This window comes from Kitasatospora sp. P5_F3 (genome assembly GCF_054049135.1).
On the sequence record NZ_JBFUMY010000029.1, the window covers coordinates 1 to 56,799 of the forward strand.

53 protein-coding genes, 1 tRNA gene, 1 pseudogene and 1 riboswitch (1 of these 56 only partly in view) are annotated in these 56,799 nt (G+C 72.2%); of the genes and pseudogenes, 37 read left to right on the forward strand and 18 right to left on the reverse strand.

Annotated elements, in window-relative coordinates; genetic code table 11:
- Window positions 1-558: 558 nt before the first annotated feature.
- Window positions 559-1,806, reverse strand: a pseudogene (locus ACXJMZ_RS18240) (PP2C family protein-serine/threonine phosphatase); the annotation flags it as partial.
- Between the two features lie 187 nt (window positions 1,807-1,993).
- Window positions 1,994-3,358 carry an NAD(P)/FAD-dependent oxidoreductase gene (locus tag ACXJMZ_RS18245; RefSeq protein WP_457031109.1) on the reverse strand — a complete coding sequence of 455 codons (1,365 nt, stop codon included), beginning with the start codon at window positions 3,356-3,358 and terminating at the stop codon, window positions 1,994-1,996.
- Between the two features lie 371 nt (window positions 3,359-3,729).
- On the opposite strand from ACXJMZ_RS18245, the gene ACXJMZ_RS18250 reads away from it, so the two are divergent.
- Window positions 3,730-4,557: a TetR/AcrR family transcriptional regulator gene (locus ACXJMZ_RS18250; RefSeq protein WP_457031110.1), complete on the forward strand. Its 828-nt coding sequence runs from the start codon at window positions 3,730-3,732 to the stop codon at window positions 4,555-4,557.
- A 369-nt stretch (window positions 4,558-4,926) separates the two neighbouring features.
- Window positions 4,927-6,927, forward strand: a complete 2,001-nt coding sequence (locus ACXJMZ_RS18255; RefSeq protein ID WP_457031111.1) for a sigma-70 family RNA polymerase sigma factor — start codon at window positions 4,927-4,929, stop codon at window positions 6,925-6,927.
- Between the two features lie 96 nt (window positions 6,928-7,023).
- Here the strand turns inward: ACXJMZ_RS18255 and ACXJMZ_RS18260 are convergent, their stop codons facing one another.
- The 3 genes from ACXJMZ_RS18260 to ACXJMZ_RS18270 form a co-directional block, all read right to left on the reverse strand.
- Entirely contained in the window at window positions 7,024-7,713 is a 690-nt protein-coding gene (locus tag ACXJMZ_RS18260; RefSeq protein ID WP_457031112.1) for a DsbA family oxidoreductase, read from the reverse strand.
- Window positions 7,714-7,818: 105 nt separating this feature from the next.
- The gene (locus ACXJMZ_RS18265; RefSeq protein ID WP_457031113.1) at window positions 7,819-8,337 is read right to left on the reverse strand and encodes a universal stress protein; all 519 of its coding nucleotides are present in this window, start codon (window positions 8,335-8,337) and stop codon (window positions 7,819-7,821) included.
- A 79-nt stretch (window positions 8,338-8,416) separates the two neighbouring features.
- Window positions 8,417-10,540: an asparagine synthase-related protein gene (locus ACXJMZ_RS18270; RefSeq protein ID WP_457031114.1), complete on the reverse strand. Its 2,124-nt coding sequence runs from the start codon at window positions 10,538-10,540 to the stop codon at window positions 8,417-8,419.
- Between the two features lie 745 nt (window positions 10,541-11,285).
- Here ACXJMZ_RS18270 and ACXJMZ_RS18275 point away from each other — a divergent pair.
- From ACXJMZ_RS18275 to ACXJMZ_RS18315, 9 genes are all read left to right on the forward strand, one after another.
- A complete protein-coding gene (locus ACXJMZ_RS18275) occupies window positions 11,286-12,707 on the forward strand; it encodes an MFS transporter (RefSeq protein ID WP_457031115.1) in 1,422 nt (473 codons plus the stop codon).
- 377 nt (window positions 12,708-13,084) lie between these two features.
- The gene (locus tag ACXJMZ_RS18280; protein WP_457031166.1) at window positions 13,085-14,623 is read left to right on the forward strand and encodes a TROVE domain-containing protein; all 1,539 of its coding nucleotides are present in this window, start codon (window positions 13,085-13,087) and stop codon (window positions 14,621-14,623) included.
- Window positions 14,624-14,661: 38 nt separating this feature from the next.
- On the forward strand, window positions 14,662-15,897 hold the full coding sequence (gene lhgO / locus ACXJMZ_RS18285; RefSeq protein ID WP_457031167.1) for an L-2-hydroxyglutarate oxidase: 1,236 nt from the start codon (window positions 14,662-14,664) through the stop codon (window positions 15,895-15,897).
- Window positions 15,898-15,956: 59 nt separating this feature from the next.
- Window positions 15,957-16,787 carry a tRNA (guanosine(46)-N7)-methyltransferase TrmB gene (gene trmB / locus ACXJMZ_RS18290; RefSeq protein ID WP_457031116.1) on the forward strand — a complete coding sequence of 277 codons (831 nt, stop codon included), beginning with the start codon at window positions 15,957-15,959 and terminating at the stop codon, window positions 16,785-16,787.
- Window positions 16,788-16,895: 108 nt separating this feature from the next.
- On the forward strand, window positions 16,896-18,149 hold the full coding sequence (locus ACXJMZ_RS18295) for a PrsW family intramembrane metalloprotease (RefSeq protein WP_457031117.1): 1,254 nt from the start codon (window positions 16,896-16,898) through the stop codon (window positions 18,147-18,149).
- 53 nt (window positions 18,150-18,202) lie between these two features.
- Window positions 18,203-18,276: transfer RNA gene (locus ACXJMZ_RS18300), tRNA-Met, on the forward strand.
- A gap of 184 nt (window positions 18,277-18,460) precedes the next feature.
- Window positions 18,461-19,351, forward strand: a complete 891-nt coding sequence (locus ACXJMZ_RS18305) for a prohibitin family protein (RefSeq protein ID WP_457031118.1) — start codon at window positions 18,461-18,463, stop codon at window positions 19,349-19,351.
- 341 nt (window positions 19,352-19,692) lie between these two features.
- Window positions 19,693-22,221 (forward strand): tetratricopeptide repeat protein, encoded by a 2,529-nt coding sequence (locus ACXJMZ_RS18310; protein ID WP_457031119.1) that lies wholly within the window; start codon window positions 19,693-19,695, stop codon window positions 22,219-22,221.
- 49 nt (window positions 22,222-22,270) lie between these two features.
- Window positions 22,271-23,194, forward strand: a complete 924-nt coding sequence (locus ACXJMZ_RS18315; protein ID WP_457031120.1) for a hypothetical protein — start codon at window positions 22,271-22,273, stop codon at window positions 23,192-23,194.
- Here ACXJMZ_RS18315 and ACXJMZ_RS18320 read toward each other — a convergent pair whose 3' ends face one another.
- Window positions 23,195-23,890, reverse strand: a complete 696-nt coding sequence (locus ACXJMZ_RS18320; protein WP_457031121.1) for a class I SAM-dependent methyltransferase — start codon at window positions 23,888-23,890, stop codon at window positions 23,195-23,197.
- A gap of 89 nt (window positions 23,891-23,979) precedes the next feature.
- Window positions 23,980-24,726, reverse strand: a complete 747-nt coding sequence (locus tag ACXJMZ_RS18325; protein ID WP_457031122.1) for a sensor domain-containing protein — start codon at window positions 24,724-24,726, stop codon at window positions 23,980-23,982.
- Window positions 24,727-24,851: 125 nt separating this feature from the next.
- Between ACXJMZ_RS18325 and ACXJMZ_RS18330 the strand changes: the two genes are divergently transcribed.
- On the forward strand, window positions 24,852-25,736 hold the full coding sequence (locus tag ACXJMZ_RS18330; RefSeq protein WP_457031123.1) for a hypothetical protein: 885 nt from the start codon (window positions 24,852-24,854) through the stop codon (window positions 25,734-25,736).
- A 42-nt stretch (window positions 25,737-25,778) separates the two neighbouring features.
- Here the strand turns inward: ACXJMZ_RS18330 and ACXJMZ_RS18335 are convergent, their stop codons facing one another.
- The gene (locus tag ACXJMZ_RS18335; protein WP_457031124.1) at window positions 25,779-26,585 is read right to left on the reverse strand and encodes a M23 family metallopeptidase; all 807 of its coding nucleotides are present in this window, start codon (window positions 26,583-26,585) and stop codon (window positions 25,779-25,781) included.
- Window positions 26,586-26,596: 11 nt separating this feature from the next.
- A riboswitch (cyclic di-AMP (ydaO/yuaA leader) is annotated at window positions 26,597-26,760 on the reverse strand.
- A 215-nt stretch (window positions 26,761-26,975) separates the two neighbouring features.
- On the opposite strand from ACXJMZ_RS18335, the gene ACXJMZ_RS18340 reads away from it, so the two are divergent.
- Window positions 26,976-27,266, forward strand: a complete 291-nt coding sequence (locus tag ACXJMZ_RS18340) for a YiaA/YiaB family inner membrane protein (RefSeq protein ID WP_457031125.1) — start codon at window positions 26,976-26,978, stop codon at window positions 27,264-27,266.
- Between the two features lie 34 nt (window positions 27,267-27,300).
- Here the strand turns inward: ACXJMZ_RS18340 and ACXJMZ_RS18345 are convergent, their stop codons facing one another.
- Window positions 27,301-27,498 (reverse strand): tautomerase family protein, encoded by a 198-nt coding sequence (locus tag ACXJMZ_RS18345; protein ID WP_457031126.1) that lies wholly within the window; start codon window positions 27,496-27,498, stop codon window positions 27,301-27,303.
- A gap of 89 nt (window positions 27,499-27,587) precedes the next feature.
- Here ACXJMZ_RS18345 and ACXJMZ_RS18350 point away from each other — a divergent pair, with 89 nt between their 5' ends.
- From ACXJMZ_RS18350 to ACXJMZ_RS18450, 21 genes are all read left to right on the forward strand, one after another.
- Window positions 27,588-28,412: an alpha/beta fold hydrolase gene (locus ACXJMZ_RS18350; protein ID WP_457031127.1), complete on the forward strand. Its 825-nt coding sequence runs from the start codon at window positions 27,588-27,590 to the stop codon at window positions 28,410-28,412.
- Window positions 28,412-28,984, forward strand: a complete 573-nt coding sequence (locus ACXJMZ_RS18355; RefSeq protein WP_457031128.1) for a TetR/AcrR family transcriptional regulator — start codon at window positions 28,412-28,414, stop codon at window positions 28,982-28,984. Before ACXJMZ_RS18350 ends, ACXJMZ_RS18355 begins: the two co-directional genes overlap by 1 nt.
- 123 nt (window positions 28,985-29,107) lie before the next feature.
- Window positions 29,108-29,320 (forward strand): hypothetical protein, encoded by a 213-nt coding sequence (locus ACXJMZ_RS18360; protein ID WP_457031129.1) that lies wholly within the window; start codon window positions 29,108-29,110, stop codon window positions 29,318-29,320.
- Window positions 29,321-29,405: 85 nt separating this feature from the next.
- Window positions 29,406-30,536 (forward strand): PP2C family protein-serine/threonine phosphatase, encoded by a 1,131-nt coding sequence (locus ACXJMZ_RS18365; protein WP_457031130.1) that lies wholly within the window; start codon window positions 29,406-29,408, stop codon window positions 30,534-30,536.
- 246 nt (window positions 30,537-30,782) lie between these two features.
- Window positions 30,783-33,008, forward strand: a complete 2,226-nt coding sequence (locus ACXJMZ_RS18370; protein WP_457031131.1) for a SpoIIE family protein phosphatase — start codon at window positions 30,783-30,785, stop codon at window positions 33,006-33,008.
- A 163-nt stretch (window positions 33,009-33,171) separates the two neighbouring features.
- Entirely contained in the window at window positions 33,172-34,362 is a 1,191-nt protein-coding gene (locus tag ACXJMZ_RS18375; protein WP_457031168.1) for an ATP-binding protein, read from the forward strand.
- Complete coding sequence (locus ACXJMZ_RS18380) at window positions 34,346-34,759, forward strand: roadblock/LC7 domain-containing protein (RefSeq protein ID WP_457031132.1); 414 nt, start codon at window positions 34,346-34,348, stop codon at window positions 34,757-34,759. The genes ACXJMZ_RS18375 and ACXJMZ_RS18380 overlap by 17 nt, the downstream gene beginning before the upstream one ends.
- Window positions 34,756-35,097, forward strand: coding sequence for a DUF742 domain-containing protein (locus ACXJMZ_RS18385; RefSeq protein ID WP_457031133.1), 342 nt, complete (start codon window positions 34,756-34,758; stop codon window positions 35,095-35,097). The genes ACXJMZ_RS18380 and ACXJMZ_RS18385 overlap by 4 nt, the downstream gene beginning before the upstream one ends.
- The gene (locus ACXJMZ_RS18390) at window positions 35,075-35,683 is read left to right on the forward strand and encodes a GTP-binding protein (protein ID WP_457031134.1); all 609 of its coding nucleotides are present in this window, start codon (window positions 35,075-35,077) and stop codon (window positions 35,681-35,683) included. Before ACXJMZ_RS18385 ends, ACXJMZ_RS18390 begins: the two co-directional genes overlap by 23 nt.
- A gap of 1,270 nt (window positions 35,684-36,953) precedes the next feature.
- Window positions 36,954-38,159 carry a cytochrome P450 family protein gene (locus tag ACXJMZ_RS18395; protein ID WP_457031135.1) on the forward strand — a complete coding sequence of 402 codons (1,206 nt, stop codon included), beginning with the start codon at window positions 36,954-36,956 and terminating at the stop codon, window positions 38,157-38,159.
- A 198-nt stretch (window positions 38,160-38,357) separates the two neighbouring features.
- Entirely contained in the window at window positions 38,358-39,974 is a 1,617-nt protein-coding gene (locus tag ACXJMZ_RS18400; RefSeq protein WP_457031136.1) for a recombinase family protein, read from the forward strand.
- A gap of 1,078 nt (window positions 39,975-41,052) precedes the next feature.
- Window positions 41,053-41,472, forward strand: coding sequence for a hypothetical protein (locus tag ACXJMZ_RS18405; RefSeq protein WP_457031137.1), 420 nt, complete (start codon window positions 41,053-41,055; stop codon window positions 41,470-41,472).
- 128 nt (window positions 41,473-41,600) lie between these two features.
- Window positions 41,601-41,777, forward strand: coding sequence for a hypothetical protein (locus ACXJMZ_RS18410; protein ID WP_457031138.1), 177 nt, complete (start codon window positions 41,601-41,603; stop codon window positions 41,775-41,777).
- A gap of 492 nt (window positions 41,778-42,269) precedes the next feature.
- Window positions 42,270-42,764, forward strand: coding sequence for a phage terminase small subunit P27 family (locus ACXJMZ_RS18415; RefSeq protein ID WP_457031139.1), 495 nt, complete (start codon window positions 42,270-42,272; stop codon window positions 42,762-42,764).
- 37 nt (window positions 42,765-42,801) lie between these two features.
- The gene (locus tag ACXJMZ_RS18420; protein ID WP_457031140.1) at window positions 42,802-43,752 is read left to right on the forward strand and encodes a major capsid protein; all 951 of its coding nucleotides are present in this window, start codon (window positions 42,802-42,804) and stop codon (window positions 43,750-43,752) included.
- A gap of 186 nt (window positions 43,753-43,938) precedes the next feature.
- Window positions 43,939-44,130 (forward strand): hypothetical protein, encoded by a 192-nt coding sequence (locus ACXJMZ_RS18425; RefSeq protein ID WP_457031141.1) that lies wholly within the window; start codon window positions 43,939-43,941, stop codon window positions 44,128-44,130.
- On the forward strand, window positions 44,114-44,641 hold the full coding sequence (locus tag ACXJMZ_RS18430; RefSeq protein ID WP_457031142.1) for a DUF6879 family protein: 528 nt from the start codon (window positions 44,114-44,116) through the stop codon (window positions 44,639-44,641). Before ACXJMZ_RS18425 ends, ACXJMZ_RS18430 begins: the two co-directional genes overlap by 17 nt.
- Window positions 44,617-45,468, forward strand: a complete 852-nt coding sequence (locus ACXJMZ_RS18435) for a helix-turn-helix domain-containing protein (protein WP_457031143.1) — start codon at window positions 44,617-44,619, stop codon at window positions 45,466-45,468. Before ACXJMZ_RS18430 ends, ACXJMZ_RS18435 begins: the two co-directional genes overlap by 25 nt.
- Before the next feature lie 121 nt (window positions 45,469-45,589).
- Window positions 45,590-45,862, forward strand: a complete 273-nt coding sequence (locus ACXJMZ_RS18440; RefSeq protein ID WP_457031144.1) for a hypothetical protein — start codon at window positions 45,590-45,592, stop codon at window positions 45,860-45,862.
- On the forward strand, window positions 45,859-46,131 hold the full coding sequence (locus ACXJMZ_RS18445; RefSeq protein WP_457031145.1) for a hypothetical protein: 273 nt from the start codon (window positions 45,859-45,861) through the stop codon (window positions 46,129-46,131). The genes ACXJMZ_RS18440 and ACXJMZ_RS18445 overlap by 4 nt, the downstream gene beginning before the upstream one ends.
- Window positions 46,128-46,400, forward strand: coding sequence for a hypothetical protein (locus tag ACXJMZ_RS18450; protein WP_457031146.1), 273 nt, complete (start codon window positions 46,128-46,130; stop codon window positions 46,398-46,400). Before ACXJMZ_RS18445 ends, ACXJMZ_RS18450 begins: the two co-directional genes overlap by 4 nt.
- 45 nt (window positions 46,401-46,445) lie before the next feature.
- Here the strand turns inward: ACXJMZ_RS18450 and ACXJMZ_RS18455 are convergent, their stop codons facing one another.
- Entirely contained in the window at window positions 46,446-46,712 is a 267-nt protein-coding gene (locus ACXJMZ_RS18455; RefSeq protein ID WP_457031147.1) for a GntR family transcriptional regulator, read from the reverse strand.
- A gap of 160 nt (window positions 46,713-46,872) precedes the next feature.
- Between ACXJMZ_RS18455 and ACXJMZ_RS18460 the strand changes: the two genes are divergently transcribed.
- Window positions 46,873-47,238 carry a hypothetical protein gene (locus tag ACXJMZ_RS18460; protein ID WP_457031148.1) on the forward strand — a complete coding sequence of 122 codons (366 nt, stop codon included), beginning with the start codon at window positions 46,873-46,875 and terminating at the stop codon, window positions 47,236-47,238.
- A 412-nt stretch (window positions 47,239-47,650) separates the two neighbouring features.
- Window positions 47,651-47,875, forward strand: coding sequence for a hypothetical protein (locus ACXJMZ_RS18465; protein ID WP_457031149.1), 225 nt, complete (start codon window positions 47,651-47,653; stop codon window positions 47,873-47,875).
- A 21-nt stretch (window positions 47,876-47,896) separates the two neighbouring features.
- Here ACXJMZ_RS18465 and ACXJMZ_RS18470 read toward each other — a convergent pair whose 3' ends face one another.
- Both ACXJMZ_RS18470 and ACXJMZ_RS18475 read right to left on the reverse strand, forming a co-directional pair.
- Window positions 47,897-48,709, reverse strand: a complete 813-nt coding sequence (locus ACXJMZ_RS18470; protein ID WP_457031150.1) for an isocitrate lyase/PEP mutase family protein — start codon at window positions 48,707-48,709, stop codon at window positions 47,897-47,899.
- Window positions 48,710-48,768: 59 nt separating this feature from the next.
- On the reverse strand, window positions 48,769-49,248 hold the full coding sequence (locus ACXJMZ_RS18475) for a carboxymuconolactone decarboxylase family protein (RefSeq protein ID WP_057230288.1): 480 nt from the start codon (window positions 49,246-49,248) through the stop codon (window positions 48,769-48,771).
- A 50-nt stretch (window positions 49,249-49,298) separates the two neighbouring features.
- Here ACXJMZ_RS18475 and pdxR point away from each other — a divergent pair, with 50 nt between their 5' ends.
- Window positions 49,299-50,720, forward strand: a complete 1,422-nt coding sequence (gene pdxR / locus ACXJMZ_RS18480; RefSeq protein ID WP_457031151.1) for a MocR-like pyridoxine biosynthesis transcription factor PdxR — start codon at window positions 49,299-49,301, stop codon at window positions 50,718-50,720.
- A 54-nt stretch (window positions 50,721-50,774) separates the two neighbouring features.
- On the opposite strand, the gene ACXJMZ_RS18485 is transcribed toward pdxR, so the two are convergent.
- The 6 genes from ACXJMZ_RS18485 to ACXJMZ_RS18510 all read right to left on the reverse strand — a co-directional run.
- Window positions 50,775-50,909, reverse strand: coding sequence for a DUF6126 family protein (locus ACXJMZ_RS18485; protein ID WP_457031152.1), 135 nt, complete (start codon window positions 50,907-50,909; stop codon window positions 50,775-50,777).
- Between the two features lie 14 nt (window positions 50,910-50,923).
- The gene (locus ACXJMZ_RS18490) at window positions 50,924-51,508 is read right to left on the reverse strand and encodes a helix-turn-helix domain-containing protein (protein WP_457031153.1); all 585 of its coding nucleotides are present in this window, start codon (window positions 51,506-51,508) and stop codon (window positions 50,924-50,926) included.
- Between the two features lie 58 nt (window positions 51,509-51,566).
- Complete coding sequence (locus ACXJMZ_RS18495; protein WP_457031169.1) at window positions 51,567-53,279, reverse strand: pyruvate dehydrogenase; 1,713 nt, start codon at window positions 53,277-53,279, stop codon at window positions 51,567-51,569.
- A gap of 128 nt (window positions 53,280-53,407) precedes the next feature.
- Complete coding sequence (locus ACXJMZ_RS18500) at window positions 53,408-55,810, reverse strand: glycoside hydrolase family 65 protein (protein WP_457031154.1); 2,403 nt, start codon at window positions 55,808-55,810, stop codon at window positions 53,408-53,410.
- A complete protein-coding gene (locus ACXJMZ_RS18505) occupies window positions 55,807-56,559 on the reverse strand; it encodes an HAD family hydrolase (protein WP_457031155.1) in 753 nt (250 codons plus the stop codon). Before ACXJMZ_RS18505 ends, ACXJMZ_RS18500 begins: the two co-directional genes overlap by 4 nt.
- A gap of 91 nt (window positions 56,560-56,650) precedes the next feature.
- A protein-coding gene (locus ACXJMZ_RS18510) for a VOC family protein (protein ID WP_457031156.1) crosses the window boundary here: on the reverse strand, window positions 56,651-56,799 show its end. It continues 634 nt past the right edge of the window; only the last 149 of its 783 coding nucleotides appear in the window; the start codon falls outside the window, past its right edge — the gene reads right to left on this strand; its stop codon occupies window positions 56,651-56,653.

Below are 56,799 nucleotides of genomic sequence, written 5' to 3' on the forward strand. Positions count from 1 at the left end.
CCACCAAACGGTGAGGCCGGGGATGTCAACATATCTGGCGTTGACTTTTGGCACGCTGTTGAGTTCTCAAGGAACGGACACTTCCTTCGAGCCGCTTATCAGGCGGACCCTCCGGGCGCTTCGTTCTTTCGTGTTCCGAGCTTATCAGAYGTTTTCCGCTCCGTTTTCCGGAGTTTCACTCACCGACTCGCTCTTTCCTTCGGCCTTTCGGCGCTTCCGACTCTACCAGGTTTCCCTGGCCTGCCGTTCCGCGCTTCCGGAKCCTCAAGAAGCTTGTGTCGYAACCGACCTGACGGCCTGTCCGACGTTTCAAACCTTAGCCGATCCCCGCTTCACAAAGCGAATCCGGCCGCAATCCCCGAAATGCGCACATGCCAATTCGCACTGGGTCGCGACAAGGCACGAACCAGCCACAGAAGTGGAGAAGTGGTGTTTCAGGAGATCGGCTACCTCGGGAACGTCCGTGCAGAGCGCGCGTCCGTTTCTCCCAGTCAGGCAGCTCGAAGAACTCTAGACCTCTGCAGGCCCCACGTCAACACCACGCAGGTCAGCCCCCAGCTGGAAGGCCAGCACCGCGACGTCGTCGTAGTGGTCCGAGCTGACGCCCATGGCGCGCAGCAGCCGCGAGCAGATCACGTCGGGGGTGCCGACGGCGCCGGCCAGGGTGTGGGCGAGCTGGTCGATGCCCTGGTCGATGTCCTCGTCCCGGCGTTCGACCAGGCCGTCCGTGTAGAGGACGCCGGTGGTGCCGGGGAGCAGGCGGAGGGTGTGGGAGAGGTGGGTGCCGCCGCCGGTGCCGAGCGGGGGGCCGTTCTGTTCCTCGCCGCGCAGGACGGTGCCGTCGGGGCAGCGGAGCAGGAGGGGGAGGTGGCCGGCCGAGGCGTAGACCAGGGTGCTGGGGGCCGGGTCCCAGACGGCGTAGGTGCAGGTGGCGATCTGGTTGGCGTCGATCTCCATGGCGAGGCCGTCGAGCAGGGTCATCACCTCGTGCGGCGGGAGGTCGAGGCGGGCGTACGCCCGGACCGCCGTGCGGAGCTGGCCCATCACGGCGGCGGCGCGCAGGCCGCGGCCCATCACGTCGCCGATCACCAGGGCGGTCCGGCCGCCGCCGAGGCCGATGACGTCGTACCAGTCGCCGCCGACCGCGGCCTCGGCGCCGCCGGGCTGGTAGGTGGCGGCGACGGTCAGGCCGTCGGGCTGTTCGAGTTTCTGTGGAAGCAGGCTGCGCTGGAGGGTGACGGCGGCGGCTCGCTGGCGGCTCTCGGACTCGCGAAGCCGGGTGGCGGCCTGGACCTGGTCGGTGACCTCGGCGGCGAAGATCAGGACGCCGATCGGGGGGCCCGGCTCCGAGCCGGCGATCGGGTCGGCCTCGCTGCCGAGCGGGACGCAGGAGACGTTGTAGTAGCGGTTGCCGCCGAGGCCGAGGATGCAGCGGGACTTGACGCTCCGGGGGCGGCCGCTGCGCAGGGCCTGGTCCATCAGCGGGAGCACGCCCATCGCAGCCAGCTCTGGGAGGGCCTCGCCGGCGGGCAGGCCGTTGGTGCGCTCGCCGAAGAGTTCGCGGTAGGCGCGGTTGGCGTAGCCGAGCTGGTGTTGCGGCCCATAAGTGACGGCGACCGGTGCGGGCAGTCGGCCGAGGACGTTGTGCAGGTCGTACAGCTCGTGGATCTCGCGCAGGTCGAGCAGCGGTCCCGGCCGGCCGGGCTCACGCGGGCCGGGGACGGTGAACGGTTCGCCGGTCGCGGTGGGCGGGGCGGCGCGCCACGGGGCTCCGGCGAGCCGCGCGCTCCAGCGCATGAGGTTCAAACGACGGCCGTTTCTTTGGGACAGCGAGTCTGCGGGCGGTGGAGATCATCTGACGGATCATCACATCGTGTGCCTGGCGGAACACTCGGCGTGATGGTCCGAACGGGCTGATCCTGTCAGGCCGGGGCTCGATTCCGAAAGTCGTACGACGATTGCCGTGCGTCCCGGCCGGTTTCCCGAGCCGGACTCACTCGCGGAACCCCGCTTCGAACTCCGAACGCGGGTGCTCGACCGTCCCCAGCGACACCACCTCCCGGCTGAACAGCCCGCCGAGCAGCCAGCCCGTCAGCACCCTGATCCGCCGGTCGGTGCTGGGCAGCCGCCGCAGGTGGCGGGCCCGGTGCAGCCACCAGGCCCGGCGGCCGGTGAGCTGGCCGCGCCGGGTGTGTGCGACACCCCGGCCGAGGCCGAGCGAGGTGGAGCAGCTGAGTCGGTCCGGCCGGTACGGAGCGGGTGACTGCCCGTCGAGTACGGCGGCCAGGTTCTCGGCCAGCAGGGTGGCCTGGGCCAGGGCGTGCTGGGCGTTCGGCGCGCAGTACGCCTCGGCGCCCGCGTCCGGGTCGGGGACCGCCGCGCAGTCTCCGGCGGCCCAGACGTCCGGCAGCGCGGCGCCGTCCGGCCCGATCGCCTGCAGGGTGGGCAGGCAGCGGACCCGGCCCACCCGGTCCAGCGGCAGGTCGGTGTCGCGGAGCATCGGTGCGGGCCGGACGCCGGCCGTCCAGACCAGGGTGCGAGCGGCGAACCGGCTCCCGTCGGAGAGGCACATCCGCCGGTCGGTGGCCGACTCCAGGGTGGTGGAGAGGCGGACGTCGACGCTGCGGTCGCGGAGCTCCGCCAGGGTGTGCGCGGCGAGTTCGGGGGACTCCTCGGGCAGGATCCGGGCGGTGGCCTCGACCAGCACCCACCGCAGGTCGTCGGCGGCCACGTTGTGGTAGCCCTTGGTGGCGTACCTGGCCATGTCCTCCAGTTCGGCGAGCGCGCCGACGCCCGCGTAGCCGGCACCGACGAAGACGAAGGTCAGCGCGGCCTGCCGGAGCGCCGGGTCCCTGGTGCTGGAGGCCAGGTCGAGCTGTTCCAGCACGTGGTTGCGCAGGCTGACCGCCTCGCCGACGGTGGCGAAGCCGAGGCCGTGCTCGGCGAGACCGGGCACGGGGGTGGTCCTGGAGACCGAACCGGGCGCCACCACCAGGATGTCGTACGGGAGTTCGGCCGGATCGGCCCGTTCCCCCCGGCTCGCGCCGTTCACCCGGACCGACCGGGCGGCATGGTCGATCCCGGTGACCCGGGCGGTCAGCACCCGGCAGTGCGGCAGCACCCGGCGGAGCGGGACCACCACATGTCTGGGGTCGATCGAGCCGGCCGCGACCTCGGCCAGCAGGGGCTGGTAGGTCAGGTACGGCTGCGGTTCGACCAGGGTGATCTGCACCCGGCCGTCCCGGAGTTGGGCCTTGAGCAGCTGTTGGAGGCGGAGTGCGGTGGCGGTTCCGGCACAGCCGCCGCCGACGATCAGGATCCTGATGGGGGCGCCTCCTTCCGGTGTGAGCTGGTTCACGCCTCCATGACGCCCTGTCGGGTGGCTTCTTGTCCACAGCCCGTACCGGATCGGGTGGTGCGATCCGGCCGCTGGTGCGTCCCGGTCGGTCCCTGATCCGCCGTCGGAGCGCCGGATTTGCCGCGAGGGTGGGGTTTCGGTCCACTTCTGCCGCGAACTTCCTTGAACTATGGTCGGATTGTGCGTCGGGCCGGACCGTTGTCCGGGTCGGAGCGGTATCTGACTGCGGCAGGGCCAACCGGGGAAGGGTGGTCCACAGCGGCCGCCCGACCGGGGACGGCCCCGTGCGATCGGGCGCAGCGGCGCGCCTGGGGGGTGTGCCGCGGCCGGACTGTGGCGCCCGGTGCCGGGCACCTGTGGGGGAGGTTGGTATGACGAATCAGGATCAACTACTGGGACTGCCGGTGCCATCGTCGGCGGGCGAGGACGCTGCGGGCGAGAGCTCGGTAAGCCACGGCCTGGTGCCGGAGCAACGCGGGCCGGTCCAGCGCGAGTCGTACGGCGTTCCGGGGGTGGTCGCTCCGGTGGTCGCTCCGGGAGCACCGGCGGACGAGCCGGGCGGCACCGCGCGTCTGCGGGTGGACGCGCGGCGGAATCTGGAGAGCGTGCTGCGGGCCGCCCGGCAGGTGTTCGGCGAACTCGGCTACGGCGCCCCGATGGAGGAGGTCGCCCGGCGGGCCGGGGTCGGGGTCGGCACGGTGTACCGGCGCTTCCCGAGCAAGGAGGTCCTGGTCCAGCGGATCGCCGCCGAGGAGGTCGCCTGGCTGACGGCCCAGGCCAAGGAGTCGCTGTACGGCGGCACCGGGCCGTGGGATTCGCTGGCCGGCTACCTGTCCCGCGCGGTCGGCTCCGGCGCCGGGCGGCTGCTGCCACCGTCGGCGTTCCGGTACGCGGACGAGCTGGCCACCTTCCGGGACGCGGCGGATGTGCCGCAGGTACCGGTGCAGCGGGGTACCGAACCGGTCTGGGACGCCGATCCCCGCCAGTTACTGCACCTGCTGGCGGCGTTGGTCGCTCGGGCGGGGGCGGCGGGCGAGCTGCGGCCGGGAGTGACGGTGGCGGATGTGGTGCTGGTGCTGACGGCGGCGGTGCCGGTGCATGCGCGTCCGGTGCGGAGCGAAGGCGACGACGGTCAACCTCAGGACGCCCCGGCCGAGCGGTTGTTGCAGATCCTGCTGAACGGGCTCCGCGCCGCTTAGGCACACGCTTCGGCAGACAGGGGCTCGGGGAACTGCGACGCCGGCCACGGGACGGGGTCAGAGTGCGGGAGTGGTCAACCCCGGGCGCGGATTGCGTTGCCTGGCGCGCGGGTTCAAGCGAAAGTGCCTGACCCGATACGCAGCGATCACGCACCAGAGGTCGGCGTCGCAGTTCCCCGAGCCCCTGGTGGTGCACCGTGTGCCGAGAACTGCCCGATCGGGTGGGCCGGAAGGCGATCGGCTTCCCGCCGGGGCTGCACTATGCCAAGCTTTGGCCGTGGTTGGAGCCATTGTCCCGTTGCGCGCCGTTCGCCCGCCCATGTCCGCGCCCCCTGCGGTCCGGCGTATCCAGGTGTCCGGGAGGGCAGGTTGAGCGCCGAGGAGCAGAGCGAGCACGGCTACGGTCTCGGTGCGCCCGGCCAGGTGCCGGACCAGGCGGCCGCGCCGAGCCGTGAGTCGCTGACCGGCCGGGTGCCGGGCCAGGCTGCGGCCGGGCACGGCGGGGTGACCCCGGAGGCGTTCGTCGGTGCCGAGGGTGAGCTGCCCGCGCGGCCGGTGGTGCCGGCGCCGGCCGATCCGGTGGACGGTGAACGGCCGCCCTCCGATGCCGAGTTGACGGCCAAGGTGCGGGCCGGGGACGACACCGCGTACGAGGAGATCTACCGGCGGCACGCGGACTCGGTCCGCCGCTACGCCCGGACCTGCTGCCGGGACAGCTTCACCGCCGAGGACCTGGCGGGCGAGGTGTTCGCCCGTACCCTGCAGGCGCTGCGGGCGGGCAAGGGGCCGGAGTTCGCGGTCCGCGCGTACCTGCTGACCGCCGTGCGGAACGTCGCCGCGGCCTGGGCGCGGAGCGAGCGGCGCGAGCAACTGGTCGACGACTTCAGCACGTTCGCGCAGACCTCGGCCGCCACCGTCGACCTGGACCTGGCCGACCCGGGCGCGGACGCCTGGGCGATGGCGCTGGCCGACCAGCGGATGGTCATGCAGGCGTACGCCGAACTTCCCGAGGACGACCGGGTGGTGCTCTGGCACACCGAGGTCGAGCGGGAGTCGCCGAAGACCGTGGCGGTGATGCTCGGCAAGACCGCCAACGCGACAGCGGTGCAGGCGCACCGGGCCCGCGACCGGCTGGCCGCCGGCTTCCTGCAGGCCCATGTGTCGGGCAGTCAGGAGCGCGCCTGCGAGGCGTACGCCAACCGGCTCGGCGCCTACGCCCGCGGCTCGCTGCGCAAGCGGGCCTCGGCGGAGGTCGGGCGGCACGTCCAGGAGTGCGACCGCTGCACGGCGGCCTACCTGGAGCTGACCGAGATCAACACCGGCCTGCGGGCGATCCTGCCCGGCGGGGTGCTGCTCTGGGTCGGAGGCGGGTACTTCACGGCGGCCGCGGCGGCCGTCGGTGCGGGCGCGGTCGGCGCGGGTGCGCTGGCCGGTGCGAGTGCCGGTGCCGGTGCCGCGTCGACCGGTTCCTCCTCCGGCGGTGCCGGAGCGGCGGCCGGGGAGGGCCTCGGCACCGCGGCGAAGGCCGGGATCGCGGCCGGGATCGCGGTGGTCGCCGCCGCCGTGGCCGCGTACGCGCTGACCGGTACGCCGGAGCCGAAACAGCCCACGGCGGCCCCGGCGGTCTCCGCCCCGGCGGCGCCCAAGCCTGTCCCCGAGCCGCCGGCGCCCACTCCGGCGCCCGAACCCACGCCGGAGCCCGAGCCGTCCCCCACGCCGACGCCGGAGCCCACTCCCACGCCGAAGCTCGTACCGGCGCCCACCCCGACGCCGACCCCCGAGCCTCCGGTGGAGCCGACCCCGACACCGACCCCGGAGCCGCCGGTGGTCGAGGTGCCGACGCCTCCGACGCCGCCCACGCCGCCGCCGGTGCCGACCCCGGAGCCCCCGCGCCCCAGCCCGCCGGTGCCCCCGATGATGCCGACCGACTTCTGGGCCGACGTGCTGCCGTTCGGCCCCAACGGTGCGCACCGCGACCCGCCGCCCGGCCCCACCATCCGGCGTGGCGGGGGCTGGGTCTGGCAGCGCCCCGACGTGTGGATCGGCGGCAGCAGCTACCGGCACGGCCTGAGCGTCAACGCCCCGTCCACGGTGACCATCGACCTGCACCGGACCTGCACGACCTTCCGGGCGAAGGCCGGGCTGGACGACTTCGGGGTCCGGATCGGCACCGTCCGGTTCAGCGTCGAAGGCGGGGACGGCCGGGTGCTCTGGAGCTCGGACCGGGTCCGCCCCGGCGACCGCGCGGTCCCGGTCCAGGCGGACCTGACCGGCCAGCGCTCGATCCGACTGGTCGTCACCCCGAACGAGGGCAGCTGGGGCCTGATCGACCTGGCCGACTGGGCGGACGCCCGGCTCAGCTGCCTCTGACCGCACGGTGCCCCGACCGCACGGTGCCTGACAGCGCGGTGCCCTGACAGCGCGATGCCCCGGGCCGCCGAGCGGTCCGGGGCATCCGATGGTCCGTCAGACGGCGCAGGCGCCGTCCGCGCAGCTGTCCGCGTGCGGGGCGTCGGGCTCGGCCGCAGTCTCTGCCGCCACCTGCTCCAGGACCCGGAGGAAGGTCTCCGCCTCCTGGCCGCCCTGGACGGCCCACTTGCCCTCGAAGACGAAGGTGGGGACAGCGGTGATGCCGATCTCCCGAGCCTCGGCGAGCTGCGCCCGAACGGCGTCCGCGCCCTCGTCACCGGCCAGGTAGGCGGTCACCCGGTCCCGGTCCAGCCCTGCGGCCGCCGCGATCTCGGTGAGCTGCGTGCGGTCGCCGACGTCCACGCCCCGGCTGAAGTGCGCGGTCAGCAGCGCCTCCTTGAGGACGCCCTGGACCGCCGCGCCGTACTCGCTCTCGGCCAGGTGCAGCAGCCGGTGGCCGAGGAAGGTGTTGGCGTGCAGCGCGGTGTCGAAGTCGAAGTCGATGCCCTCGCCCTTGCCCAGCTCGGTCACCCGGGCGTCCATCGCCACCGACTGCGGCCCGTACCGGTCGGCCAGCCAGGCCCGGTGCGGGGTCGCGGTCTCGGGGGCGTCCGGCACCAGCTGGTACGGGCGGTAGACCACCTCGACGCCGTCCTTGCCCGCGAACCGGTCGAGGGCCTGCTCGAAGCGGCGCTTACCGACGAAGCACCACGGGCATGCGACGTCCGACCAGATCTCGACCTTCATGACGGTGACTCTCCTGCGCTCGGGGCCTTGGGGGACTGACTGGTGAACCCTCAACAACCGGCCCTGATTCCCCGCCGCCGCCCGCTGTGACCGCAGACACCCAGGTCAGTGGGCGGGCGGGGCGGGGACCACCAGGACCGGGCAGGCCGCGTGGTGCACGGCGGCGGTGCTGACCGAGCCGAGCAGCAGGCGGCTGAAGCCGCCGTTGCCCCGGGTGCCCACCACCAGGGTGTGCTGGCCCCGGGTGCACCGCAGCAGGACCTCGATCACGTTGCCGAGCACCACGTGCAGGGCCAGTTCGCCCTGGTACGGCCGGCCCCGGGCCTGCTGGACGGTGGCCACCGCCCGCCGCAGACCGTCCGCCATGCTGGCCGACAGCCGTTCGATGCTCTCCTGCACCAGCTCGAGCATCCCCGGCGGGTAGCCGGTCGGGGACGGGTTGACCACCGCCAAGACATACAGCGGCAGCCCGAACAGTTCGGCCTCGGCCATCGCCCGGTCGAGCGCCCAGAGCGACCCGTCCGAACCGTCGCAGGCCGCCAGCACCCCGGGCGGATCGGCGCTCGGCAACTCCCCGAGCACCGGCAGCACCTCGGGCACGGCGACCTTCTCTGAGCTGGACACCTCCCCATGATGGCCCGTCAGCTGCCTGCGGCCGGTGAAGACGCGCGGCCCGCCGGTGCGCTCAGGCCGGACGGTGCGCTCAGGCCGGGCGGGCCAGCGCCAGGCGGACCGGGGTGGGCAGGCCGGTCCAGCAGGAGCCGTGGCGGCGGGCCAGGATGCGGCGGAGCCAGAGCTCGGTGGAGACCAGTTCGGCCAGGCCGGCCAGCGTGCCGGGCAGCGGATCGGCCGCCGGGTCGGTGGCCTCGGCGAGGGCGGCCCGGACGGCGGGCAGGTCGATCAGCCCGGCCTCGGCCAGCAGCGGGGCACGGAACAGTTCGGCCAGGCCGTCGGCGGCGAGCCGCAGCCCGTCCCGGTCCGGACCCTGGCGGTCCGGGCGGGCGGCCCGGCCCCAGTCGGGCGGCAGGTCGGTGCGGGAGGCGCCGGTCAGCACGGCCCGCAGCAGCGCGTGCCTGGCCCCGGGCTGGAGCCGGGTCTCGACCGGGAGCATCCGGGCCGCGCGGACCACCTGGTTGTCCAGGAACGGGGCGTGCAGGCGCTGCCCGCGCTGCTCGGCGGCGTGCAGCAGCGTGCGGTACTCGGCCGCGTGCCGGTGCAGCGCGTACCTGGCCCGGCGGGCGCCGGGCGGTTCGGCCGGCACCGGGCCCCGGGCCGCCAGCCGGAGCCGGAGGGCGACGGCGGAGAGCGCGTCGTCGGAGAGCCAGCGGGCGGCGGGGCCCGGCACGCACCAGGACAGTTCGGCCGCCGAGATCTCGCCGAGGCTCCGCGCGGCCAGGCCGTGACGGACCGTCAGCCGGACGGCCGCGTCGTCCAGTGCCTCCGCGTACCGGGCGCGGGCCAGCCGATGGGCGGCGCGCCAGACCGTCAGGGGCGTGCGCAGCGTGTCGAGTACGCCGGTGGCCGCCGCCCGTTCGGCCCCGGTCAGCGCGGCCACCGGGGCGGCCAGCCGCCGGGCCCGCCCGGCCAGCACCAGGTCGGCCAGCCGGGCCGGATGACCGTCCAGCACCTGGCGGGCGCCGTAGCCGGTGAGGTGGTCGGCGCCGCCCGCGCTCAGCCGACTGCCGATCCGGGCCGCCGCCACCAGCGCCGTCCCCGGCTCGTCGGTGAGCGGGCCGGCCGGCAGTTCCGCCCCCGGGTCGGCCAGCTCGGCGTACGGGAGGGTGGACGGCAGCACCAGGTGCCGCAGCCTGGGCAGTTCCGCCACGGTGGCGGCCGGGCCCTCCGCCGACTCCCGGACGGTCACGGCGGTCAGCGCCTCGGGTCCGGCGGGCGCCGGGCGGTCCGGGCGGGCCCAGGAGCCCTTCACCGCGCCGGTCCTGGGAGCCGACGAAGCGTCAGCTGCCGTACGGTCGGCGGACGGTGGGGCCGGGCCGATCGGTACGGCGGCGGCGAGCAGGGCCACGGTGGCCGAGGCGGTGCCGTACGACAGATCCACCCCGAGCCGGGGCCGGTCGGTGCCGCCGCCGGAGGCGCGCACCCGGCAGCGGACCGACTCCAGCAGCGCACGGGTCAGTTCGCGCACCGCGGGCGCCTCCTCGCGCTCGAAGGGTGCGCCGCCGCGCTCCGGCTCGTACCCGGAGATCAGGGCGCGCCCGTTCCGCAGCCCGAGCTGGTGGCCCGGCGGCACCCGCTGCACACCGAGGTACGGCGATCCCGAGCCGACCGCCTCCGGCGACTCCGGACAGGCCAGCCGGGCGGCCAGATGGCCGGTGTCCAGCGGGGCGCCGACCAGATCGGCGAGCGGGAGCGCGGCCGTCGCGTACGCCGTGCCGCCCGCCCACGGCGTGTGGAAGACCGGCAGCACCCCCGCCAGATCGGTGAGCAGCACCGTGCTGCGGGGTCCCGTGCGGAGCACCACGGTGTAGCTGCCCGGCCAGGTGGTGAGGTGGCGGACCGCCCCGCCCCTGGCGGTGGCCAGGCCCGCCGCGAGCTCCGGATCGGACGCACCGCAGCGGCCGAGCACGGCCAGGCGCACGGTGCCCGGCTGGTCCGACGCCTCGTCAGGTACGTCCGGCCCCGGCGGTCCGGTGGTCACCGTCGCCTGCGCGCCGGGCCGCAGGGTGACCAGCCGGATCTCGTCCGGCCGCCAGTCCCCCACCGCCCACAACGGGCAGGGCCCCGGCCACAACGTGACGGCCGCCAGCGGCCGTACGGTCCCGAGCCCCGGCAGGGCTGTGCCGGGGCACCAGCCCGTGAGCCACCGCATCGTGCCTCCGCTCCACCGCGACACCTGCCGTACGGAGGCCATCGTGCCACCGACCACGCGCAGTTGGGGCACACCTTCGGCACTTGCCACGGCATCTACGGTCAGGGGCTCGGGGCTCTGCTGATGTGCGGCTCAGGCGTGTGCCAGAGAAGAACAGGGCGGGCCGGGCCTCCCCCTCCGTGGCCCGGGCCGCCCCGGTGGGATGCGGTTCGGCTGGCATGGACATCGCCTGATGGCCGAAAGGCATCACACAGCCCGGGAGGGCATCCGCATGCCCTCCCGGACCCCACCACCGCCCGCGGGGATGTAGGCAGCGGTGTCCCCCGGCCCGCCGGGTCCTCGACGACGGGCCGACCCACAGCCTCCAGCGAATCGCCGACCTGCCGATCGGGCCAGGGAGCACGGCCGGGCGCACATCTGCACCGGACCGGAGCACGCCGGTCCGCCGCGCCCCCGGTGGCTCGGGCCTGCCCGTGCGCCACCCCGTCCGGGACTCGTTGAGCGGCACGCGATCCCGCCATCCGGAATCCGGACTCTTAACCCTCGGAACCCGGACGACTACGCTAGGTGCAGCAGTGGCTCGCGCCGGGGCTCGGCGCCGGGCCCGCCACCCCGTCCGCCACCCGCGGTCGGCAGCCGTACCGATCACTATCGAGCCAACTGCCCGGGCACACCGGCCGAAAGCCAGGACGACCCGCCCACACCCGAGAACCGCCGGACATCGCCAGGGGGTGCCGCAGCCACCATGACCGTCAGCTCACGAGGGCCGAACGAACGGCTCGGCACGCTTCTCGGCCTGGCCCAGATCAGTAATGCGGGCCTGGCCAGAAGGGTCAACGACCTGGGCGCCCAGCGCGGCCTGACGCTCCGTTACGACAAGACGTCGGTGGCCCGCTGGGTCGGCAAGGGCATGATCCCGCAGGGTCCGGTGCCGCACCTGATCGCGACCGCGATCGGCAGCAAGCTGGGCCGCCCGGTGCCGTTGGACGAGATCGGGCTCGGCGACACCGACCCGGCGCCCGAACTCGGGCTGGCCTTCCCGCGCGAGGTGCCGGCCGCGGTCCGGTCGGCCACCGATCTCTGGCGGGTCGACCTGGAGCTGCGCCGCGGCCCCGGCGGCGGCCGGTGGAGCGACAGTCTGGCGGGCACCTTCTCGGTGGCCGCGTACGCGACGCCGGTCTCCCGCTGGCTGATCACCCCGGCCGACGGTTCGGTGGCCCGGGGCGAGCCCGCACCCGACCTGAGCGGCTACCGGGTCGGCCACTCGGATGCCGCCAAGCTCCGTGAGGCGGCCCAGGAGGCGCGCCGCTGGGACTCCAAGTACGGCGGCGGGGACTGGCGTTCGTCGATGGTGCCGGAGTGTCTGCGGGTGGAGGCGGCCCCGCTGCTGCTCGGCTCGTACAGCGACGCGGTGGGCCGCGCCCTGTTCGGCGCGACGGCCGAACTCACCCGGCTGGCCGGGTGGATGGCCTTCGACACCGGCCAGCACGAGGCCGCCCAGCGCTACTACATCCAGGCCCTCCGGCTGGCCAGGGCCGCCGCCGACGTGCCGCTCGGCGGCTATGTGCTCGCCTCGATGAGCCTGCAGGCCTGCTACCGGGGCTTCGCCGAGGAGGCGGTCGACCTGGCCCAGGCCGCGCTGGAGCGGAACCGGGGCCTGGCCACCTCCCGGACGATGAGCTTCTTCCACCTGGTCGAGGCCAGGGCTCATGCCAGGAACGGCAACGCCCCGGCCTGCGCGACCGCGCTGTCCGCGGCGGAGAGCGCACTGGAGCGGGCCCGCGCCGGAGACTCCGACCCGCCCTGGATCGACTTCTACGCCTACGACCGGCTGGCCGCCGACGCCGCCGAGTGCTTCCGCGACCTCGGCGAGCCCAGCAAGGTCCGGCAGTTCACCCGCGAGGCCCTGGCCCGCCCGACCGAGGGCTACGTCCGCTCGCACGGCTTACGGCTGTTCGTCTCCGCCATGGCCGAGGCCGAGGCGGGCGACCTGGACGCAGCCGTCGCCGCCGGCGAACGGGCGGTCGAGGTGGCCGGCCGGATCTCCTCCCAACGCAGCCGGGAGTACGTCCGCGAGCTGCTCCGCCGACTGGAGCCGTTCCAGGAGGAGCGCCGAGTAAGGGAGTTGACCGAACGGGCCCGGCTGGTGCTGGTCGCGCCGGTTTAATCGGATGCCGCGCCGGGGCGGACCGGCTACTGTCACGACTCGCGCCCCCGATGCGCTCGGCCTCCGGTTACTTCACCTGAGAATGCATCACCCCATCACACCGGTCGGTCACTTCTGATCTCGGGGACGCTCCGTCAGCCTGCCCGATGCGCGGCCTGGTTCCTGCGGTGTAGCGCCCTGGTGGTGCTCGACACCTGGTGCCACCGCTCCGGGCCACCCGCCTCGCCGTCCAGCCCAGCAGGGGGACATCTGCCTTGCGGTTCAACCGCCAACAGGCCAAGACCGACATCAGGACCGAGATCCACACGGACCTCCCGGACGAGTTCAGGACCGAGCTCCGCACCGCGGACCCCAGCCACCCGGGCTGGCCGAGGCAGGTGACCGGAACGTGGGCCGTGCACCGGAGCCGCAACTCGCTCGTCCGGGAGCCGAAGGCCGAGCTGTTCCTGCTGGCTGCGGCCAACTTCTCCGGGCAGCACTCCTTCTACGAGAGCGCCGAGCACCGGGATGCCCGCTACTCCCGCCTGATCCGCCAACTCGCCGTCAGCGAACCGGAGTGGACCCTCGATCTGCTGCGCTGGCTCCGGCAGGAAGCCCAGGTGCGGACCGCCTCGCTGGTCGGCGCCGCCGAGTTCACCCGGGGCCGGCTCGTGGCCGGTCTCCCCGGGCACTCCCGGCAGGCGATCGACGCGGTCCTCCAGCGCCCGGACGAACCGGGCAAGTTGCTCGCGTACTGGACCTCGCACTACGGCCGCTCGCTCCCCCAGCCGCTCCGGCGGGGCGTCGCTGATGCCGTCCGCCGCCTCTACAGCGGCCGGGCACTGCTCAAGTACGACACCGGCTCCAGGACCTACCGCTTCGGCGACGTCGTGGAGTTGACCCACCCGTCGCCCGACCCGGCCAAACCCTGGCAGGGCGCGGTGTTCAGGTACGCCCTGGACCGCCGTCACCGCCCCGACCGGGCCGTCCCACCCGCGTCGGACGAATTGCTCACCGCCCATCACCTCCTGCAGTCCGTACCGGTGGCCGAGCGGCGCGCCCTGGTCACCAGCCCAGACAGCGCGGAGCTCCTGGCGGCGGCAGGGATGACCTGGGAGGCGCTGGCGGGCTGGCTGCAGGGGCCGCTGGATGCCGCCGCCTGGGAGGCCGTCATCCCGTCGATGGGCCCGATGGCGCTGGTCCGCAACCTGCGCAACTTCGACCAGGCCGGCGTGAGCGACGAGGTGGCCGCCCAGGTCGCCCGCCGGATCAGCGACCCGGCCGAGGTGGCCAGGTCCCGGCAGTTCCCGTTCCGCTACCTGGCGGCGTACCGCAACGCACCGTCGCTGCGCTGGGGGCACGCACTGGAGCTCGCGCTCGGGCACTCGCTCGCCAACGTACCGGCGCTGCCCGGCCGGACGCTGATTCTGGTGGACCGCTCCGGCTCGATGTTCGACCGGCCGAGTGGGCGGACCGAGCTCAACCGGGCCGATTCGGCGGCGATCTTCGGCACTGCGCTCAAGATCCGCGCGGCCGAGGCGGACCTGGTCGAGTTCGGTTCCGGCAGCCGCGTCGTCGAAGTCGCCCGGGGCGAGTCGGTGCTCCGGGTGGTGGACCGGTTCGGCAATCTCGGCGGCACCGACACCGGTGCCGCCGTACGGACCCACTACCGCCAGCACGACCGGGTGGTGGTGATCACCGACGAGCAGACCAACGGAATCCAGCGGGGACGGATCTTCGGCCCGGTCCCGTCGGCGGTGCCCGTCTACACCTGGAACCTCGCGGGCTACACCGACGCACACGCACCGGCCGGCCCGCACCGCCACACCTTCGGCGGCCTGACCGACGCCGCATTCCGGCTGATCCCGCTGCTGGAGTCCGGACTCGGCGCCGCCTGGCCGTGGCAACCGCCCACCGGCGGGCCCGTCGGGCCCTAGCATCGCCCTGGGATGTCGAGGACGGCGAAAGGGCGGACGTGGTCGAGGAGTTCGACGTCGTAGTGGTCGGCGGTGGGATCGTCGGGCTGTCCACGGCGTACGCGTTGACGGTGGCCCGGCCCGGGGTGCGGGTGGCGGTGCTGGAGAAGGAACCGGACTTCGCCGCCCACCAGACCGGCCGCAACAGCGGCGTCATCCACAGCGGTGTGTACTACCGCCCCGGGTCGCTCAAGGCGCAGTACGCCACGGCGGGCGCCGCCGAGATGGTGGAGTTCTGCCGCGCGCAGGGCGTCCCGTACGAGGTCACCGGCAAGCTCATCGTGGCCACCGGGGAGAGCGAACTCCCGCGCCTGCACGCCCTGGCGGAGCGCGGCCGGGCGAACGGCATCCCGGTCACCGAGCTCGGCCCGGCCGGGATCGCCGAGTACGAACCCGAGGTGACCGGTCTGGCCGGGCTGCACATCGGCACCACCGGCATCTGCGACTACCCCGCCGTGGCCCGCCGGTACGCCCGACTCGCCGAGCAGGGCGGGGCGGTGCTGCGCACCGGCACCGCGCTGCGGGCCGTGCACCGACGCCCGGACGGGCTGACCCTGCACGCCGGGGACCGCGAACTCCGGACCGGTGTGCTGGTGAACTGCGCGGGCCTGCACAGCGACCGGATCGCCCGGCTGGCCGGGGACGACCCCGGAGTGCGGATCGTGCCGTTCCGCGGCGAGTACTACGAACTCACCAAGCAGAAGCGGGAGTTGGTCCGTGGCCTGGTCTACCCGGTGCCGGACCCGGCCTTCCCGTTCCTCGGCGTCCACCTCACCCGAGGCATCCACGGCGACGTCCACGTCGGGCCGAACGCCGTCCCCGCGCTGGCCCGCGAGGGCTACGACTGGCGCACCGTCCGGCTCGGCGACCTGGCCGAGACGGTCCGCTTCCCCGGGACCTGGCGGATCGCCCGGCGGCACTGGCGGTACGAGCTGGGCGAGTTGCACCGGTCGCTGTCCAAGCGGGCGTTCACCACGGCGGTCCGGCGCCTGCTGCCCGCGGTGACGGCCGCCGACCTGGTGCCGGCCACCGCCGGGGTGCGCGCCCAGGCCGTGGCGGCGGACGGGACGCTGCTGGACGACTTCGCCTTCGCGGGCTTCGACCCGGCCGACGCCCGGTCGACCCGGCGGATGGTGCACGTACTGAACGCCCCCTCCCCGGCCGCCACCGCCTCACTGGCGATCGGCCGCGAGGTGGCCCGCCGGGGGCTCGCGGCACTGGCCGCAGGGGGCTGACCATCGAGGACCCGACCACGCCCCGGCCCTCGGACGGCCTCCCGTAGACTTGGCCGATTGTGACTGCCACCGCCCCCAGCCCCCAGCCGTCCCCGTCCGCGCGCCTGTCCGCCGCACCCGCCGGATACCCCGCGCCGATGTACCCGCACCGGGCCACCGAGGCCCAGCACCGCGAGCACCGGATCCGCAGCTTTCAGCCCCGCCGGGGCCGGATGACCCCCGCCCAGGCGGGCGCGCTGGACCGGGGCTGGGAGCGGTACGGCCTGGCGATCGACGGCAGCCCGCTCGATCTGGCGGAGCTGTTCGCCGGCCGGCCGGTGACGCTGGAGATCGGCTTCGGGATGGGCGAGACGACGGCCGCGATGGCGGCCGCCGACCCCTCGATGGGCATCCTGGCGGCCGACGTGCACACCCCCGGCCACGGCAACCTGCTCCAGCTGCTGGAGCGCACCGACTCGCGCAACGTCCGCCCGGCCGCCGGGGACGCGGTGATCCTGCTCCGCGACATGCTGCCGGACGCCTCGCTGGCCGGCCTCCGGGTGTACTTCGCCGACCCGTGGCCGAAGCCCAAGCACCACAAGCGCCGCCTGGTCCAGGAGTCCTTCCTCGACCTGGTGCTGCCCCGGCTGGCGCCCGGCGCGCTGGTGCACTGCGCCACCGACTGGGAGCCGTACGCCGAGCAGATGCTGGCCGTGCTCTCCGCCTCGCCCGAGCTGACGAACCTGCACCCCGAGGGTGACGGCTCCGGCTGGCTGGAGCCCGCCGAGCACCCGGCCGGCACTGTCCCCGGCTACGCGCCCCGCCCGGACTGGCGGCCGGTCACCAAGTTCGAGCGGGCCGGGATCGCCAAGGGCCACGTCGTGCACGACCTGCTGTTCCGCCGCCGCTGACCGCACCGGTCACGGCTCAGCTGACGCCCTATCACACCGGGTGATCCACCGAGTACGGATCGTCCCGACACCTCCCGTCGGAGCAGGTCGGTCCCCTACCCTGTCCGCGTGAGCAGTCCGCCCAGTGGCGGCCCGTACCCCCACACCCCGGCCCCGGCCGGGGAACGCGCCGTCACCGTCGACCCGCCCACCCGCGCCACCGGCACCCGGACCGTCCCGGGGCCCCGGGTGCGGCGGGCGGGCCCGTTGCTGTCCTGGCACCCGTACGTCCGCGCCGAGGACCTGCTCCGTCGCGCCCGGGCGCTGCGCTACCCCGCGCTCTCCTCCGCGCTGGCCGCCCTCGCGCTGGCGGGCTGCGGAGTGCTGATCCTGCAGCTGGTGCACCGGCAGACCGGGACCACCGGGCTGCTGGTCGGGCTCGGTCTGGCGCTGCTCCCGCTCCCGTTCGTGCTGGGCGCGCTCGCCTGGCTGAACCAGACCGCCCGGGTCCCGCTCCGGCACACCCTGTTCTGCCTGGCCTGGGGGGCCTGCGCGGCGACCACGGTGGCGATCATGGCCAACGGCTGGGCCAGTGACTTCCTGATCGCCCGCCAGGGCAGCGCCCGGGGCGAGACGCTGCTCGCCGACTTCGCCACGCCGCTGATCGAGGAGAGTGCAAAGGGCGCGGCGCTGCTGATGCTGCTGCTGCCGGTCCGCCGCCGGCTCCGCTGCCACGTGCAGCGGATCTGCGCGGTGCCGATCCGGCACCGGCCGACGGGCGGACGGCGGTCGGCCGGTGCCGCCCGCCCGTACCGGCGCCCACCGCTCCGGCCCCGGCTGCGCCAGCTCCCGTACTTCCGGCGTGCGCAACGACCCCGCCCGCACACCCGGGCCCGGTCCAGCCCTCGCACACTCTCCGCCGGGGTGGTCCTGGGCGGGGTCACCGCCTGCGGCTTCGCCTTCACCGAGAACGCGCTCTACCTCGGCCGGGCCTTCACCGACGACCAGCAGAGCCGGCTGGACAGCATCGGCCTGGGCGCCGCCCCGAGCCTGCGCGACTTCGACTCCACCCTGCACACCTTCGTGCTGCGCGGCCTGCTCTCGCCCTTCGCGCACCCGCTGTTCACCGCCCTGACCGGGCTCGGCATCGCGATCAGCCTGACCACCGGACGGATTTGGCTGACCCGGCTGGCCGCGCCCGTCGGGCTGCTGCTCTCGATGGCGGTGCACGGCTGCTGGAACGCCGCCGCCGCTCTGGGCACCAACGGCTTCCTGCTGTTCTATGCCGGGCTGATGGTGCCCTGTTTCGCCGCTCTGGTCTGCTTCGCGTTCTGGGCCAGGACCCGGGCGAAAGCGGCCCGGCACCGCGCTGCCACGGCCTGAACCGGAACGGATTTCCCTTTCGCGCGGCACTCACGTAGTGTCGTGTTTACCGACGCGGGGTGGAGCAGCTCGGTAGCTCGCTGGGCTCATAACCCAGAGGTCGCAGGTTCAAATCCTGTCCCCGCTACTCAGTAGCACAGAAGGCCCGGCAGACATCGTCTGCCGGGCCTTCTGCTGTTCCCGGTGCCCTTCTGAAGCAGCTGAAACCGCCCGTACCGAAACCGATTTCCCTTTCGCCCGGCACTCACGTAGTGTCGTGTTTTAGGCTCGGCGGACTCCGACCGAACCGACCGAGGGGACGACACCGACCCATGCTCTTCCTGGCCGTACTGCTGCTCGTCGCGGGCATCCTGCTGATCGTGCTCAAGCGCACCGGGGTGCTCAGCCGCCGGGGTACCGCTCCCGCCGGCTGGGCCACGGTCCTGCTGGGGCTGCTGGCCGGGCTGAGCACCTTCACGCACGTGACCGAGCCCTACCAGGTCGCCGTGCCGGTCAGCTTCGGCAAGGTCGGCGAACCGTGGAAGTCGGGCGTGCACCTGAAGAGCCCGTTCACCGAGGTGACCACCTTCTCCACCCGCCCGGTGGACCTCAACTTCACCGGTGACAGCAACGTCGAGGTCCGCTCCTCCCAGGGCGGCGTGCTGTACGCCGACCTGACCGTGAAGTGGTCGATCGACCCGGCCCACACGCTGGCGCTGTACAAGCTGGCCGGTGACGAGAGCTCGGTGGAACGGCGGCTGGTCGCCCCGGACACCCGGGAGATCGTCCGCAACGTCTTCGCCCGGTTCACCAGCGAGGACGGCTACGTCGCCAAGCGGGAGGCGATCAGCTCCGAGATCGACCGGCTGATCCGGGAGCGGCTGGCGCCGCGCGGCATCCTGGTGGACACGGTCAACCTGCGCAACGTGAAGCCGAGCGAGGCGCTGCAGAAGGAGATCGACCTCAAGATCCAGCAGGAGCAGGCCACCCAGCGCGCCACCGAGGCGGCCAAGACCGCCAAGGCGGAGGCCGAGCAGAAGCGGATCGCCGCCGAGGGCGAGGCCGCGGCCAACAGCATCCTGACCAACTCGCTGACCGACAAGGTGCTCGCCGCCAAGTGCCTGGACGCCTTCCGGGCCGCCGCCGAGAAGAACCCGGTGTACGCCAGCCCCTGCGGTTCCGGCGGCGGCGCACCGCTGATCGTGGACGGCACCAAGCGCTGAACAGCTGCCCGAACACCCGCCCCGAATAAATCCGTTGTGGCCTCCGGGAGTGCTGCCTACAGTGGGCAGCACACTGAAAGGAGGTGATCCTGAGTTGAGTTCCATCAGGATGTGTGAGGTGGCTGCTCGCTAGAGCCGCCCCTGCCTGTGCAGTAGTGAGGCCGGTACCAGCCTCCGGCGGCAGGCAATTCCCAGCAGTCACCCGGCCCGTGGGTTCACCGGAGACATCCCCGGTGCCTCGTCGGCCGCCCCTCAGGGGGCGAGCCACGAGGAGTGACCCACGGGCCGTCTGCATGCCCCGGGCGGGTACGCCATGATGGTGCGCCAGGGGGTGGGCGGCGATGGCGGAACAGCAGGTTTCCCGGCAGGAGTTGATCCGGCGCAGGCGTCGGGGCGGGTTCGTCGGACGGCGGGCCGAGCTGGCCGCGTTCCGGGCGAACCTCGAGCGCGATCCGGCCGACGAGGCGTACCAGTTCCTGTTCCACGTCCGGGGCAACGCGGGCGTCGGCAAGACCTCGCTGCTGCGGCAGCTGGAGGCGGTCGCCCGGGAGCGCGAGTCGGTCACCGCGTATCTGGACGACGACGTGCACAGCGTGGTCGAGGCGATGGCGGCGGTCAGTGCCCAGTGCGAGCGGCAGGGGCGGCCGTTGAAGCGGTTCGACCGGCTGCTGGCCACCTACCGGCAGCGGCGGCACGAGGCGGAGAGCGCGCCGGTCGGCCAGTCCGACGGGGAACCCTCGGTGGCCGGCACGCTGGCGGCCCAGGTCGGCCTGGCCGGGCTCGGTGCGGTGCCCGTGGTGGGTGCGCTGGCCGGTGTGATGGACGCGCAGCAGGTGGCGGCCGGCGCGGACCGGCTGCGCGGGCTGCTGAGCGCGCGGCTGCGCAGCCACGACGACGTGCAGCTGGTGCTCACCCCCGTCCCGCTGCTGACCCCGGTGTTCCTGGCCGACCTGACCGAACTGGCCAGGCAGCGGCCCAGGGTGGTGCTGTTCTTCGACACGTACGAGCGGACCGCCCCGGTGCTGGACGGCTGGCTGCGGGAACTGCTGGTGGACGGCGGGCACGGCGAGCTGCCGCTGAACGTGCTGGTGGTGCTGGCCGGGCAGCGGCAGCTGGACCCACGGGTCTGGGCCGATGCGATGGACCTGGTCGCGGAGCTCCCGTTGGAGGTGTTCACCGAGACCGAGGCGCGGCAGCTGCTGACGGTTCGGGGGATCACCGACGAGCAGGTGACCGGGACGGTGCTCCGGCTGGCCGGCGGGCTGCCGGTGCTGCTCGACACCCTGGCCCAGGCCCGGCCGACCGGTCCCGGCGCGGTGCAGGACCCCTCGGGCACTGCGGTGGAGCGGTTCCTGCGCTGGGAGACCGCCCCTCAGCGGCGGGCGGCCGCGCTGGCCTGCGCGCTGCCGCTCCAGCTCGACCAGGACGTCTACCGGGTGCTGGCCGACGGCGACCACTACGCCTGGCTGCGCGCCCTGCCGTTCGTCAACGAGCAGGCGGGGAAGGCCCGTTACCACGACGTGGTGCGGACGCCGATGCTCCGGTTGCAGCGCACCCGGTCACCGCTCGGCTGGCGCGAGCAGCACACCGCGCTGGCCGAGGCGTTCGGCCGCTGGCGGTCGGCGCTGGAGCAGGATCTGCCTTCGGACGGGCGCTGGGAGGACGGGACCTGGCTGGAGTACCGGCTGAGCGAGACCTACCACCGGCTCTGCGCCAACCCGCACCAGGCGCTGCCCGGGGCCTTGGTGGAGCTGATCGAGGCCTGCACGAGCGGTGACTCGGCCTGCCGACGGGCCGCCCGGACGATCGCCCTGGCCGCCCGGGACACCGAGGCGGAGCCGCTCGCTCACTGGGGCGAGCAACTGACCGGCCTCGACGACAGTCCCGAACTCGACGACAGGCCCGAACTCACGCTGCTCACCCTGCTGTTGACCCATCCCGGGCTGCCCGCCGAGCACCGGGCGGCCTGCTTCCTGGCCCGGGCCGACCGGCACCAGCTGGGCGGCGACCACCCGGCGGCGGCCGGTGACTGCTCGGCGGCGCTCGCGCTCGACCCGGAGTCCGCCCGGGCCCATGCCACCCGGGCCCGCAGCCGACAGGCCCTGAAGCAGCTGCCCGAGGCGCTGGCCGACTGGGGCCGGGCCGTCGAACTCGCCCCGGACCAGGCCGCGTCGCTGGTCCAACGCGGCCGGCTGCTGCGTACCCTGGGCCGCTTCGAGGAGGCGCTGCGCGACCTGGATCTGGCCGTCGGCCTCGACCCGTCCGACTGGCTGCACCGGGCCGAGCGCGGCGAGATCCACCGCCTGGCCGGCCGCCCGGCCGAGGCGCTGGCCGAGCTCACCCGGGCCACCGAGCTGAACGGTGCGGAGGGCTGGCCGCTGGCCAGCCGGGGCTGGGTGCTGCACCAGCTCGGCCGCGACCAGGACGCTCTGGCCGACCTGGACCGCTCCCTCGACCTGAATCCGGAGCAGCCGTGGGCACTCACCCGCCGGGCCGAACTGCACCGGAAGGCAGGCCGGTTCAACGCGGCGCTGACTGATCTGAACCTGGCCGTCTCGCTCTCCCCCGGCTGGCAGTGGGTGGTCGCCGAACGCGGTGAGACCCACCGGGTGGCGGGCCGTCACACCGAGGCGCTGGCCGACTTCTCCCGGGCGATCGAGCTCAGCCCGACGTACGCCTGGGCCCTGGTCCGCCGGGGCCAGACCCACGAGCGGCTCGGGCAGCACCGGGAAGCGGCGGCTGACTGGGCCGAGGCGCGACGGCTGGACCCGGAGCTGACGGTCCGGATGCTGAGCAGCGCGCACAGTCAACTCGGCACTTTCCGGGTGCAGTTCGGGAGCGGAGGCGCCCGGGGCCTGCCCGGAGCGTGACCGGTCCGCTACGGTTGCAGCGCGGTTCGGGCAGCGGGAGGGGTGTGCGGTGGAGCTGGAACGTGACGGGGAGTTGGCACCGGCGGCGAAGGCCGGACTCGGGGCGGTGGTCGGGGCCGGGCTGCTGGGGCTCGCCCTGTACGCCTCGGCCAGCGAGGACTGGGCGGCGGCCCTGGGCGGCGGGCTTGTGGTGTCGGCCAGCTCGATGATGGTCGGCGGCGGGGCCGGGTTCCTGTTCGGCATCCCCCGGCTGCTGACCAGCGGGGCGGCGGCCCAGCCGGCCGATCTGAGCGCCACCTCCACCGCGAGCTACGCGCCGAACACCAACCTGGAGCAGGTCTCCGACTGGCTGACCAAGATCCTGCTGGGCGCCGGTCTGACCCAGATCGGCACCCTGCCGCGCCGGCTGGCGCAGCTCGGCGACGCGCTGGCCCCGGTGGTCGGCGGCGGCAGCGGGGCGTCGGCGTTCGCGGCCGCGCTCGCGGTGTACTTCACGGTGCTCGGCTTCCTCTCCGGCTGGCTGCTCACCCGCCTGCGGCTGGCCCGCGCGCTGTCCACCGCCGACCGGCAGACGCTGGCCGACTCGGTCGGCCAGACCGTCCGCCGGGCCAGGGAGCTGGACTTCAGCCCGGCCGAGGTCAGGCGGCTGTTCGAGGCCGAGACCGAGGGCCTGCGGGTGCAGGCACTGGCGCTGTTCCAGGGGCGGCCCGACCACGAGAACCTGCCGCTGGTGATCGGTGCGATCCGCAGCGACCTGTCCGCCTTCGAGCTGCTGCAGGCCCTGCTGGCGGCCCGCGAGGCGATCCTGCAACTGCCGCTGACCCCGGAGGAGAAGCGCAGCCTGCGCTTCGCGGTGGAGGACAAGCTGCGCAACTTCCGTACCGCGCCGAAGGATTCGCGCCGCCGGGTGGTCGGCGAGGAGATCCTCAAGAAGCTCTCCGCCACGGTCCCGAGCCCCACTCCGGCCAAGTAGCTAACGCCCGACCCGGCGGAGCACCAGCACCCGGCGGGTCCGCCCGTCGCCCGGGCGGGCGAACCGGGTGATCTCGCTGGCCACCCGACGCTCCCCCAGCGCGAACCGCAGCCGCGACAGGTGCGGGCAGGGCCGGGCGGCGCCGTCGTGCAGCGGGTGGACCCGGACCTCGCCGCCCGGGGCGGTGACCCGGACCAGTTCGAGCAGCCCGGCCAGCTGCTGCTCGAGCGGGAACAGCTCCGGGTAGGCGAACAGCAGGTACGCGCTCAGGGTGAGCGCGAACGAGCCGTCGGCGAACGGGAGCCGGGGCAGTGCGGCGGCCACGTACCGCTCGGGACGGGCCACGCTGTCGGCGGCGAACAGCCGGCGGGCCCGGTCCCAGCTGCGCAGGTAGCGCTCGGGCCGCAGGTGGGTGGAGGGCAGGTGCCGGTCGGGGGCCGTCGCCAGCCGGGCGGCCATGCTGTCCCGGCCGGCCCGGGCCAGCGCGGTGAGTTCGGGCAGCGGGGCGGCGTACGCCGGGTCGGTGGCGATCACCGTGACGCCGAGTTCGCGGGCCTCGGCGGTCAGTCCGGCGGCGCCACCGGGGCAGTCCAGGACCGGTCCCGGCAGAGCCACCAGGGCGGCCCTGGTCAGGCCGAACAGGCCGCAGTACTCGTCCAGCGGACGGGAGGTGATCAGCGTGCTGGGGGTGTGCACCGGGCCTCCCGAGGATGCGTCAGGCCCGGTACCGGGGAGCGGTACCGGGCCTGTTCATCGCAGCACGGGAGCGGCGGTGCCGCATCCGGTCAGCGGCTGCCGCACAGCCCCTTGACCGCGATCCGGGAGATGTTGGTCAGGCCCCGGATCAGCACCGGGGTCAGGAAGACCAGCAGCAGGCCGAGCAGCGAGACGCCCGCGATGTCCCGGGCCGAGCTGATGTAGTACTCGTGGTGCACGCCCGCGTCGGTGGTGAAGTCGTACACCCGGTAGCCCGGCCAGTCGGTGTAGCGGGCGAACACCCAGTGGTAGGCCGGGTAGAGCGCGACCACCCAGCCGGTCACCAGGAAGGTCACCGTGAGGGTGAAGCTCAGGATGCTCCAGGGCAGCATCAGCACCTGGTACAGCGCCGCCTTCCAGCCCGCCCTGTCGGCCAGCCGGGCGGTGACGGAGCCCCAGAAGCCGGGCCGGGACGGCACCACCGGGGCGGGTGCGGCGACCTCGGTGGCCAGCAGGGTCTCGGCCCGGTACCGCTCCAGCGCGGCGAAGCCCCGGGAGCCCGAGGTGAACAGGGCGAGCACCGGCAGCCCGAGCGCGGTGACCACCAGGCCGAGCCCGAGCGAGAAGAAGGTGACCACGAAGGTGAAGCCCAGGATGGCGAGCGGCAGCGAGCCGAGCACGAAGCCGACCTCCCGGTAGGTGGCGGCGGCGAACGGCGCCCACCAGAACCTCGGGTGCACCCGGCTGCTGCTGTTGCTGCTGCTGCGCTCGGCGTACGGGAAGGTCTGACTGGTCATCACCGGCTCCTCGGTCTCGTTGTCCTGCTCGCTGCCCACCCCTCAAAGGTGCCCGATCGGCGCCCCCGGCGACATGAGGTCCACCGGCGGACCGGGGGTAGGGAGAACCCCACCCCTGTCCGGGGCGAACGGCCCCCGGCCCGGGCACCGGATACCGTACGGGGGTGAACGACGACGACCTCCGGCTCAGCCCGCGTACCCGTGCCGACGACCTGCTCAGGTGGGCGGCCGACCAGGGTCTCGACCCCGTCCCGGTGGAGGCGGTCCGAACGGTGCTGGCCCTGCTGGAGCTGGGCGACGGCCGGATGCACGACGGCTACCCGGAGCTGAGCTCGCCGGTGGTGGAGCAGCTGCTGTACGAGCGGATCTACATGTACGTGCAGCCGGCCTCCGACCCGGGCGCGTACGGGCGGGCGGTGGGGCTGCTGATCGACCATCAGCGGGCCGCCAAGCGGCTGAACGCCAAGCGGCACGAGCGGCTGCACGCCGAGGTGGAGTGGCAGGGCGAGCTGCTCTGCGGGCTGCTCCGGCAGCCGCACCTGGTCACCTGGCCCCGGCTGTACACGCTGCTGCTCCGGGCGGCCGGGGTGGACACCTCCGACCTGGCGGCGGTCCGGGCCTGGCTGGACGGCTTCCGCGAGCTGACGGCGGAGCAGCGGGCCGAGGCGTTCGGCGCGCTGACCGAGCTGGACGAGATCGACGCCGACGGCGGCTGGGGCCGGACCAGGCTGATCTCGATCGGGATGGCCACCGACGGCGCCCGGCTGCTGCTGGAGAACCGGCTGATGCAGCGCAGCTACCGCAACCTGGCCGGGCTGAACGCGCTCGGCCTGCCGATGCCGGACGAGCTCTCCGGCGACTTCGACGGCTTCGAGGCCGCGGTGGTCGAGGAGGCGCTCGGGCTGCTGGGTGAGTGGACCGTCCCGGGGCTGCCCGCCCTGCTGGTGCACGAGTACCCGGACCTGGCCCCGGAGCCTGGCACCGAGGAGATCGAGGCGTACCTCGCCGAGCAGGCGGAGCGATCCGGGGAAGCCGAAGCGACCGACTGACCGGAACGGGCCCACCGTCGGCGGGCCCGTTCCGACGGTGTGTCAGGGGTTGATGCCGCGCTCGCGCAGCCAGTCCAGCGGGTCGACCGGGGCGGCGCCGTCCGGGCGGACCTCGAGGTGCAGGTGCGGTCCGGTGACGTTGCCGGTGGCCCCGACCTTGCCGAGCACGGTGCCGGGGGCGACCTCGCCCGAGGCGGTGGCGATCGAGGACAGGTGGCAGTACCAGATCTCGGTGCCGTCGGTCAGGGTCTCGATCACCCGGTAGCCGTACGCCCCGGACCAGCCGGCCGAGGTGACGGTGCCCGCCCCGACCGCGGTGACCGGGGTGCCGGTGGCGGCCGCGAAGTCCAGGCCGGTGTGCAGGTGCGACCAGTACGAGCCGGACTGGCCGTAGTGGGCGGTCAGCTCGTAGTTGGTGGTCGGCGCCGCGAACGCGCTGCGCTGCTCGGCGCGATTGGCCTCGGCCTCCTGGGCGGCCCGCTTGGCCTCCGCCTCCTGGGCGGCGGCCAGCCGGGCGGACTCGTCGGCGGCGGTGCGCTGCCCGTCGGCCTGGAGCTGGATCCGGGCGGCGAGGGCGAGACCGGGGTCGGCGGAGAGCAGGTGCTGCTGCCCGGCCTGGTCGGCGGAGTCGGCGGCTGCCACGGCGGGCGGCTGCGGGGCCGCGGCGGCCGGGGTGGCGGCAGCGAAGGCGGTCGCGCCGAGGGCGGCGGTCATCGCGGTGACGCCGATCAGCGGGCCGCCGGAGCGGGGCTGACGGGGCATCCGGTGCCTGGCGGCATCCGGGTGGTCCAGCAGCAGCTGGTTGCCGGAGTCGGTACGAGGGTGTGCCTGGGAGTGCGTCGACGCCACGGAGGCGCGCTCCTTTCCTTCCTTCTCGCCTACCGGGTTAGCTGACGGGTTCGGAGCAGGAAGGTCTCCTACGACCGGGTTTGGGGCCCGGCCGATTCACCCCAAGGAACGGTGGTTCCCCGGCTCCCGGACCCACCGGTGACGGCGGGTCCTGAGGATTAGGCGACGGCGCACGGTGCCGTTCTGGTACGGCGTTGCCGACCGCGCTGCGTTATCAAACGTTAATCCTAGGAGCCCGTGATTCCAAGCGGCTAGAGAGGTGCAGTCCATCTCTTCTGACGACCCGTGACCGGAATGCGGCTTTTGCTCTTTCACTCGGTGACGGTGCGCTACCGGAGGTTGAGTATCCGTACTCAGGTGCGCGACAAGGGAGTTGGAGACCCTCAGGACATGAGCCCTTCGATGCAGCCGCGGACCACCAACGCCTACTACCTGCAGGCGGTCCTGTCCTTCGCCCTGGCCAGCTCGGCCCTGGTGATCGGGATCGCCTACCTGCCGGTCAACCCCTGGATGCGCGGCTTCCTGGCGGTCGGCCTGCTCTACGAGATCACCGCGGCGTTCACGCTCGCCAAGGTGATCCGCGACCGCCAGGAAGTCGGCGAGATCTCCAGCCGGGTCGACCAGGCCAGGCTGGAGAAGCTGCTCGCCGAGCACGACCCGTTCCGGGTGGAGGGGATCTGAGCGGCGGTCAGCCCGCCCCCATCTCCGCCCCCGGTCAGCCGTTCGCCCGCTTGGCGGCGTAGGTCTCCCCGCCCGCCGCCCAGTTCTCCAGCGGGATCTCCTCGATCACCACGGTGACCGCCGCCGGGCTCACCCCGGTGATCCGGACGTACGTCTCGGTGAGCTCGCGGGCGATCTCGGCCCGCTGCTCCACGGTCCGACCGGCCAGCTGCTTGACGTTGATGAACGGCATGACGACCCCTCAGGTTCGGTGCGGTGCGATCACCCGCACGCTATCCCAACGCCTCCCTCTTGACGGCTATGGCTATTAGCCTTAGCTTTATGGCTATGACGAAGAACCTCACCACCCAGTACCTGGATGTCCCCGGCGGCCGACTGGCCTACGACGACACCGCCACCGAGACCGGCCTCCCGGTCGTCCTGCTCCCCGGCATGCTCGACTCCCGCACGGTGTACCGGCACCTGCGCCCGCTGCTCACCGCCGCCGGCCACCGGGTGATCACCCTGGACGTGCGCGGCTTCGGCGAGTCCTCGATCGCCTGGACCGACTACTCACCCGCCGCGATCGCCGAGGACACCCTCGCCCTGCTCGACCACCTGGGCATCGAGCGGGCCGCCCTGGTCGGCAACTCCTACACCGGCGCCACCGTCGTGAAGGTCGCCACGCTCGCCCCCGAGCGGGTGGCCGGCATCGCCCTGATCGACGCCTTCATCGAGAACCTGCCGCCGAACGCCTTCCAGCGCGCCCTGGTCAAGACGCTCGGCACCCTGGTGGTGTGGTTCCCCGCCGCCTGGGGCGCCTACCTCAAGAAGGCGTACCCGACCGGCGGGCCCGCCGACCTCGCGGAGTACCGGGCCGCCGCCGTCGCCGCCCTGCGCACCCCCGGCCGCAAGGTCGCCACCCGTGGGCACGTCACCGGTGACTCCGCGCCGGTCGGCTGGACCGCCGGGGTGAGCCGCCCCGCCCTGGTCGTGATGGGCGGTCAGGACCCGGACTTCCCCGACCCGGCCGTGGTGGCCGACCGCCAGGCGGCGGCGCTGAAGGCCCGTAAGGTGATGATCGACGGTGCCGGGCACTACCCGATGGCGGAGTTCCCGCAGGCCACCGCCGACGCCCTGCTCCCCTTCCTGCACGAGGTCGCCTGATGCCGAGGGCCGGACTCTCCCCCGCCGCCGTGGTCGATCACGCCCTGGAGCTGATCGACGCCCAGGGGCCCGAGGGCCTCACGCTGGCCGCCGTGGCCGGCCGGGCGGGTGTCGCCACCCCCTCGCTCTACAAGCACGTCACCGGTGGTCTGACCGAACTGCGCCGGCTGATCGCCGTCCGGGTCACCGAGGAGCTGGCCGAGCGGCTGGCCGAGTCGGTGCTCGGACGCAGCCGGGACGAGGCGATGACCGCACTGCTGAACGCCTACCTGGACTACGCCGAGCAGCACCCGCGCCGGTACGCGGCGCTGCCGCAGGCGCCCGATCCGGACCCGGATCTGACCCGGGCCGCCGCCCGGTTGGTCGGGGTGATCATCGCGGTGCTGAACGGCTACGGCCTGACCGGCGAGGAGTCGGTGCACGCCGCCCGCACGGTCCGTTCGACGGCGCACGGTTTCGCCTCGCTGTCGGCGGGCGGGGCGTTCCGGCTGGCGGCGGATCTGACGGTGACTCGGCAGCGGCTGATCCGGGTGCTGGTCGAGGGCTTGCGGGCCTGGCCGGAAGCGGGATAAACATCGGTTCGTCGGAACGGTATCCGTTCGGGTGGTTTTCGAGACCATTCCGTCGCCGAGCCCGGCCGACACTGGCAGTGTGCAGGCATCCCCGCCTGTCACCAGCACAAAGGATGTGGGCAGATGACGCAGACCGCACGGACGGCCCGTCCCGCCACCGCCCCCATCCCTGAACAGCACATCCCCAGGCAGCGCAGCCCGCTCGCCACCCCGGCCGCCACCACCCCGGAGCGTGGCACTGCCCGTCGGTTCCTGGAGATCATCCTCGGCGCCCGCTCGCTGCGGCCGGTCACCGCCGGAGCCCAGCAGTCGTACGGCGAGTGCGACGGCCAGTGAGGCCGATCGGCCGCCGACAGAAGGCCTGAAACGCACATCTGACGCTAGATTGAGCTGACGGAAGGTCAGCCCCGGCGGAGGTCAGGTGCCCGCAGTCACCACGATGGCCCGGCAGTTCGCCGGGCGGCTGCGGCGCGGTCCGGCCGGCCGCTGGTCGAGCCAGCTGCTGGACGGCGACCCGGCCGCCGAGAAGGCCGCACTCGGACTGCTCCTGATCCTGGTCGCACTGCTCTCGCTGCTGGCCATCGCCGCCCCCACCGGCTGCCCGCCCTCCGCACTGACGCTGCCGCTGATCCTCGGCGGCTTCCTGCTGCACACCCGCCGCCAGGTCGGCCTGCTGCTCGGGGTCGGAGTCGGCCTGCTCGCCTGCTGGTGGCTGCGCGAACCGTTGGGAGTGACCCCCGGCTCGGCCTGGGTGGTCGGCGCGGCAGCCCTGGTGGTGCTGCTGACCTCCCGCTACCGCAGCAGGCTCGGCCTGCGCGGCACCCGGGGCGACGCGATGCTGCGGGAACTCTCCGAGCGCACCACCGCCCTCGGCAGGCTGCCCGACCGGCTGCTGGACTGGCGGTTCCACCAGGCCCTCGCGCCGGTCAGCGGCACCTTCTTCTCCGGCGACTTCCTGCTCTCCGCGCACCGCCCCGACCGGGACCTGCTGGAAATCCTGCTGGTGGACGTCTCCGGCAAGGGCAGCCGGGCGGCGGCCCGGTCGATGCACCTGTCCGGCGCCTTCGCCATGCTGCTCGGCTCGGTACCGCCGGAGTCCTTCCTGCCCACCGCCAACGAGTTCCTGGTCAGGCTCGGCGGAGACGAGGAGTTCGCCACCGCCGTCCACCTCGCCCTGCACCCCTCGCACGGCGGCTACCGGATCTTCACGGCGGGCCATCCGCCGGCCGCCCAGTACCACCGCGAGTCGGGCGGCAGCTGGCTGCTGGTCGGCGACGGCGGCCCGGCGCTCGGCATCCTGCCCGGCGCCCCCTACCCGCCCACCGAGGGCCGGCTCGCGCTCGGGGATGCGCTGCTGCTCTACAGCGACGGCCTGGTCGAGGTCCCCGGCGAGGACATCGACGACGGGATCGCCCGGCTGCTCCGGGCTGCCGCCCCGCTGCTCCGCTACGGCGGCGGCGACCCGGCCGCCGAGCTGCTCGGCACGGTGGCCCGCAACGTCGCCGACGACCGCACCCTCGTGGTGGTCCGCCGCCTCGGCGCAGGCAGCTGAGCCTTCTGCAGGTGCTCAGCCGTCTACTGCCCAGGGGCTCGGGGAACTGCGAGGAGATCTGGCGTTCGGGTCACTGCGAAGGTGCCTGACCACTTACGCACCGATCACCTTTTCCGAGGTCGGCGTCGCAGTTCCCCGAGCCCCTGACCGTAGATGCCGAGCTGAGTGTGTCCGGAACCGCCAAATAGGGGGTGAGCAAATAAGATGTTCAGCATTACCTGAGCGAGCGGAAGGGCGGGGCTTCCGATGGACCTGACCTCGCCATGGCTGCCGCCGGAGGACGAGACCCGGCTGCAGGGCGCCCGGACCTCGATGCGCTGCGTACGGCTGCTGCTGCGCAGTGGGAGCGCCACCGAACTGCTCGGCACCATCCTGGCCGAGGGCCCCGGCTGGATCACCGGTGAGGGCTCGGCGCTGTACCTGACCGACGCCGAGGGGATGCTGCGGCTCGCGGCCTCGCACGGCCTGCCGGAGTGGGCGCACGAGCACTACAGCCTGGTGGACCCCAAGTCCGACCTCCCCGCGGCGCTCGCGCTGCGCCGCCGCGAGACGGTGCTGCTCAGTCCGGAGCAGACCAGCACCGACTACCCCAAGACGCTGGCCGGACGGGGCACCGGGCTGGTCGCGCTGGCGATCATGCCGCTGATCGTGGACGGGGTGGCGATCGGTGCGCTGGCGCTCGCGCTGGCCCACCGGGGCACCGTGCCGCGCCGCGACATCGACGTGCTGGAGACCCTGGCGGAGGCCGTCGCGCACCGGCTCTCACATCTGATCGACCACGTCCAGGCGGCCGAGCACCACCTGCCGCCCGGCGTCCGGGCCGGCGGGGCGCCGGCCGGGCAGCCCGTGCTGGCGCTGGCGGCGCTGGCCGCCGGGGCGGGGGCGTTCGACCGTGACCTGGTCACCGGTGAGACGGCCTGGGACGCCCGGGCGTACCGGCTGTTCGGGCTGACCGCGCCGCCGGAGGCGGAGACCGCGCCCGCGCCGGACCTGGCCAAGTTGGTGCACCCCGAGGACCTGCCGGACCTCCAGGCGGGCATGGCCGAGGCGCTCGCCTCCGGTGGCCCGTACCGGCTGCGCTACCGGGTCCGGCGGGACGACGGGAGCTCCGTGCTGGTGCAGGAGGACGGCGAGGTGATGCTCGACACCCACGGCCGGCCGGTCAGGGTGGCCGGCCTGCTGACCGACCGTCAGCGCACCGGCGAGACCGCCGACCCCGGCACCGGGCCGGCCGACGGGCCGGTAGCGGGCGCCAGGTCGGCGCTGCTGCTGGCGCTGACCCGGACACTGTCCCGGGCGGTCAGCGTCCGGGACGTCACCACCGCGATGACCGACATAGCCAGGCCCGCGCTGGGCGCGGCCAGCCTGGTGCTGGACCTGGTGGACGAGGGCCGGCTGCTGCCGATCTCGCACACCGTCTTCGGCGGCCCGTACCGGACCGAGCTGAGCCGTCTGCACGACCTCTCGGCCGGGGTGATGCAGTCCGCGCTGGCCCGGGCCGTCCCGCTGTTCAGCGAGCCCGGGCAGCAGGCCACCGGCAATCCGCTGGCCCCGGCGGCCTGGGCGGTGCTGCCGCTGGTGGCGTCCGGGCGGCAGGTCGGGTCCTGCCTGATCACCTTCGCCACCGAGCGGGCCTTCAGCCGGGAGGACCGCACCATGTACTCGGCCTTCGCGGGCATCCTGGCCCAGTCGCTGGAGCGGGCCAGGCTGTACGACACCCACCACTACCGGGCCACCGAGCTGCAGCGGGCGATGCTGCCGCGCAGGCTGCCGAAGCTGCCGGGGGTGACCACCGCCGCGCGCTATCTGCCGAGCACCGAGGGGATGCAGATCGGCGGCGACTGGTACGACCTGATCCCGCTGCCGGACGGCCGGGTCGGGCTGGTGATCGGCGACGTCCAGGGGCACAACGCCGAGGCCAGCGCCGTGATGGGCCAGCTCCGCAGCGGGCTGCGGGCGTACGCCACCGACGGGCACGATCCGGCGGCCACCCTGGCCAGGACCAGCCGGCTGCTGGCCGAGCTGGACACCGACCTGTTCGCGACCTGCCTCTACCTGACGCTGGATCCGGTCACCGGACAGCTGGACGGCGCCCGGGCCGGACACCCGCCGCCGGTCCGGATCACCGGGCACCGGGCGGTCGAGCTGGAGCTGCCCGGCGGTCCGCCGCTGGGAGTGGACCCGCACGGGGACTACCCCCTGACGGTGAGTCGGCTGGCGCCGGGCGAGGCCCTGCTGGTGTACACCGACGGCCTGGTCGAGGACCGGAACGAGGACTACGACGAGTCGGTGCAGCGGATGATCGGCGGTCTCGAGCTGTGGAGCCGCCGGACCGGCGGGGCGGACCGGGACGGTTCCGACGGTGCGCTGGAGCGGCTGGCCGACCTGCTCACTCTGAACGTGACCGAACGACCCTCCCGACCGGACGACGTCGCGCTGCTCCTGCTGCACCGGACCCGGTCGGCCGACTGAAACTACCTGCCGGTAGCGATAGTTGACTGTACACGGCCGCCCACCTGCGGTTTCTGACCCCTCGACACAGCGCGCGTCCCACTTTTTGACCGGATCAGATCACTGAACGTCAGATCCGTTCATACTTCCGTAGGATCACCACCCTAGAATTCGCCGCGTGACGATGACTCAGTGGTTCGGTGCGGCCCTCGCTGCCATCACCGTTCTCGCTTTCCTGGCCGCCGCCCGGTACCACGCGGTCAGCCGCACCCTGCGGACCCGGCTGGCCGAGACCGAGCAGGCGAACGCCGAACTCCGCGATCAGGTCAGGGCCGAGACCGAGCGGCGGAGCACCGAGAGCGCGGCCGTCCAGCAGGAGCAGGAGCTGAACGCCTCCACCCAGCGGGCCTTCCTCAGCGTGGCCCGCCGGATCCTGGTGATGGCGCACGACCAGCAGGCCGGGCTGGACGAGATGGAACGCACCCACGACGACCCGGAGTTGCTGGAGGGTCTGCTCCGGGCCGACCACGCGGCGGCCCAACAGGCCAGGCTGGCCCAGACCCTGGCCGTGCTCTGCGGAGCCCGGGCGGGCCGGCACTGGCCCGAGCCGGTCGCGCTGGAGGACGTGGTGCGCGGCGCGCAGTCCCGCATCCTGCCGTTCCAGCGGGTGGTGGTCAGCAGCCGGACCGAGACCGCCGTGGTCGGCGCGGCCGCCGAGGCGCTGATCCACGCGGTGGCCGAACTGCTGGACAACGCCACCCGCTACTCCCCGCCCAGCACCCAGGTGTTCGTGACCCTGATGCCGGTGCACAACGGCGCCGTGATCGAGATCGACGACGGCGGCGTCGGCATGCCCGAGCACGCGATCCTGAAGGCCGCCGCTGCCCTGGCCGGCGGCTCCGGCCTGGAGGTCTCCCGGCTCGGCGAGGTCCCGCAGCTGGGCCTGGCGGCGGTCGGCCGGCTGGCCGAGCAGTACGGGTTCCGGGTCACCCTCAGCTCGGCACCCTCGCCGTACGGCGGGGTCCGGGTGGTGGTGCTGCTGCCGACCGCGCTGCTCACCGAAGCGCTGCCGACCCCGGCCGCACCGTCCGCCGAGCGGCGTACCGCGCTGCCCGAACGGCCGCCCACCGCCCGGACGGGTGACGGCGGGCTGCCCCGCCGGTCCAACCGGCGCGGCACCGGCGGCGAACCGCCGGCCACCACCTTCGGCGGTACCCCCGTGCCGCCGCGCTCGGCCCGGGAGGCGCAGACCTTCCTGTCGCTCTTCCAGGCGGGCACCGCCAGCGGCCGGTCGGCCGCGCGGCACCAGCAGGACCAGTACCCCGACTCCCCCCAACCTCAGCGCTCCGGAGACCTCCATGACCCCGAATCCTGACCTCGGCTGGCTGCTCGCCGACATCGTCACCGTCCCCGAGGTGCAGCACGCCATCGTGGTGTCCAACGACGGTCTCGAGATCGGCCGCAGCGAGCGGATCGCCCGGGACGACGCCGAGCGACTGGCCGCCGCCTGCTCCGGCCTGCAGTCGCTGGCCCGGGGCGTGGCGCACGGCTTCGGCGGCCCGCAGAGCAGCACCCGGCAGATCATCGTCGAGTACGGCGGCGGCTACCTGTTCGTGGTCGCGGCCGGGGCCGGGGCACACCTCGCGGTGGTGACCGGCGAGGCGGTGGACGCGGGCCTGGTGGCGTACCAGATGCAGGTGCTGGTCGAGCGGATCGGCAGCCACCTGACCAGCCCTCCCCGGGCCGAGCATTCGGCCGGGAGCGCGCGGTGACCGGGCCGGTCCGGCCGTACGTGATCACCGGTGGGCGGAGCCGCCCGAGCCGGAACGTGCTGGCGCTGGAGAGCCTGGTCGCCACCGTGCCCGGCAGTGCCCCGGAGCCCGGCGGCCTGAACCGGGAGCAGCAGCGGATCCTGACGATCTGCCAGGAGCTGCTCTCGATCGCCGAGATCGCCGCCCACCTGCGACTCTCGCTCGGTGTGGTCAAGGTGCTGATCGGTGATCTCTGGGACCTCGGCGCCGTCCTGGTCCGTCCCCCCGTGCCACAGGCCGAACGCCTGCCCACCACCCTCCTGGAGGAGGTGCTCCTTGGCCTCCGCCAACTCCGCTGAGCCCCGGCCCGCCTATCTGCCGGACACCGTCCAGAGTGCCGTGAAGATCCTGGTCACCGGCCCGTTCGGGGTCGGCAAGACCACCCTGGTCGGCTCGCTCAGCGAGATCGCCCCGCTGCGGACCGAGGAGACCATGACGGTCGCCGGGACCGACGTGGACGACCTGACCGGGCGGCCGGACAAGACCACCACCACGGTGGCGCTGGACTTCGGCCGGATCACCCTGAACTCCCGGCTCGCGCTCTACCTGTTCGGCACTCCGGGCCAGCAGCGGTTCTGGCCGCTCTGGGAGGACCTCTCGCGCGGGGCGCTGGGGGCCATCGCGCTGGTGGACGCCCGGCGGATCGAGGAGAGCTTCGACGTACTGGGGCAGTTGGAGGAGCAGCGGATCCCGTTCGCGGTGGCCGTCAACACCTTCCCGGACACCCCGGACCACCCCGAGGACGAACTCAGGGCGGCGCTCGACCTGCTGCCCGAGGTGCCGATCCTCCGGTGCGATGCCCGGGACCGCCGGGCCTCGTACGACGTCCTGATCGACTTCGTCGACCACCTGCACTCGACTGCGGTACTGGAGCTCCAGCGATGACAACTCCCCAGCCGGAGACGGCTGCTGCGGCCCCGCCGCCCGGCTGTCCGGCCCACCGGCCGGCTGCTCTCTTCGGTACGGCGGTGGCCGAGGACCCGCACGGCCTGTACGCCCGGCTGCGCGAGCAGCACGGCCCGGTGGCGCCGATCGAGCTGGAGCCGGGGGTGGAGGCCTGGCTCGTGCTCGGCTACCCCGAGCTGCTCGAACTCACCCGGAACGAGCAGCTGTTCTCCAAGGACTCGCGCCGCTGGCGGGTCCCCGCCGAGGGCCGGCTGAAGCCGGACTCCCGGCTGCTGCCGATGACCGCCTGGCGGCCGACCCTGCTCAACCTGGACGGCGCCGAGCACCAGCGGCTGCGGGCGGCGGTCTCCGAGACGCTGGCCCGGATCGACCACCGGCAGCTGCGGCAGGCCACCGAGGCCGCGGCGGACACCCTGATCGACGGCTGGGGCCCGGACGGCACCGCCGACCTGATCGCCCAGTACGCCCGTCGGCTGCCGCTGATGGTGTTCACCCAGCTGATCGGCCTGCCGGCCGCGGCCGGGCCGCACATCGTCGAGCTGATCAGCCACTTCGTGGACAGCAGCGACAAGTCGGTGCGGGCCAACGCCGAGTTCCAGGCGATCCTGCTCGACCTGGTCCGGCAGCGCCGCGAGCGGCCCGCCGCCGACCTGACCTCCTGGCTGCTGGCCCACCAGGCCGCGATGACCGACGAGGAGGCGGTGCACCACCTGGTGGTGATCATGGTCGCGGGCAACGAGACCACCATCAACTGGACCGGCAACACGCTCCGGCTGCTGCTCACCGACCGCCGGTTCCGGGCCACCCTGACGGGTGGTCGGCTGACCGTCTCGGACGCCCTCGACGAGGTGCTCTGGCGGGACCCGCCGACCCAGAACTTCCCCGGCCGCTGGGCCACCGTCGACACCGTGCTCGGCGGCCAGTACATCAGCGCGGGCGACATGCTGGTGCTCGGCCTGGCCGCCGCCAACGCCGACCCCTCGGTGCTCACCTCCGACGGCGTCGCCGGCAACCGGGCCCACCTGGCCTGGGGCGCGGGCAAGCACGTCTGCCCGGCCCAGCACCCGGCCCGGCTGATCGTGGAGACCGCGGTGGAGACCCTGCTGCACCGGCTTCCCGATCTCCAACTCGCCGTCCCCGGCCATGAACTGGCCTGGCGTCCGTCCCCCTGGTCGCGAGCCCTGGTCGCCCTGCCGGTGCTCTACAGCGCCTTCACCCCGCCGCGCACTCCCCCCTCCGAAAGGCCCGCATGGACGCCACCGCCGCTCCCCTCCGTCTCGACCCCTTCGGCGGCGACCAGCACGCCGAGAACGCCCGGCTCAGGGCGGCCGGGCCCGCGGTCCTGGTGGAGCTCCCTGGCGGGGTGGTGGTCTGGGCGATAGCCCGGCACGAGACGCTCCAGACGCTGCTGAACGACCCCCGGGTCGGCAAGAACGCCCAGCTCTGGACCACCTTCAGGGAGGGCCGCCTGCCGGAGGGCTGGCCGCTGCTCAACTTCGTCACGGTGCCCGGCATGGTGACCGCCGACGGCGAGCACCACCGGCGGCTGCGCGGGCTGGTCAGCCAGGCCTTCACCCCGCGCCGGATCGCCGAACTGGCTCCCGCGATCGAGGCCAGGGCCGCCCTGCTGCTCGACGAAGTCGCCGTGCTGGAAGGCGACTTCGACCTGCGGGAGCACTTCGCCTACCCGCTCCCGATGCAGGTGATCGGCGAGCTGCTCGGCCTGCCACCCAAGCAGCAGGACGAGCTGCACGAGCTCTCCAACACCCTGGTCTCCAGCTCGGCCACGCCCGCCGCCGCGGTCGCCGCGCAGCAGGGCCTGTTCGCGCTGCTCGCCTCAGTGGTGGCGGGCAAGCGGGCCGAACCCGGCGACGACCTGACCACCGACCTGATCGCCGCCCGGGCGGACGACGACCGGCTCACCGAACAGGAGCTGGTCGGCACCCTGCTGCTGATGCTGGTCGCCGGTCACGAGACCACGCTCAACCTGATCACCAACGCGGTCCGGGCCCTGCTCGCCCACCCCGCGCAGCTGGACCGGGTGCTGGACGGTACGTACTCGTGGGCCGCGGTGGTCGAGGAGACGCTGCGGTACGACTCCCCGGTCGGCCAGTTCCCGCTCCGGTACGCGACCGAGGACATCCAGGTCGGCGAGGTGACCATCCGTCAGGGCGAGGCGCTGATCGCCTCGTACGCCTCGGCCGGCCGCGACGAGGAGCACTTCGCGGACGCCGACCGGTTCGACCTCTCCCGCAAGCCCGCCAAGCACCTCTCGCTCGGCCACGGCCCGCACTTCTGCCTCGGCGCCGGGCTCGCCCGGCTGGAGGCGGAGACGGCGCTGCGGCAGCTCTTCACCCGCTTCCCCGGCCTGCGGCTCGCGGACGGGCCGACGCCCGAGCCGATCGCGTCCTTCGTCAGCAACAGCGTGAAGACCCTGACCGTCCGAACGGGCTGAACCCTTTCTACGGGCACGAGGTTGCACTACCCAGGGGCTTGGTTGCCCTTGTAAGAGAGGGCGACCAGGAAACCCGGTAGTCCCCTAACTATCAGAAAGTTAGGGTGCAGCATGGCGCCAAAGAAGATCATCCCGGGCAGCGAAGCACCGGTCACACCCTATGACGGGTGTGGTCTGTGCTTCGTGGGGGTGCGTCGGTTGTCGCGGTTGCAGGGGGCAACCAGCAGCCCGACCAAGCAGATGGCGCAGATCCTCGGGGCGGTGGCCGAGGTGGGCGGCCACATCATCGCGTGGGCGGACGACTGGGAGGTCTCCGGCGCGACCGATCCGAAGACCCGGCCCGGTCTCGGCCCGTGGCTGTGCGACCAGCAGGGCCCCTACGACGGGCTCGCCGCCTCGGCGGTCGACCGGATCGGCCGCAACCAGGTCGACACCCTGGTGACCGCCTACGCGAACAAGAACGCCGGGCGGCACCTGGTGACGGCGGACCATCCCGGGCTGTGGGATCTTGACGACTCGAATCAAGAGGTCGAGTTCTCGATCAAGTCGCTCGGTGCGCAGATGGAACACCGGTCCATCCGGAAGCGCAACCAGGACGAGAGCAAGCGTGCCCGCGAGGCGGGACAGGTCGCGCATCGCCCCTCATACGGGTACCGGCATGTGCGGCCCTCTCCGACGCAGAAGGTCACCCACACCGAACTGGACCCCGACTCGGCGCAGAATGCGCGGGAGGTGGCGCGGCGCGTCCTGGCGGACACCACCCGCAAGACGACGCCGGACAGCGAGGCCGCGCGGCTCACCCGGGCGGGGGTGCTGAATCCGGCCGACCGGATGGCGGTGCTGTACGGGCGTGAGCCGCAGGGCCTTCCGTGGCACGGCAGTTCGCTGCGGAAGATCCTGATCAGCGAGGCCGCGTTGGGCTACCTCATGGTGGGTGGCAAGCCGCACATCGGGCCCGACGGGCGTCCGGTGAAGGTTGCTCCCGAGCTGTGGGACCGCCCCACCCATGAGGCTCTTAAGAAGCGGCTGACCCCGCAGCCCACCGGCAAGCCGAGGAAGGAGCGCGCGGCGCGGGGTGAGCGGATGCAGTCCGGCATCGCGGTGTGCGGGAACTGCCGGGCGAAGATGCTGTGCACCGGTTCGGCGATGGTCGGCGGGGTGCGGGTGCCCGCGTTCCAGTGCACCGCCCGCACTCGGGGCCTGCCCGGTTCCGAGCACTGCAAGCCCGCCCCGTCCGCAGCGATCGTCACGCTCGACGCGCTGACCCGGGCATGGTTCCTCGGCCGGTTCGGCGAGGGGCAGGTCATGCGCCGGGTGTTCGACGCCGGTAGCGGGTTCGCCGCGCAGATCGCCGAACTCAAGGCCAACCGGACCCGGTTGCAGGCCGACCGCACGGCGGGACTGTACGACGCCGCCGATCAGGAGGAGTGGTTCCGTCAGCAGTACGCCCAACTCACCGCCGAAATAGCGGAGTTGGAGCAGCAACCCGAGAGGCCCGCCGGATGGCGCAAGGTGCCGACCGGACAGACCATCGCCGACGAGTGGCACGCCGCGAAGGATGACGCCGAGCGGCGCGGGATGCTGGAGGAACACGGCGTACGCGTCGTGGTGCACCCGTGGCGCAAGGGACTCAAGCTCGCCGACCGGGTCGAGTTCACGGCCGACGTCGCCGACCGCCCCGCCACCAAGCGCACCAGCCTGCGACTCGCCGAACCCGAGCCCGCAGCGGCCCCCGTGGGCGATCTTCCCGGCCCCCCGGCAGTCCCGGAAGCCCAGCGGCCCGATGCGCCGTCAGGCGCCGCTGTAGCGGCCTGAGAACACCCCGACAGCCCCGGTCTAGCCCCGCGCCCGGCCGGGGCTTCGTCGTGCCCGCAGGCGGTCGCCAGCTGGCATGCGAGAAAGTGAGACGCAGCTCACATTTTGTGATGTGCCTATTTGTGACGATATGCGGGACATCTCTGGGCCCTCTTATAAGTAGGGGGAGAATTTCTCCCCCTCTCTAACGGGTAGGCCAGGAATCCCTCCCCGTCCACAGCAAGTGCGGACGGGGTACCCCTGACCTCCCCAATGCTTTGAAGCCGGAAGGGCGTCGCAGCCGCGCGCTCAGGCGACCTTCCCTCCATACAGGCAGCAGGAGGGGATGCGGGTTGCCAGGCGGGTGACTCTCCGTCCCTACACGGGGGACACCCCGGGAATCCGTCCCTCCCTACGTAGGGGCAGGACGGGGAATCCTCGGTCCCTACAAGGCCCGAGCGGGAATCCCTCCGTCCCTACAGGTCCCGACGCCATCCGACGCCAAGCGACGGCAGGTCGACGTATTGCGGTAGTGACCGAACCGCGATAGCAACCAGTTCCGGCAGCCACTCAACGTAATGCAACGATGCCCGCTGCCGGTATCGACGCATTCCAGCAGGATTCCGACGCATTCGGAGCCGATGGGTGATAGATACGACGAATTAATGAGAGGTCAATGATGGAAGACAATAGTAATGCCGATCTGCTCGACCTCCTCAGGCAGGCCGAAGAAGCCGCATGGCGGGCAGCCGGCCCGATGCCCGAGGACGGCGGCCAGACACACCGACTTATCGCACTCGCCCTAAAGCGGGCTGAGGAGCTGCTGAGGCCCGGTACCTGCGCACGGCTGGACTGCCCCAACGTCGTGACCTACAGCGGGCGCGGACGGCGCTCCCGCTACTGCAACCGGGCATGCCGGGACTGGGACCGTCAGCGAAAGACCCGCCAGCAGCGTCGGGACCAGCAGCAGGAGCATGAGAGGGGGTGTTACGAAATTCGGTGAACCTAAACAGTCTCTAGGTTTTTCTCCTACATGTAAGAGAAAAACCAGACAACCGTTGCCCTACCACCCTTAACGTAACGACCTCGGATGGTGCCCTTGGGCTACTACAGCGCCGACAGTCACGCCGACGACTGCGAGAACTGCGGACGCACGCTGATCGGCCGCCAGGAACGCTACTGCTCCGCCACTTGCCGACAAACTGCCTTCCGCAACAGCAAGCAGCCTCGCCGCTGGCAGCTCAAGCCGTGCCCGCTGTGCGGCGAGCACTTCGAAGCGACCAGCACACGAAAGAAGTATTGCGACTACTACGACGAAGCCGAGAGGGACTGCCAGACAGCACAGGACGACCTGGAGGAAGCCGCCGAGCTGGCCGGACTCGCCCGCACGGAAGCCGAATGCGCCCATTGCTCCGGGCCTGCCGGATGGACCGGCAGAGGCCGCCCCAGACGCTTCTGTTCCCCGCGCTGCAAGCAAGCCGACTACCGGGTACGCCGGGCAACCGCCGCGCCCCAGTAACGAACACCGTCACGTGACGGTGCTGCCCCCTCTCTCACCTCTGAGACAGGGGATTTTTCATGCCCCGAACCAACCGAAAGGAGCGCCACCCATCCGCCGGATCAGCCGGCCAGGGTGGCAACAAAGCCATGAACCTCGTTGACACGATTCTCGACAACATCAAGCGACTGCGTACGGGTGGCGAGCGAAACGCCGAGCGGATCGCCGACGCGGAAGCCGCGCTGGATCTCGCCATCGAGCTGGAGAACGCCCACCGGACGATCGAGCTGCACGAGACCCTGGTGCACGCCCACGATGCCGCGTAAACCGCGTACCCCCTGCTCGGTCCCGGGCTGCCCGGAGCTGACAACTGGTGGGCGCTGCAAGGAACATGAGCGTGAGGCAACCAGGAATAGGCAGACCCCGGGCACCAGCGCGTACGGCCCTCGCTGGCCCCGCATCCGACGGGCCTACCTGTACGCCCATCCCTGGTGCGTGCTGTGTGCTCGCGCTGCGGTCGTTGCCGACCACTTCCCTTTGAGTCGACGGCAGTTGCTCGCCGAGGGCGTGTCCGATCCGGATGCCTGGCATCGGCTACGACCGTTGTGTACGTCGTGCCACAACACCGAGACGGCGAAGCACCAGCCGGGCGGTTGGGCTGCCGAGCGGGTTTCGCCTCGGCGCTGGTGACCCACCCCAGGCACCCACCCCCGAGCCCACTCCCAGAGGCACGGGAGGGAGGCGGAAAAAACGCGCCGGGGCTGTAGCCGTTATTGGTAGTCCCGGCACCCCGAATCGCCATATCGAAAGGAGGCTGAATGGCCGACCGGTACCGACCAACGCCCGCCAACGTGCGGGCACGAGAAGGCAATCCGTCCAAACGAGAGATCAAAGAAGGGGTGATCGTGCCCCGCGCCGTTCTGGCCGAGCCTGACTGGCGACAGGTGTTCACCCCGTCCCACTCCGCCGAGACCGAGCGGGCCAACGTCAGGTGCCGGGAAGTGGCGTCCGAGGAATGGCGCCGCATCGTGCCCGTGCTGGAGATCGCGGCCGGTCTCGGTGAGGTCGACCATACGACCGTCAAGGACCTGTGCGTCTGCGTCGCCCGCATCGACCAGGCAGAGCGGGACCTGTCAACGCGCGGGCTCATGGTGACCGCCGAGCGCGGAACCGTGAAGAACGGCGCCGCCACCATCGCCGCGCAGTACCGATCCCAACTCGCCCGCTACATACGCGAATTGGGGCTGTCGCCGAGCGCCCGAGTTGCCATCACGGCACCCGAGCCCGACGACGAATCCGACGTGTGGGACTGACCACGCACACGCTCAACTGCCCTACTAAACCTACTGATTGAGAGATCCAACCATGGCACTAACCCTTGCCGAGTCCGCGAAACTCTCGGAGAACGACCTTCAGCGGGGCGTGATCGAGATGTTCGTTCAGGAGTCGCCGATTCTCGACCGGCTGCCGCTGATCAGCTTCGAAGGCTCCGCCTACCAGTACAACGAGGAGTCCAAGCTTCCGGGCGTCTCGTTCCGTGGCGTGTACGAGGCGTACCCAGAGTCCACGGGTGCGGTGAACCAGCGCACCGAGACGCTGGCGATCCTCGGCGGTGATGCGGACGTGGACAAGTTCATCGCACACACCCGGGGCGACCTGAACGACCAGCGCGCCGTACAGGAGACGATGAAGGTCAAGGCGGCGTCGATCCACTTCGCCGACCAGTTCTTCAACGGCGACACGATGGTGAACCCGCTCGGCTTCGACGGACTGCGCAAGCGTCTGATCGGACGCCAGGTAGTCGACGGCGCGTCCGTCGGCCCGGTGGCAGGCGGTTACGACTTCTTCGACAAGCTCGACGCCCTGGCGGCCGCCGTGCCGGGCCTGACCGGCAGCAACGGCGCGCTCTACATGAACGCCGCGCTGATTGCCAAGGTCCGGTCCGGATTCCGCCGCCTCGGCGGCAACGAGCTGCTGACTGCGCAGATCGACGGCAAGCACGTCACGATGTGGAACGGCGTTCCGATGCTGGAGCCGGGCCAGAAGCTCGACGGTACCGACGTTCTGCCGCTGACGGCCGGCGAGGGCGGCAAGGAGACGGGCGACGTGTACGCGGTGCGCTTCGGCACCACCGAGGCCAACGCCGGAGTCACCGGACTGACCAACGGCGGCATCCAGGTGACCGACCTCGGCGAAGCCCACGACAAGCCCGTGTACCGAACCCGGGTTGAGTTCTACTGCGGCATCGCCATGTTTGGCGGCCGAGCAGCCGCACGCCTCACCAACGTACTGAACGGCTGACCTACCAGCAGGACCACAACGGCCCCCGATCTACCTCCCAGCGCGGGCGGTGGAGCGGGGGCCGTTTCGGCGTTCACCAAGCTTGGCTCAGACCAGTTTCCAGTAACGGAAACCCGAGCCTCTTGCGGCTTCCTGATCACGGCCGGGAGGATCGAACCCGACACTGGGACCGGCAGAGGGGGCACCGTGCTAGTTCGTAAGCTCGCAAGCTCGTGTGACGACGGGGACTGTCCGACGCTGTACGCGACCGACCGGGGGACTCTGCTCGTTCAGGGCGAGACTCCGGTTGACCACGGCCTGACGCTCCCTGGTCATGAGACTGTGGTCGAGATCCCGATGGAACTCATCCGGAAGGCCATCCGTGACAACCTCATCTAGGACACTCGGAGAGTGGTTCGAAGCATTCGAACGGGAAGCCTTCCGACTGGAAACGATGGACGACTACAGTCAGTCCGGCGGGGTCGACGCTTACCAGGCATTCCTTGCTGGTGAACCACAGCCGGAGTCGTACAAGTCGGCCCCGTGGGTGGACACCGTACGAAACGCCACGCGAGCCGGTAAGCGAATGTACCGAGTGCACGTCCTCTCGCGTCCGCTCACGCCCTATCTGCGATTCGAACTCGCTTGGGGATATCACCGTAACGCGCGGGCGGGTGAGGAGTTCTTCATTCTCGACACAACCGATCAGGAGAACCCGATCTCCCATGCGACCGACTTCTGGCTGTTCGACAGTCACACTGTCGGGGCCATGAACTATGACGGTGAGGGAAAATACCTCGGGGCAGACTTTCCCGGAGCTGATCGGCTGCCCGATTTCCTGGCCTACCGTGACTCGGCACTGGCACATGCTGAGCCATTCGCCGAATGGTGGGCAAAGTACGGCGAGTGAACAGTACAGATATTGGGGCTGCGCTGCGGGAAATGCGAGAGGCATCCGGAAAGGAAGCCAAAGCAGTCTCCCGTGGCGCACTCATGTCTCCGAGCAAGCTGAGCAAGATTGAGACCGGCAAGGCGCCGGCCAGTGTCGCGGACGTGGAACGCATCCTCACGGCCATAGGCGTCTCGGAGGAGATCAAGGCCAAGTACATGGCTGCGGCCCGCGCTCAGGCCACCGAGGCTACGGCCTGGCGCCTATACCGGCGGTTGGGCTTCCATCGGAAGCAGCAGCAGATCCGGGCGCTAGACGAGTCAATGGGTGCTCTGAAACTTTTCCAACCTTCTCTTATCCCCGGCCTCTTGCAGACCCCTGAATACGTGCGGGCAGTGCTGTCCAGGAAGAATCTAGGGGACGATGCGCTAGTCCGCACGATTGCGGCAAGGTTGGACCGACAGCAAGTCCTTTACGACTCCACCAAGGTTCTTAGGTTCGTCATCACGGAATCAGTCCTCCGCTGGCGACTGCTTCCGGCCGCGATGATGGCCGGTCAGTTGGACCGTCTCATCTCTGTCTCTCGATTGCCAAACGTAGACATCCGGATAGTGCCCCTCGACATGAAGCAGGCAGACGCACCAGGGCATTCCTTCGTGATCCGGGATGATCGCATTGTGACAGTGGAAACAGTCCATGCCGAGATGATTGTCACCGATCCTCGTGACGTGGCGCTCTACCTGCAAAAGTTCGACGGATTCGAGCGTGCTTCCTTGTCGGGTGACGAGATGCGAGCCATGGTCGAAGCTATCCGAGACGGTTTCTTGCGGGAACGGGAAACCGCATAGGTGATGCTTCTCCATTTGGCTACATTGGTCGCTCCACATACCATTCAGCCGAGGGGGATAAGTGGCACTCCTGGCAAATCCCACACCGACCGGTACAGCCGAGCCTGGCACGATGTTCACAGTGTCAGTCGAGGGGGTGATCAAGCCCGCGACGTTCACCGGCCTCGGCACGGCGCTGAAGGCCCTGTGGCTGGCACTGGACGCGCTGCGGCTGAGCAAGTCTCAGGCCGAAGCCTTCCGCCACTACCTGACCGGCCCGGAGGCCGAGATGCATGTGCTGGAGACGCTGGAGCGTGACGGGGCAATTGCCCTGACGTTCGAGATGGCCGGTCGCTCACACCTGGTCGAGATCGTGGCGGATGAAGCGAAGCGGTTCCCGTGGGGTAGCCGGTGACGCTCAGCCCGCGCGAGGAAGCCAAAGCGCGGGCAAGGGAGATCGCCAAGGCTCTGCACCTGTTATACGGGCGCCCGCCGTCGATCACGTGGACCGAGGAAGGTCACCTGCGGGTGTCGCTCCGGCTCGCGGAACAGCCCGACGGCCCGTTGACCGACGCCACGTTGAAGGTGCTCGACCAGGGCGACCGGTTCGGAACCGTCAAGAAGCTTACGTGGCTTGCCATTTGGTCGGAAGTCGACGTGAAGATGCCAGAGGGGAAGCCATGAGCCTGGTCGAGTTCTACCCGGACGGATTCCGGGGGCTGCACTGGGAAGCGGCCACCGTGCCGGAGCCCGATCAAGAGGTAAGCGGGTTCGTGGCGGCGGCGATGGCGGACCGTCGTATCGCGCTGGCGAACGTGGCCAGCCCCGGCGCTGTCGTCGTCGGCACTCCCGCTGAACTGACCGCCCTGCGCGACGCGCTGAACAGTGATCAGCTCGGCTATCTGCTGCCCGGAGCTCGACTCCAGCGCCAGGCCGAGGGCGCCGAGAGCTGACGCTGCCAGCGCGGCATGCCCCGTTCGGACGTGATCCGGGCGGGGCTACTTCGCGTCGGGGGCAGGGCGCTCGGCAGCCGGGACGACGGATGAGCCCGCACCCCACCGGGTCGTGATGAGCCCCTCATCCCGGAGCACTTCCAGGGCCCGGCGAATGGTCATACGAGCCATGCCGAGCCGCTCGCTCAGGGCGGGCTCAGACGGAAACGGCGTGTCTGTGTCGTAGGCGCCTGCCCGAATCTCCTTGGCCAGCTCGGCGGCAGCAAGGCGGTAGGGCGGAATCTGCCGGGGGCGCTTCGGACTTTCGGACATATGGACAGGTTAGACAAGTGCTCGACTCGCATGCTACGTAGACATGTCGGATCTGTGGACAACTTAGACAGGTGGAGTTATCTTCGAGGCTCACCCAAATAGAAGTGCCCGGCGGGTGCGTCAACACCCCCGGGCCGGTCACGCTAAAGAGGAGCGCGACGTGAGCGACTTTACCGTCTGGGCGTACGCCTGGATCGGCGGGCTGGTGCTTGCCGCAATGCTGTCCCTGATCATCGCGAGCGCCCCCGAGCCGTACCAGGGCAGGCACCGCGCCACCGGGACCACGCCCGCACCTGTCCGGATCGTGATGGACGGACAGCGACTCGCCTGCTGGGTCGAGCGTGAGAACCCGTACGAGGGTCCCTTGGTCCGCCCGTACGTCGACCACGATGCGTGGCGGGCGGAGCTGGACGAGATGGAACGACAGTTCCGGCGGCGTGAGGCTCTACGCGCTGTCGCCGAGGGGCTGTCCGATCCCGGCTACACGTACAGCGGAGCGCACACCCTCGCCGGGGCGGTGGCGTGATGGCCGAGCCCACAGGGCGGCGCTGCTGCCGCTGCAACCGGCGAGCCATCACCTTGATATTGGTCGGCTCCATCGAGCGTCAGAGCGGCCCCGCATGGTCCGTCTACGCCTGCCCGGAGGACGCCCCGACCGTGCGGAAGCTCCTCGGCCAGCAGTAGCACCACCACGGCCCCGCTCGGCAAGATCCGGGCGGGGCCCCTTGTCGGATCTGAGTTACAGACAAAGGGAACTACCCGGGGGCTCGGGGAACTGCGAGGAGATCTGGCGTGCGGGTCACAGGCCGAAGTGCCTGACCACCTACGCACGGATCACCTTGTACGAGGCTGGCGTCGCAGTCCCCCGAGCCCCTGACCGTAGATGCTCGAGCGCCCAAAAAAGGTAACCGTTCGGGGTGCGTCTCGTTGGACCGGCCATGCGTAAGATCACGGCGCTCGCCGCCCTCACCATGGCCGGTCTGGCCCTCGCTGTGCCCGCCGCCCAGGCGGACAACAACATGGGCGGCAAGCTCAGCACGGACCACCCCGTCGGCGCGGCAGGCACCTGCGTCGAGCAGCTCGGCAGCATCCCGCTGCTGGGGAAGCAGGCGTCCGCCGCCACCCCGGTGTGCGGGGCGTACGCGGTGGTCCCCCGGGGTTAGCCGAAGGGGCAGGCGGACGGACTAGGCGAACAGCGCGTTCAGTTCGCCGTACTCCAGACCACCCGTCAGGGCCTGGTAGCTGCCGGAGCCGTAGACCTCCTCGGCCGCGCGGCGGACCGCCGCGTACGCGACCTTGGCCAGGCCGGGGCCGAGGCTGATCCTGGCCACCCCGAGCCCGGCCAGTTCGGCGACGGTGGGTGCGCCGGGGCCGGCCATCACGTTCAGCTGGACGCCCGGCAGGGCGGCGAGCAGTTCGGCGATCACCGCCGGGTCGGTCGGGCCGGGGACGAAGATGCCGCTGGCGCCCGCCGCCAGGTAGGCCCGGGCCCGCTCGACCGCGTCCTCGACGCCGCCGACGCCGAGCAGGAAGACGTCGGTGCGCGCGTTCAGGTAGAGCCGGATGCCCGCCTTCTCGGCCGCCTCCCGGGCCGCCGCGACCCGCTCGGCCGCCTCGGCCACCGGGCGCAGCCCAGCCGCGCCGCTGTCCTCCAGGTTCATCCCGACCGCGCCGAGCGCGAGCAGTTCGGTGACGGTCCGGCCGACCCCGGGGGCGTCCTCGGCGAGGCCGTCCTCCAGGTCGGCCGTCACCGGGACGTCCACCGCCCTGACCACCAGTTCGGTCTGCGCCAGGGCCCCGGCCAGGTCGAGGCCGCCGCCGTCCGGCACGCCCCTGGTCCAGGAGACGCTGGCACTGGCGGTGGCCACGGCGGGTGCGCCGGTGGCGGCCACCAGCCGGGCGGTCGCCGCGTCCCAGACGTTGGCGAGCACCAGCGGGGCGCCCGGGACGTGCAGTCGGTGCAGAAGCTCGGCCTTGTCCTGCTGAGTCATCGTCATGATCCCCACCCTGTCAGTTCGGCCCGCGATCGGACCGGCGAATTTCGGACCTTGACCGATCAGCTCTGCTTGGGGGCCGGGCTGAGCCGGCAGGTGACGCCGATCCGGTTCCAGGAGTTGATCGAGATGATCACCGCGAGCAGCTGGGAGAGCTCGTTCGGCGCGAAGTGCTTCGCCGCCGCCTCGTAGACCTCGTCCGGCACATGACCCTCGCTCAGCCGGGTGACCGACTCGGTCAGCGCCAGCGCCGCCCGCTCCTTCGCCGTGAAGAACGGCGTCTCCCGCCAGGCCGGCAGCGCGTACAGCCGGTGCTCCTGCTCGCCCGCCTTCCGGGCGTCGGCGGTGTGCATGTCCAGGCAGTACGCACAGCCGTTGATGGCCGAGGCCAGCGTCCGCACCAGCTCCCCGATCACCGGGTCCACCAGCGGCCGCGAGGCGGCGTCCAGCGCGATCATCGCCCGGTACCACTCGGGGGAGAGCTCGGGCATCGAGAAGCGCTGCTCGGGGGCGGCCACGTAGTCCTTCGGTTCGTTCGTCATGATCTTCACCCTAGGCGCGCGGCGGCCCGCTCGTATGGTTCATTGGGGTCATGGAATCCTGGGCCACTTTCGGTGGCGACCTGCATCTGGACCTCTCGGCCGGGCGGGCGCGCGGGCTCGGTCTGCGGGCCGCGTTGGAGGATGCGCTGCGGGCGGCGGCCCGGGACGGGCGGCTCGCGGCCGGGACCAGGCTGCCGTCCTCCCGGGTGCTGGCGGCCGACCTGGGGATCGCGCGGAACACCGTGGCGGAGGCGTACGCACTGCTGACGGCGGAGGGGTGGCTGACGGCACGTCAGGGATCGGGGACGGTGGTGGCGGAGCGGGGGACGGCTTCGGTGACCACGGCGCCGAGCACGCCGCAGCGGACGCCGGCCGTGCGGTTCGACCTGATGCCGGGGCGGCCGGATCTGGCGCTGTTCCCCCGCTCCGCCTGGCTGGCCGCCGCGCGCCGGGCGCTCGCGGTGGCTCCGCACGAGGCGCTCGGGTACTCGGACCCGCGCGGGCGGATCGAACTGCGCCGGGCGCTCGCCGACTACCTCGCGCGGGTGCGCGGGGTGCGCACCGATCCCGAGCGGCTGCTGATCTGCGCCGGGTACACCCAGGGGCTCGCGCTGCTCTGCGCCGCGCTGCGCGAGCGGGGCGTCGGCGCAGTGGCGGTGGAGGAGTACGGGCTGCCGCCGCAGCAGGCGGTGATCACCGCCGCCGGGCTGGCCACCGTCCCGTTGCCGCTGGACGAGGGCGGCGCCAGGACCGACCTGCTCGGCGGCCTCGACGCCGGTGCGGCGGTGCTCACCTCGGCGCACCAGTTCCCGACCGGGGTACCGCTGCGGGCCAACCGCCGGGCAGCGGCGGTGAACTGGGCCAGGGAGACCGGGGGGATCGTGATCGAGGACGACTACGACGGCGAGTTCCGGTACGACCGGCAGCCGATCGGGGCGATGCAGGCGCTCGACCCCGAGCGGGTGGTCTACGCGGGCACCGCCAGCAAGAGCCTGGCCCCCGGCCTGCGGCTCGGCTGGCTGGCCCTGCCCGCCGCCCTGGTGGAACCGGTGATGCGGCAGAAGGAGCTGGCCGACGGGCAGTCCGGGGTGATGGACCAGCTGACCCTGGCCGAGCTGATCACCTCGGGCGGCTTCGACCGGCACGTCCGGCGCTGCCGCCTGCACTACCGGCGACGCCGCGACCAGCTGATCAGCACCCTGGCCGAACGGGCACCCGAAGTCCGGGTGACCGGGATCGCGGCCGGGCTGCACGCCGTCCTCGAGCTGCCGCCCGGCTCGCTCACCGATGCCGAACTGCTGCGGCAAGCCGGTTGGTTGGGGCTTTCACTGAACACCATGTCGGGCTGCCGGGCCGATGCCGCCGGACCCGACCCGGACGCCCCGTCAGCCCTGGTGATCGGCTACGGCACCCCGCCCGAACGGGCCTGGCCAGGGGCGCTGGACGCGCTCTGCACCCTGGTCACGCTCTGATCCGGGGTCAGTTCCGCGAGGGGTCAGTTCCGCGAGGGGTCAGTGCCGCGAGGGTCAGTGCCGCGACCCGAGCGCGAAGAGCAGCGTCAGGAAGCCCAGGAAAGCGTGGGTGGCGACCATGTAGATCAGCACCCGGGTGAGCACTCGGCGGTCGGTCCTTCGGCCTGCATCGGTGGTGAGCCTGGCCATGACGGATTCCCCTTTCAGTGCGGGTTGCCCAGGCAGAGATTGCTGCCGGGGCTCTGGAGCAGGGTGTGCAGGAAGAGCAGCTCGACGCCGTCCGGGGAGTCGGCGGCGATGCAGTGCGGGGTGAGCGAGTCGAAGTGGGCCGAGTCGCCCGGGTCGAGCAGGTGGTTCTGCTCCCCGAGGGTGAGCCGCAGCCGGCCCCGGGTGACGTACAGCCACTCCTCGCCGGGGTGCACCCGGACCACCGCGTCCTGCAGCCCGGGCGGCACCTGGACGTGCAGCGCCTGGAGCGCGCGCCCCGGCGCACCCGCCCGGCGGTAGCCCCAGCCGCCGGCCCGGTCCGGCTCGATCACGCCGCCCCGGATCACCGGCTCCGGCTCGCCGGGCTGCTCGCCGAGCAGGTCGGAGACGGTGGTGCCGTACGCCCGGGCCAGGCCGAGCAGGACCGGGAGCGAGGGCTGGCGCAGACCGGTCTCCAGCCGGGAGAGATAGGCTGGTGAGAGCCCGATCCGGCCGGCCGCCGCCTCCAGCGTGAGACGGCTGGCCGAGCGGTGTTCACGCAGTCGGGCGCCGAGGCCCTCGACCTCCTGGTCCACGTTCATGGCTCCAGTTCACACCCGCCGTGCCTGAGCGGCAAGCAGTTTGCCTCTGGGGCAAAAGCTACATCCGGGGGATGTTCCGCAGGTTGCTCCGGGCCAGGTCGATCATCCGGCCCACCCCGCCGGAGAGCACCGTCCGCCCGGCCGCCAGCGCGAAGCCCTTCAGCTGGGCGGCGGTGATGTGCGGCGGGATGGAGAGCGCGTTCGGGTCGGTGACCACGTCCACCAGCACCGGCCCCGGCCGCTCCAGCGCCTCCGCCAGCACCTCGCGCACCTTCGCCGGGTCGGTGACCCGGCTGGCCTGGATGCCGATCGCCCGGGCGAGCGCCGCGTAGTCCACGTCGCCGTTGTCGATCTCGGCCTCGGGGTAGCCGCTGACCAGCATCTCCAGCTTGATCATGCCGAGCGCCCCGTTGTTGAACACCACGATCTTCACCGGCAGCCGGTACTTGGCCACGGTCAGCAGCTCACCCAGCAGCATCCCGATCCCGCCGTCCCCCGACATCGAGATCACCTGCCGCCCCGGCGCGGCCAGTTGGGCGCCGATCGCGTGCGGCAGCGCGTTCGCCATCGAGCCGTGCAGGAACGAACCGATCACCCGCCGCCGCCCGTTGGGCGTCAGGTAGCGGGCCGCCCAGACGTTGTTCATCCCGGTGTCGACGGTGAACACCGCGTCCTCGGCGGCGAGTTCGTCCAGCACCGAGGCGACGTACTCCGGGTGGATCGGCACGTGCTTCTCGATCTTCCTGGTGTACGCACCGACCACCTCCTCAAGTGCCTTGCAGTGCTTGGTCAGCAGCCCGTCCAGGAAGCTACGGTCGCTCTTCTGCTCCAGCAGCGGCAGCACGGCCCGCAGGGTGGCCGCGACATCGCCGTGCACCGCGAGCTCCAGCGGCGTACGCCGGCCCAGCCGGGTGGCGTCGTGGTCGACCTGGACGGTGTGTGCACCGGGCAGGAAGGCGTCGTACGGGAAGTCGGTGCCGAGCAGCAGCACCAGGTCCGCCTCGTGCAGCGCCTGGTGGCAGGCCCCGTAGCCGAGCAGCCCGCTCATCCCGACGTCGTACGGGTTGTCGAACTGGATCCACTCCTTGCCGCGCAGCGAGTGCCCGATCGGGGCCAGCACCCGCCCGGCCAGCTCCATCACCTCGCCGTGCGCCCCGCGCACGCCCGCCCCGCAGAACAGCGCGACCCGCTCGGCCGCGTTCAGCCGCTCGGCCAGCGCCTGCACCTGGGACCACGGCGGGGCGGCCACCGCCTTTTCGGTGAGGAAGCTGCCGGTCCCGGTCGGGTTGGCGGCGGGCAGCGCGGCCACGTCGCCGGGGAAGACCAGCGTCGAGACGCCCCGGGCCCCGAGGGCGTGCTGCACCGCGACCCGGAGCAGGCGCGGCAGCTGGGCCGGGGTGGAGACCATCTCGCACCAGCTGCTGCAGTCGACGAACACCCGCTCCGGGTGGGTCTCCTGGAAGAAGCCGGTGCCGATCTGGGCACTCGGGATGTGCGAGGCCAGCGCGAGCACCGGGAGCCCGCTGCGCTGGGCGTCGTACAGGCCCTGGATGAGGTGGGTGTTGCCGGGCCCGCAGGAACCGGCGCAGACCGCCAGACGGCCCGTCAGCTCGGCGTCCGCAGCCGCCGCGAAGGCACCCGCCTCCTCGTTCCTGACGTGCACCCACTCGATCCCGTCCGCCCGCCGGATCGCGTCCACCACGGGGTTGAGGCTGTCCCCCACCACGCCGTAGACCCGCTCCACCCCGGCCTGCCGGAGGACCTCGACCATCTGCTCGGCCACACTGCCCACGGTTCCACCTCTCACTCTCTGCGGGACGCTCGGTCGGCACACGCCAGGGGGGAACGGCAACCCCGGCCTCAGGAGCGTGCACCGTGCAGCCCGGGCCGGGGTCCGGCCTACTCGGCCGCCAGGTGCGGCGGTTCGGCCCCGCTGCCGACCGCCGGACCCGGCTGCTGCTGACGGCTGGCCGGCTCCCGGCCGGGCGGCTGGACGCAGCGTTCGGGTGTCTCCGGGACCGTCATCGGGCGGGAGACCGGCCGGCCGGGTTCGACCCGGAGCTGTTCGCCCTCGTGCAGGACCGTCAGCTTGGAACCCCGGCGGAGCGTGTAGGTGGTCCGGGTGTGGGTGATCTCCACGTGCAGCAGGCTGCCGCGGATCTTCAGGGCGAAGGCGAGCCGGCGCAGCCCGGCCGGCAGCCGGGGCCGGAACGACAGCTCGCCGTGGTCGCGCAGGCCGCCGAAGCCCGCCACCAGAGCCAGGCAGGCCCCGGCCAGCGAGGCCATGTGCAGGCCGTCCCGGGTGTTGCCGCCGAGGTCGTGCAGATCCATCAGGGCGGCTTCGGCGGTGTAGTCGTAGGCCAGGTCGAGCTGGCCCACCTCGGCCGCGATCACCGCCTGGGTGCAGGCGGAGAGCGAGGAGTCCCGGACCGTCAGGCGTTCGTAGTAGGCGAAGTTGCGCGCCTTCTGCTCGTCGGTGAAGGCGTCGCCGCGCATCTGCATGGCCAGCACCAGGTCGGCCTGCTTGACCACCTGCTTCCGGTACAGGTCGAAGTAGGGGTAGTGCAGCAGCAGCGGGTACTTCTCCGGCGGGGTGGCGTCGAAGTCCCAGAACTGGTGGTCGGTGAAGCCGTCGGCCTGCGGATGCACCCCGAGCTTCTCGTCGTACGGGATGTACATCGCCCGGGCGGCGTCGCGCCAGGCGGCGGTCTCCTCGGTGTCGACGCCCAGCCCGGCGGCGGTCACCTGGTGCCGGGCGGCGGCCTCGGCGGCGGCCCGCAGGTTGGTCTGCGCCATCAGGTTGGTGAAGACGTTGTTGTCGGCCACCGCGCTGTACTCGTCGGGCCCGGTGACCCCCTCGATCCGGAACCGGCCGGCCGCGTCGTGGTGGCCGAGCGAGCGCCACATCCGGGCGGTCTCGACCAGCAGCTCCAACCCGTACGTCTGCTCGAACTCCACGTCCCCGGTGGTCCGGACGTACCGGGCCGCCGCCACCGCGATGTCGGCGCCGATGTGGAACGCGGCGGTCCCGGCCGGCCAGTAGCCCGAGCACTCCTCGCCCCGGATCGTCCGCCACGGGAACACCGCACCGGCCAGCCCGAGTTGGGCCGCCCGTTCGCGGGCCAGCGGCAGCGTGGTGTGCCGCCAGCGCAGGGCCTGCTTGACCGCCTCCGGCAGACAGTAGGTGAGCACCGGGAGCACGAAGGTCTCGGTGTCCCAGAAGCTGTGCCCGTCGTAGCCCGGGCCGGTCAACCCCTTGGCAGGGATGGCCCGTTCCTCACTCCGGGCACTGGCCTGGAGCACGTGGAAGAGCGCGAACCTGACCGCCTGCTGGAGTTCGACGTCCCCGTCGATCTGGATGTCGCTGGTCTCCCAGAACTCCTTGAGGAACTCCCGCTGTTCGGCCACCAGCCCGTTCCAGCCGGTGTACCTGGCGGCGGTCAGCGCGGCCTCCACCTGGTCCCGGACGGCGGGCAGCGAACGGGTCGCCGACCAGCCGTACGCGGTGAACTTGGTCAGCCGCAGCTCCTCGCCGGGGTGCAGCACCGTGGTGACGCTGATCCGGCCCTGGTCCTCGGCGCACTCGGCGGTGACGTGGAAACCCTCAGGACCCTCGATCAGGTGGTCCATCCCGACCGCCACCCGCAGGCCGCTGTACTTGGTCCGGTGCACCAGTACCGCCTTGGTACCCGACGCCAGCCCGGCCTCGGCCACCAGCGGGGCCTCCAGCACGGCCGCCGCCCTGGGGTCGGCCGCCGCCCCGCCGGGCAGCTGCTCGTTGGCCACCAGCTCGGACTGCAGCACGACCCGGATCGGGCCGTCCACGGCGGTGACCCGGTAGTCCACCGCCGCGATCGCCCGCTGGGTGAGCGAGACCAGCCGGGTGGAGGAGACCTTGACGGTCCGTCCGGCCGGCGAGGTCCACTCCGCGTCCCGCCGGAGCAGTCCCTCCCGGAAGTCCAGCCGCCGCTGGTGGTGCCGGAGTTCGCCGTAGCGGAGGTCGAAGGGCTCGTCGTCCACCAGCAGCCGGATGATCTTGCCGTTGGTGACGTTGATGACGCTCTGGCCGGACTCGGGGTAGCCGTAGCCACCCTCCGCGTACGGCAGCGGACGGAGCTCGAAGACACCGTTCAGGTAGGTGCCGGGCAGGCCGTGCGGCTCGCCCTCGTCCAGGTTCCCCCGCAGGCCGATATGGCCGTTGGAGAGTGCGAAGACCGACTCGGCCCTGGCCTGGGCGCCGAGGTCGAGGCTGTGCTCGGCGATGCCCCAGGGGTCGACGGTGAAGGTGGGCTGCGGGCTCATCGAGTGCTCTCCTGACCCTCGATCAGTTCGGCGAGATCGTCCACCACCAGGTCGGCGCCGTGCTCACGGAGGGCCTGGGCCTGCCCGGTCCGGTTCACCCCGACCACGGCCCCGAAACCGCCGGCCCGGCCGGAGGCGACGCCCGCCAGCGCGTCCTCGAAGACGGCGGCGTTCGCGGGTTCGGCGCCGAGCGCCCTGGCGGCGGCCAGGTAGGTGTCGGGGGCGGGCTTGCCGGGGAGCTGCTCCCGGCGCGCCACCAGCCCGTCGATCACCACGTCGAACATGTCGTCGATCCCGGCCGCACGCAGCACGTCCCGGCAGTTGGCGCTGGAGGACACCACCGCGCGCGGCAGCCCGAGCTCCCGCAGCCGGTGCAGATAGGCCACCGAGCCGGGGTACGGCTGGACGCCCTGCTCCCTGATCATCCGCAGCACGGTGTCGTTCTTGGCGTTGCTCAGCCCCTGCACCGTCTGGGCGCCCGGCGGGTCGTCCGGGCTGCCCTCGGGCAGGGTGATGCCGCGCGAGGCCAGGAAGGTCCGGGTGCCGTCCAGGCGCGGGCGGCCGTCCACGTACTGGTCGTAGTCGGCCGGCTCGAACGGGGCGAACCCGGTGCCGGTACGGAGAGCCTCGGCTCTGAGGAAGGTGTCGAACATGTCCTTCCAGGCGGCCGCGTGCACCTTGGCTGTCTGCGTCAGCACGCCGTCGAGGTCGAACAGGAACGCTTCGATGTGGTCCGGGAGCCCCAGCATGACTGCCAGTCTGGTCCCCCGGACAGCCGAAACCGCCCATTCGCGGCCTCTGGCGCGTCGCGAACGGGCGGTCGTGGTCAGACCCGAGCCGTCACATCGGTACGGGCTTGAGCAGTGCGAAGGTGGCGCCGTCCAGGTCCTGGACCAGGGCGACCCGGCCCCAGGGCTGGTCGGTCGGCGGTTCGAGCAGGTTGCCACCGGCCCTGACCAGCGCGTCCACCGTGCTGTCGACGTCGTCCA

Bases quoted from the DNA above. Each gene is read 5' to 3' on its own strand.
- ACXJMZ_RS18270 (WP_457031114.1), bottom strand. From the start codon at position 10,540: ATGCGGTGGCTCACGGGCTGGTGCCCCGGCACAGCCCTGCCGGGGCTC.
- ACXJMZ_RS18370 (WP_457031131.1), top strand. From the start codon at position 30,783: ATGGACCTGACCTCGCCATGGCTGCCGCCGGAGGACGAGACCCGGCTG.
- ACXJMZ_RS18260 (WP_457031112.1), bottom strand. From the start codon at position 7,713: ATGAAGGTCGAGATCTGGTCGGACGTCGCATGCCCGTGGTGCTTCGTC.
- ACXJMZ_RS18410 (WP_457031138.1), top strand. From the start codon at position 41,601: ATGAACCTCGTTGACACGATTCTCGACAACATCAAGCGACTGCGTACG.
- ACXJMZ_RS18505 (WP_457031155.1), bottom strand. From the start codon at position 56,559: ATGCTGGGGCTCCCGGACCACATCGAAGCGTTCCTGTTCGACCTCGAC.
- ACXJMZ_RS18360 (WP_457031129.1), top strand. From the start codon at position 29,108: ATGACGCAGACCGCACGGACGGCCCGTCCCGCCACCGCCCCCATCCCT.
- ACXJMZ_RS18455 (WP_457031147.1), bottom strand. From the start codon at position 46,712: ATGTCCGAAAGTCCGAAGCGCCCCCGGCAGATTCCGCCCTACCGCCTT.
- ACXJMZ_RS18470 (WP_457031150.1), bottom strand. From the start codon at position 48,709: ATGACGATGACTCAGCAGGACAAGGCCGAGCTTCTGCACCGACTGCAC.
- ACXJMZ_RS18250 (WP_457031110.1), top strand. From the start codon at position 3,730: ATGACGAATCAGGATCAACTACTGGGACTGCCGGTGCCATCGTCGGCG.
- ACXJMZ_RS18275 (WP_457031115.1), top strand. From the start codon at position 11,286: ATGACCGTCAGCTCACGAGGGCCGAACGAACGGCTCGGCACGCTTCTC.
- ACXJMZ_RS18475 (WP_057230288.1), bottom strand. From the start codon at position 49,248: ATGACGAACGAACCGAAGGACTACGTGGCCGCCCCCGAGCAGCGCTTC.
- ACXJMZ_RS18350 (WP_457031127.1), top strand. From the start codon at position 27,588: ATGGCTATGACGAAGAACCTCACCACCCAGTACCTGGATGTCCCCGGC.
- ACXJMZ_RS18305 (WP_457031118.1), top strand. From the start codon at position 18,461: ATGCTCTTCCTGGCCGTACTGCTGCTCGTCGCGGGCATCCTGCTGATC.
- ACXJMZ_RS18375 (WP_457031168.1), top strand. From the start codon at position 33,172: ATGACTCAGTGGTTCGGTGCGGCCCTCGCTGCCATCACCGTTCTCGCT.
- ACXJMZ_RS18465 (WP_457031149.1), top strand. From the start codon at position 47,651: ATGCGTAAGATCACGGCGCTCGCCGCCCTCACCATGGCCGGTCTGGCC.
- ACXJMZ_RS18450 (WP_457031146.1), top strand. From the start codon at position 46,128: ATGAGCCTGGTCGAGTTCTACCCGGACGGATTCCGGGGGCTGCACTGG.
- ACXJMZ_RS18490 (WP_457031153.1), bottom strand. From the start codon at position 51,508: ATGAACGTGGACCAGGAGGTCGAGGGCCTCGGCGCCCGACTGCGTGAA.
- ACXJMZ_RS18345 (WP_457031126.1), bottom strand. From the start codon at position 27,498: ATGCCGTTCATCAACGTCAAGCAGCTGGCCGGTCGGACCGTGGAGCAG.
- ACXJMZ_RS18415 (WP_457031139.1), top strand. From the start codon at position 42,270: ATGGCCGACCGGTACCGACCAACGCCCGCCAACGTGCGGGCACGAGAA.
- ACXJMZ_RS18395 (WP_457031135.1), top strand. From the start codon at position 36,954: ATGGACGCCACCGCCGCTCCCCTCCGTCTCGACCCCTTCGGCGGCGAC.
- ACXJMZ_RS18355 (WP_457031128.1), top strand. From the start codon at position 28,412: ATGCCGAGGGCCGGACTCTCCCCCGCCGCCGTGGTCGATCACGCCCTG.
- ACXJMZ_RS18500 (WP_457031154.1), bottom strand. From the start codon at position 55,810: ATGAGCCCGCAGCCCACCTTCACCGTCGACCCCTGGGGCATCGCCGAG.
- ACXJMZ_RS18435 (WP_457031143.1), top strand. From the start codon at position 44,617: ATGGTGGGCAAAGTACGGCGAGTGAACAGTACAGATATTGGGGCTGCG.
- ACXJMZ_RS18340 (WP_457031125.1), top strand. From the start codon at position 26,976: ATGAGCCCTTCGATGCAGCCGCGGACCACCAACGCCTACTACCTGCAG.
- ACXJMZ_RS18310 (WP_457031119.1), top strand. From the start codon at position 19,693: ATGGCGGAACAGCAGGTTTCCCGGCAGGAGTTGATCCGGCGCAGGCGT.
- ACXJMZ_RS18485 (WP_457031152.1), bottom strand. From the start codon at position 50,909: ATGGCCAGGCTCACCACCGATGCAGGCCGAAGGACCGACCGCCGAGTG.
- ACXJMZ_RS18380 (WP_457031132.1), top strand. From the start codon at position 34,346: ATGACCCCGAATCCTGACCTCGGCTGGCTGCTCGCCGACATCGTCACC.
- ACXJMZ_RS18495 (WP_457031169.1), bottom strand. From the start codon at position 53,279: ATGGTCGAGGTCCTCCGGCAGGCCGGGGTGGAGCGGGTCTACGGCGTG.
- pdxR (WP_457031151.1), top strand. From the start codon at position 49,299: ATGGAATCCTGGGCCACTTTCGGTGGCGACCTGCATCTGGACCTCTCG.